Annotated in this window: 50 protein-coding genes (1 of these 50 running past the window's edge); 20 read left to right on the top strand and 30 right to left on the bottom strand. The window is 61.5% G+C overall.

The features are described 5' to 3' along the window. The 5 genes from DWX58_RS09865 to pta all read right to left on the bottom strand — a co-directional run. Positions 1-552, bottom strand: partial view of an ABC transporter ATP-binding protein gene (locus DWX58_RS09865; protein WP_347559170.1) — the 5' portion only. The gene continues 198 nt to the left of window position 1, outside the view; only the first 552 of its 750 coding nucleotides appear in the window; the start codon lies at positions 550-552; its stop codon lies off the left edge, out of view. A gap of 6 nt (positions 553-558) precedes the next feature. Next, positions 559-2199: an efflux RND transporter periplasmic adaptor subunit gene (locus DWX58_RS09860; RefSeq protein WP_158579250.1), complete on the bottom strand. Its 1641-nt coding sequence runs from the start codon at positions 2197-2199 to the stop codon at positions 559-561. A 274-nt stretch (positions 2200-2473) separates the two neighbouring features. Beyond that, positions 2474-3268 (bottom strand): Cof-type HAD-IIB family hydrolase, encoded by a 795-nt coding sequence (locus tag DWX58_RS09855; RefSeq protein WP_158579249.1) that lies wholly within the window; start codon positions 3266-3268, stop codon positions 2474-2476. Positions 3269-3295: 27 nt separating this feature from the next. Beyond that, positions 3296-5707 carry a ferrous iron transport protein B gene (gene feoB / locus DWX58_RS09850; RefSeq protein ID WP_118643434.1) on the bottom strand — a complete coding sequence of 804 codons (2412 nt, stop codon included), beginning with the start codon at positions 5705-5707 and terminating at the stop codon, positions 3296-3298. A gap of 198 nt (positions 5708-5905) precedes the next feature. Continuing rightward, positions 5906-6880: a phosphate acetyltransferase gene (gene pta, locus DWX58_RS09845; protein WP_118643432.1), complete on the bottom strand. Its 975-nt coding sequence runs from the start codon at positions 6878-6880 to the stop codon at positions 5906-5908. Positions 6881-7107: 227 nt separating this feature from the next. Between pta and DWX58_RS09840 the strand changes: the two genes are divergently transcribed. Then, positions 7108-7803 (top strand): helix-turn-helix domain-containing protein, encoded by a 696-nt coding sequence (locus DWX58_RS09840; RefSeq protein ID WP_118643430.1) that lies wholly within the window; start codon positions 7108-7110, stop codon positions 7801-7803. Between the two features lie 74 nt (positions 7804-7877). Beyond that, a complete protein-coding gene (gene lepA, locus DWX58_RS09835) occupies positions 7878-9686 on the top strand; it encodes a translation elongation factor 4 (RefSeq protein ID WP_118643428.1) in 1809 nt (602 codons plus the stop codon). A 41-nt stretch (positions 9687-9727) separates the two neighbouring features. On the opposite strand, the gene DWX58_RS09830 is transcribed toward lepA, so the two are convergent. Next, complete coding sequence (locus DWX58_RS09830) at positions 9728-9901, bottom strand: hypothetical protein (protein ID WP_118643426.1); 174 nt, start codon at positions 9899-9901, stop codon at positions 9728-9730. A 91-nt stretch (positions 9902-9992) separates the two neighbouring features. Here DWX58_RS09830 and DWX58_RS09825 point away from each other — a divergent pair, with 91 nt between their 5' ends. Next, positions 9993-10211 (top strand): helix-turn-helix transcriptional regulator, encoded by a 219-nt coding sequence (locus tag DWX58_RS09825; RefSeq protein ID WP_118643424.1) that lies wholly within the window; start codon positions 9993-9995, stop codon positions 10209-10211. A gap of 956 nt (positions 10212-11167) precedes the next feature. On the opposite strand, the gene rny is transcribed toward DWX58_RS09825, so the two are convergent. Continuing rightward, positions 11168-12715 carry a ribonuclease Y gene (gene rny / locus DWX58_RS09815; RefSeq protein WP_118643420.1) on the bottom strand — a complete coding sequence of 516 codons (1548 nt, stop codon included), beginning with the start codon at positions 12713-12715 and terminating at the stop codon, positions 11168-11170. Positions 12716-13132: 417 nt separating this feature from the next. Continuing rightward, complete coding sequence (locus DWX58_RS09810; RefSeq protein ID WP_118643418.1) at positions 13133-13615, bottom strand: deaminase; 483 nt, start codon at positions 13613-13615, stop codon at positions 13133-13135. A gap of 254 nt (positions 13616-13869) precedes the next feature. Between DWX58_RS09810 and DWX58_RS09805 the strand changes: the two genes are divergently transcribed. From DWX58_RS09805 to mnmE, 6 genes are all read left to right on the top strand, one after another. Then, complete coding sequence (locus DWX58_RS09805; RefSeq protein ID WP_118643416.1) at positions 13870-14265, top strand: hypothetical protein; 396 nt, start codon at positions 13870-13872, stop codon at positions 14263-14265. A 113-nt stretch (positions 14266-14378) separates the two neighbouring features. Further along, positions 14379-14777: a hypothetical protein gene (locus DWX58_RS09800; protein ID WP_118643414.1), complete on the top strand. Its 399-nt coding sequence runs from the start codon at positions 14379-14381 to the stop codon at positions 14775-14777. Positions 14778-14878: 101 nt separating this feature from the next. Further along, positions 14879-16111, top strand: a complete 1233-nt coding sequence (locus tag DWX58_RS09795; protein ID WP_118643412.1) for a cation:proton antiporter — start codon at positions 14879-14881, stop codon at positions 16109-16111. Then, positions 16108-16722, top strand: coding sequence for a TetR/AcrR family transcriptional regulator (locus DWX58_RS09790; protein WP_118643410.1), 615 nt, complete (start codon positions 16108-16110; stop codon positions 16720-16722). The genes DWX58_RS09795 and DWX58_RS09790 overlap by 4 nt, the downstream gene beginning before the upstream one ends. Positions 16723-16835: 113 nt before the next feature. Continuing rightward, the gene (locus tag DWX58_RS09785) at positions 16836-18224 is read left to right on the top strand and encodes an NAD(P)/FAD-dependent oxidoreductase (protein WP_118643408.1); all 1389 of its coding nucleotides are present in this window, start codon (positions 16836-16838) and stop codon (positions 18222-18224) included. A gap of 336 nt (positions 18225-18560) precedes the next feature. Then, positions 18561-19940: a tRNA uridine-5-carboxymethylaminomethyl(34) synthesis GTPase MnmE gene (gene mnmE, locus DWX58_RS09780; RefSeq protein ID WP_118643406.1), complete on the top strand. Its 1380-nt coding sequence runs from the start codon at positions 18561-18563 to the stop codon at positions 19938-19940. A gap of 63 nt (positions 19941-20003) precedes the next feature. Here the strand turns inward: mnmE and DWX58_RS09775 are convergent, their stop codons facing one another. The 4 genes from DWX58_RS09775 to DWX58_RS09760 all read right to left on the bottom strand — a co-directional run bounded on the left by DWX58_RS09775 (position 20004) and on the right by DWX58_RS09760 (position 23204). After that, entirely contained in the window at positions 20004-20615 is a 612-nt protein-coding gene (locus tag DWX58_RS09775; RefSeq protein ID WP_118643404.1) for a sugar O-acetyltransferase, read from the bottom strand. Between the two features lie 87 nt (positions 20616-20702). Further along, positions 20703-21695 carry a stage II sporulation protein D gene (spoIID, locus tag DWX58_RS09770; protein ID WP_243093412.1) on the bottom strand — a complete coding sequence of 331 codons (993 nt, stop codon included), beginning with the start codon at positions 21693-21695 and terminating at the stop codon, positions 20703-20705. Between the two features lie 114 nt (positions 21696-21809). Continuing rightward, positions 21810-22757, bottom strand: a complete 948-nt coding sequence (locus DWX58_RS09765; RefSeq protein ID WP_118643400.1) for an L-lactate dehydrogenase — start codon at positions 22755-22757, stop codon at positions 21810-21812. Between the two features lie 231 nt (positions 22758-22988). Then, a complete protein-coding gene (locus tag DWX58_RS09760) occupies positions 22989-23204 on the bottom strand; it encodes a helix-turn-helix transcriptional regulator (protein WP_347559169.1) in 216 nt (71 codons plus the stop codon). A 121-nt stretch (positions 23205-23325) separates the two neighbouring features. On the opposite strand from DWX58_RS09760, the gene DWX58_RS09755 reads away from it, so the two are divergent. Continuing rightward, positions 23326-27138: an S-layer homology domain-containing protein gene (locus DWX58_RS09755; protein ID WP_118643396.1), complete on the top strand. Its 3813-nt coding sequence runs from the start codon at positions 23326-23328 to the stop codon at positions 27136-27138. 106 nt (positions 27139-27244) lie between these two features. Here DWX58_RS09755 and DWX58_RS09750 read toward each other — a convergent pair whose 3' ends face one another. The 13 genes from DWX58_RS09750 to DWX58_RS15220 all read right to left on the bottom strand — a co-directional run bounded on the left by DWX58_RS09750 (position 27245) and on the right by DWX58_RS15220 (position 38033). Beyond that, on the bottom strand, positions 27245-27556 hold the full coding sequence (locus tag DWX58_RS09750; protein ID WP_118643394.1) for a YbjQ family protein: 312 nt from the start codon (positions 27554-27556) through the stop codon (positions 27245-27247). Further along, positions 27537-27803 (bottom strand): hypothetical protein, encoded by a 267-nt coding sequence (locus DWX58_RS09745; protein WP_118643392.1) that lies wholly within the window; start codon positions 27801-27803, stop codon positions 27537-27539. Before DWX58_RS09745 ends, DWX58_RS09750 begins: the two co-directional genes overlap by 20 nt. Further along, positions 27784-28038, bottom strand: coding sequence for a hypothetical protein (locus tag DWX58_RS09740; protein ID WP_118643390.1), 255 nt, complete (start codon positions 28036-28038; stop codon positions 27784-27786). Before DWX58_RS09740 ends, DWX58_RS09745 begins: the two co-directional genes overlap by 20 nt. Then, complete coding sequence (locus tag DWX58_RS09735) at positions 28022-28675, bottom strand: MerR family transcriptional regulator (RefSeq protein ID WP_118643388.1); 654 nt, start codon at positions 28673-28675, stop codon at positions 28022-28024. Before DWX58_RS09735 ends, DWX58_RS09740 begins: the two co-directional genes overlap by 17 nt. A 173-nt stretch (positions 28676-28848) precedes the next feature. Further along, positions 28849-29187 (bottom strand): cyclic-di-AMP receptor, encoded by a 339-nt coding sequence (locus DWX58_RS09730; RefSeq protein ID WP_118643386.1) that lies wholly within the window; start codon positions 29185-29187, stop codon positions 28849-28851. An 87-nt stretch (positions 29188-29274) separates the two neighbouring features. Next, positions 29275-29946, bottom strand: a complete 672-nt coding sequence (tsaA, locus tag DWX58_RS09725; RefSeq protein WP_118643384.1) for a tRNA (N6-threonylcarbamoyladenosine(37)-N6)-methyltransferase TrmO — start codon at positions 29944-29946, stop codon at positions 29275-29277. 176 nt (positions 29947-30122) lie between these two features. Beyond that, positions 30123-31991 carry an S-layer homology domain-containing protein gene (locus tag DWX58_RS09720; protein ID WP_118643382.1) on the bottom strand — a complete coding sequence of 623 codons (1869 nt, stop codon included), beginning with the start codon at positions 31989-31991 and terminating at the stop codon, positions 30123-30125. Between the two features lie 72 nt (positions 31992-32063). Then, positions 32064-33254: an ABC transporter permease gene (locus tag DWX58_RS09715; RefSeq protein WP_199648755.1), complete on the bottom strand. Its 1191-nt coding sequence runs from the start codon at positions 33252-33254 to the stop codon at positions 32064-32066. Next, positions 33251-33985 carry an ABC transporter ATP-binding protein gene (locus tag DWX58_RS09710; protein ID WP_118643380.1) on the bottom strand — a complete coding sequence of 245 codons (735 nt, stop codon included), beginning with the start codon at positions 33983-33985 and terminating at the stop codon, positions 33251-33253. The genes DWX58_RS09715 and DWX58_RS09710 overlap by 4 nt, the downstream gene beginning before the upstream one ends. Before the next feature lie 10 nt (positions 33986-33995). Continuing rightward, positions 33996-35732 (bottom strand): HlyD family efflux transporter periplasmic adaptor subunit, encoded by a 1737-nt coding sequence (locus DWX58_RS09705; RefSeq protein ID WP_118643378.1) that lies wholly within the window; start codon positions 35730-35732, stop codon positions 33996-33998. A 198-nt stretch (positions 35733-35930) separates the two neighbouring features. After that, positions 35931-36620, bottom strand: a complete 690-nt coding sequence (locus DWX58_RS09700; RefSeq protein WP_118643376.1) for a response regulator transcription factor — start codon at positions 36618-36620, stop codon at positions 35931-35933. Then, complete coding sequence (locus DWX58_RS09695) at positions 36613-37653, bottom strand: HAMP domain-containing sensor histidine kinase (protein ID WP_158579248.1); 1041 nt, start codon at positions 37651-37653, stop codon at positions 36613-36615. Before DWX58_RS09695 ends, DWX58_RS09700 begins: the two co-directional genes overlap by 8 nt. Next, entirely contained in the window at positions 37641-38033 is a 393-nt protein-coding gene (locus DWX58_RS15220) for a hypothetical protein (RefSeq protein WP_158579247.1), read from the bottom strand. Before DWX58_RS15220 ends, DWX58_RS09695 begins: the two co-directional genes overlap by 13 nt. A 188-nt stretch (positions 38034-38221) precedes the next feature. On the opposite strand from DWX58_RS15220, the gene DWX58_RS09690 reads away from it, so the two are divergent. The 3 genes from DWX58_RS09690 to DWX58_RS09680 all read left to right on the top strand — a co-directional run bounded on the left by DWX58_RS09690 (position 38222) and on the right by DWX58_RS09680 (position 42537). Next, positions 38222-39559, top strand: coding sequence for a hypothetical protein (locus tag DWX58_RS09690; protein ID WP_118643372.1), 1338 nt, complete (start codon positions 38222-38224; stop codon positions 39557-39559). A gap of 316 nt (positions 39560-39875) precedes the next feature. Continuing rightward, positions 39876-41063 (top strand): amidohydrolase, encoded by a 1188-nt coding sequence (locus DWX58_RS09685; protein WP_118643370.1) that lies wholly within the window; start codon positions 39876-39878, stop codon positions 41061-41063. 79 nt (positions 41064-41142) lie between these two features. Beyond that, positions 41143-42537, top strand: coding sequence for a YfcC family protein (locus DWX58_RS09680; RefSeq protein WP_118643368.1), 1395 nt, complete (start codon positions 41143-41145; stop codon positions 42535-42537). Between the two features lie 249 nt (positions 42538-42786). On the opposite strand, the gene DWX58_RS09675 is transcribed toward DWX58_RS09680, so the two are convergent. The 3 genes from DWX58_RS09675 to DWX58_RS09665 form a co-directional block, all read right to left on the bottom strand. Continuing rightward, the gene (locus tag DWX58_RS09675) at positions 42787-44421 is read right to left on the bottom strand and encodes an ABC transporter ATP-binding protein (protein ID WP_118643366.1); all 1635 of its coding nucleotides are present in this window, start codon (positions 44419-44421) and stop codon (positions 42787-42789) included. Positions 44422-44425: 4 nt separating this feature from the next. After that, positions 44426-46255: an iron ABC transporter permease gene (locus DWX58_RS09670; RefSeq protein WP_118643364.1), complete on the bottom strand. Its 1830-nt coding sequence runs from the start codon at positions 46253-46255 to the stop codon at positions 44426-44428. 138 nt (positions 46256-46393) lie between these two features. Then, positions 46394-47779 carry a hypothetical protein gene (locus DWX58_RS09665; protein WP_118643362.1) on the bottom strand — a complete coding sequence of 462 codons (1386 nt, stop codon included), beginning with the start codon at positions 47777-47779 and terminating at the stop codon, positions 46394-46396. Between the two features lie 229 nt (positions 47780-48008). On the opposite strand from DWX58_RS09665, the gene DWX58_RS09660 reads away from it, so the two are divergent. From DWX58_RS09660 to DWX58_RS09640, 5 genes are read left to right on the top strand one after another with little or no spacing between them, the layout of a single operon-like run. Beyond that, the gene (locus DWX58_RS09660) at positions 48009-49049 is read left to right on the top strand and encodes an ABC transporter substrate-binding protein (protein WP_243093410.1); all 1041 of its coding nucleotides are present in this window, start codon (positions 48009-48011) and stop codon (positions 49047-49049) included. Next, positions 49046-50755, top strand: a complete 1710-nt coding sequence (locus DWX58_RS09655; protein ID WP_243093408.1) for a sensor histidine kinase — start codon at positions 49046-49048, stop codon at positions 50753-50755. The genes DWX58_RS09660 and DWX58_RS09655 overlap by 4 nt, the downstream gene beginning before the upstream one ends. Then, complete coding sequence (locus DWX58_RS09650) at positions 50749-51495, top strand: response regulator (protein WP_118643358.1); 747 nt, start codon at positions 50749-50751, stop codon at positions 51493-51495. Before DWX58_RS09655 ends, DWX58_RS09650 begins: the two co-directional genes overlap by 7 nt. 14 nt (positions 51496-51509) lie before the next feature. Further along, on the top strand, positions 51510-52169 hold the full coding sequence (gene pgmB, locus DWX58_RS09645) for a beta-phosphoglucomutase (protein WP_118643356.1): 660 nt from the start codon (positions 51510-51512) through the stop codon (positions 52167-52169). Continuing rightward, on the top strand, positions 52166-52936 hold the full coding sequence (locus DWX58_RS09640) for an HAD family hydrolase (protein ID WP_118643354.1): 771 nt from the start codon (positions 52166-52168) through the stop codon (positions 52934-52936). Before pgmB ends, DWX58_RS09640 begins: the two co-directional genes overlap by 4 nt. 58 nt (positions 52937-52994) lie before the next feature. Here the strand turns inward: DWX58_RS09640 and DWX58_RS09635 are convergent, their stop codons facing one another. Together DWX58_RS09635 and DWX58_RS09630 are read right to left on the bottom strand one after the other, a co-directional pair. Further along, positions 52995-54356 carry an MATE family efflux transporter gene (locus tag DWX58_RS09635; protein WP_243093406.1) on the bottom strand — a complete coding sequence of 454 codons (1362 nt, stop codon included), beginning with the start codon at positions 54354-54356 and terminating at the stop codon, positions 52995-52997. Positions 54357-54626: 270 nt separating this feature from the next. Continuing rightward, complete coding sequence (locus tag DWX58_RS09630) at positions 54627-55070, bottom strand: Hsp20/alpha crystallin family protein (protein ID WP_118643352.1); 444 nt, start codon at positions 55068-55070, stop codon at positions 54627-54629. A gap of 581 nt (positions 55071-55651) precedes the next feature. On the opposite strand from DWX58_RS09630, the gene DWX58_RS09625 reads away from it, so the two are divergent. Both DWX58_RS09625 and DWX58_RS09620 read left to right on the top strand, forming a co-directional pair. After that, a complete protein-coding gene (locus tag DWX58_RS09625; RefSeq protein WP_118643350.1) occupies positions 55652-57121 on the top strand; it encodes a leucine-rich repeat protein in 1470 nt (489 codons plus the stop codon). Positions 57122-57177: 56 nt separating this feature from the next. Then, positions 57178-57375 (top strand): hypothetical protein, encoded by a 198-nt coding sequence (locus tag DWX58_RS09620; protein ID WP_118643348.1) that lies wholly within the window; start codon positions 57178-57180, stop codon positions 57373-57375. Positions 57376-57432: the final 57 nt, after the last annotated feature.

Below are 57432 nucleotides of genomic sequence, written 5' to 3'. Positions count from 1 at the left end.
CAGCACCTCCCGGCCGGTGCGGGAGTCCAGAGCGCCGGTGGGCTCGTCGGCCAGGATGACCGAGGGGTCACCCGCCAGGGCCCGGGCGATGGATACCCGCTGCTGCTGGCCGCCGGAGAGCTGGCTGGGCAGGTGCTTTCGCTTCTCCGCCAGCCCTACCCGCTCCAAGGCCTGGATGGCCCGGCGGCGGCGCTCCTCCGCAGCCACCCCGGCGTACAGCAGGGGCAGCTCCACATTTTCCAGAATGTCCAGCTTGGGAATGAGGTTATACTGCTGGAAGATAAAGCCCAGCATCTTGTTGCGGATCTCCGCCTGCTGGTCGTCGTCCATGGTGGACACGTCCACGCCCCCCAGGTGGTAGCTTCCGCTGGTGGGCACGTCCAGACAGCCGATGATGTTCATGGCGGTGGACTTACCGGAACCGGAGGAGCCTACAATGGCCACAAACTCCCCCCGGTCAATGGACAGGCTCACCCCGTCCAGGGCATGGACAATCTCATCCCCCATGGGGTAAATCTTGTAGATGTCCCGCAGCTCAATGAGGTGTTCCACCGCCGATCAGCCTCCCGTCACCACCACGGCGGAGGACGCTCCGCCGGCCAGGTCATCAACGACCTGGACGGGAACCAGCACCACGTCCCCCTCCTTCAGCCCGGAGGTAATCTCGATGTACGCCTGATCGCCCCGGCCCAGAGTCACCGCCCGGCGCTCCGCCTTGGAGAGGTCGGCCACGGTGCCGTCCGGGTTCAGCGCACCCTCGCCGGGTACCAGCACGGTGCCGTCGCTGTTCACTGCCTCCACGGGGACGCTGAGGGCACCCTCGGCCCGCTCCACAATGATTTTGGCCGACACGTTCATGCCGGGATTCAGGGAGCCGTACTCCTCCAGCAGGATGGTCACGGGATAAGTGGTAAAGCCGTTGGTGGTGGTGCCGTTGATGCTTACCTGATCCACCGTGCCCAGGAAGGTCTCACCGGGCAGGGCCTCGGCGGTGATCTCCACCTGCTGTCCCGCCTTTACCTGACCGATGTTCAACTCGCTGACGTTCATGGACAGCTTCAGCCGACTGAGGTCATACAGCACCGCCAGGGCGCCGGTGCTGCTGCTGTCCAGCTTATCCCCCTGCTTGAAGTTCTTCTCGATGACGGTGCCCGAGATGGGGGAGGTGACGGTGTAGTTGTCCAGAGCGTCCTGGGCCCGCTGGAGGGAGAGGCGGGCGTTTTCCACCGCGATGGAGGCGTTTTCCAGGGCATTTTGGGCTGTCTCCCCGCCCAGAGTCACCAGAGCAGTGCCGGCGGACACCCTGGTACCGGCAGTGACGTGGATCTGGGTCACCTCGCCGCCGGACCGGGCCGTCACGGTCTGCTTGGCGTTGGCAGCAAAGGTGCCGCTGCCCGCACAGGCCACATTCCCCACCACGGCGGTAGCGGAAGTTGTCTCCGTGAGGGCGCCGGGATTGTGGACCCGCAGGGTGACCTGGCGCACCAGGGCGCCTCCCGCCCCCACCAGGTCGGCAGAGGCCACCGACTCCACAGTGCCGTTGAGGATCTCCCCCGTCCCGGCGATGGTCACCTGGGCACTCTGGCCCCGGGACAGCCGCTGAGCGTCAGCGGACTGGAAGGGCAAGGTGAGGGTCATGGTGGAGGTGTCGGCAATCTCCGCGATGGGAGTGCCGGCAGAAATTACCTGCCCCTTCTGCACCTGCACGGACTGGACCACTCCGGCAGTCCCCGCAGAGGGAGTCATGCCGGAGGAGAGCTCGTCGTAGCTCAGCTGGGCCTGGCGCAGAGCCAGCTGGGCCTGCTGGAGGGCGGTCTCCGCCTCCCCGGCATCCAGCCGGTAGAGAAGGTCCCCCTTCTCAATCCGGTCCCCCACCTCGAAGGGGGCCTCCAGAATTTCTCCGGTGACCAGAGCCCGCACATTATAGGACTCAATGGGGGTCACAGTGCCCGAACCGTTTACGGAAACCGTCAGGTCCCGCACCTGGGCGCTCTCGGTCCGATACAACCCGGTGCCCACGTTCTCGCCTGACGACCCCATGGGCCGAAGCACGAACCACCACGCCGCCAGGGCCGCAACCGCCAGCAGGGCCACAATCCGTTTCCACTTCTTTCCCTTTTTGGGCAGCTTCAGGGACAGTTTTTTCTTCTCCTTGGTCTCTGGCTGCCTCTCCTGGGTTTCCACCTGTGTCGCTTCCATATATTGTTCTCCTTCTGAGACTTGTTCGGGCCTCACGCCCATCGCGGGCCGCCCCGACGGGGCGGCCCATACGCGTTTTGCGTGTTCCCATTGTACGAAGGAAAACTTAGATTCCACCTAAGAAAACTTAAAAGTTTTATTAAAAAAATCTTCCATTTTCCTCCGTCTGCGCCCCACCCTACACCCTCCACCAGGAGGAAGGTCAAGAAAAAAAAGAAAAAATTCCGGCCGGAACCAATGGTTCCGGCCGGAATATCAGCCGTTCTGCTCCAGTTCAGCGCTCCAGACAGCCCAGAATGGCTTGGACCACGCCCCCCTGGGCGTTGGTGTCTACCACACGCTGAGCGGCCGCCCGCACATGCTCCGGGGCGTTGCCCATGGCGATGGACAACCCTGCCGCTTCCAGCATGGGCAGGTCGTTCTCGCTGTCCCCCACGGCGGCACACTGCTCCAGAGGGATGCCGTACATCAGGGCGATGAGGGCCAGGGTGCTCCCCTTGTTGACCCCCCTGGGGATGATCTCAAAGTCGGTGGGCGTGGAGGTGGTGAGCTCCAGCTGCTCCAGCTGCTCCAGCTCCGCCCGGGGACAGGGGCCAAAGTCCCCGTGGATCTTGGTCACGGGCATGTTCCGCTCCTTCATATAGGTCAGGGGATCCTCCGCCACAATGGCCTCGGTGTGGAACTGAGGGTAGGGATAGGTGCGCAGCAAAGACTCCTTGGAGAAGGGGTCCAGCACCACCTGGTAGCCGGAGAAAATGGTGATCTCCAGCCCCCGGCCCAGGCAGATTTCCAGGGCGCGGGAGCCCCAGGGCTCGGGGATGTCCCAGCGGCGCAGCTCCGCTCCTGTTTGGGCGTCCCCCAGCAGGGCGCCGCCCAGGCAGGAGACCAGGTTGTCACAGCCCGCCTCCCGGGCAAAGTGCCCGGCCTCCGTCATGGGGCGGCCGGTGTTCAGCACCACCCGCAGCCCAGCCTCTCGGGCCCGGGCGATGGCCCCGGCCGCGCCGGGGGTCAGGTCTCCGTCCGGCCCCAGCAGGGTGCCGTCCAGGTCCAGAGAAATGAGTTTGATCACAATATCGTACCTCGCATAGAAATGAGTTTACAGCAGCAGGCTGCCCACCTGGTAGACCAAGAGGGACATCACATAGGCGCAGCCCAGCTGCCAGGCGATGGAGAAGAAGGCCCACTTGGGGCTGCCCATCTCCTTGAACAGAGTGGACACGGCGGCCACGCAGGGCACATACAGCAGGATGAACACCAGCATGGCAAAGGCGGACAGGGGGGTAAATCCGGTCATGGCGGCGGCCACCACACCGCCGGCGGCGGTGATGGAGAAGCCGTAGAACATGGACAGAGAGGAGACCACCATCTCCTTGGCGATGAGACCGGTGAGCAGGGCCACCGCCGCCTGCCAGTAGCCGAAGCCGCAGGGGGCAAAGATGGGGGCAATGGCCGAGCCCAGGGCGCCCAGCATGCTCTGGGAGGCGTCCTCCACCATATGGAGGGAGAAGTCGAAGGTCTGCAGAAGCCACAGCAGCACGGACATGAGCAGAATCAAGGTGCCGGCCTTGATGAGGAAGCCCTTCACCTTCTGCCACACGTGGGTCATGATGTTCCCCAGAGAGGGCAGGCGGTAGGGGGGCAGCTCCAGCACGAAGGGGGCGGGTTCCCCGGCAAAGAGGGTGTGTTTGAAGAAAAGACCGGACAGAATGCCCACCGCCATGCCGATGACGTACAATCCGAAGACCACCAACCCCGCCCAGGCTCCGAAGAAGGCGGAGGCCAGAAGGCCGTACACCGGCAGCTTGGCCGAGCAGGACATGAAGGGGACCAGCAGAATGGTCATGCGCCGGTCCTTCTCATTTTCCATGGTGCGGGCGCCCATGATGGCGGGCACCGTGCAGCCAAAGCCCATGAGCATGGGGATGAAGGCCTTGCCGGAGAGGCCGAACCGCCGCAGCAACCGGTCCATGATGAAGGCGGCCCGGGACATGTAGCCCGAGTCCTCCAGAAAGCTGAGGAAGAAGAACAGCAGGGCGATCTGGGGCAGGAAGGTGAGAACTCCTCCCACGCCGCCGATGATGCCGTCCCGCAGCAGGGACACCAGCACCGCCGAGGCTCCCGCTTCCGTGAGGGCGTCCCCCAGCCAGCCACCGAAGGTCTCAATGGCTGCGCCCACCAGGTCGGACAGCCAGGCGCCGAAGGGGCCGAAGGTGATGGCGAACATCACCAGCATGGTGCACAGAAACAGGGGGATGGCCAGCAGGCGGTGGGTCACCACCCGGTCAATTTTCTCCGTGAGGGTGGGCTCATCCGCCCCCTTGCCCCGGGTGACGGAGGCGGAGACCACCCGCTCAATATACTGGTAGCGGCTGTCGGCGATGAGGGTCTCCCGGTCGCCCAGGTCGCTGGAGCTCTCGTACTCGGTAATAATGCCCTCCAGCTTCTCCTCCACTTCCGGGGGCAGCTTCAGGGCCTTGGCCACAATGTCGTCCCCCTCCAGCAGCTTGATGGAGGCCCAGTGGGCGGGGAGGTGGGCGGCGTAGGCGTAGTCGTGGATGAGGGCGCCCATGCGGTGGTGGATGTCGTGGGTGTAGCTGTCATAGAGGTCGTCGGGCTCCACGGTGCAGCCCAGGTGCATCTGGCGGTGGGCGGTGTGGAGAAGCTCCTCCAGCCCCTCCCCCGTCTTGGCCGTGATGGGCACCACGGGAATCCCCAGCCCCTTGGCCAGCCGCTGCACGTCGATTTGGTCCCCCCGCTTGGCCACCTCGTCCATGAAGTTCAGGGCCACCACCATGGGCCGCTCCAGCTCCAGCAGCTGCACCGTCAGATAGAGGTTTCGCTCCAGGTTGGTGGCGTCCACAATGTCAATGACGCAGTCGGGCTCCTCCTCGATGACGAAGTCCCGGGTGACAATCTCCTCCATGGAGTAGGGGGACAGGGAGTAGATGCCCGGCAGGTCCACCACTGTGAAGCTCTTGTCCCCCAAGTGGGCTGTGCCCTCCTTCTTCTCCACGGTGACCCCCGGCCAGTTGCCCACATACTGGTTGGAGCCGGTTAGGGCGTTGAAGAGGGTGGTCTTGCCGCAGTTGGGGTTGCCCGCCAGGGCGATCCGCATGGGCCGGCGGTCGTGGGCCTCGGCGTCATAGCCTGTGCTGTGCACGTTCAGCTCATGCTCGTGGTCCTGAATCTGCCGGCGCAGCACCTCCGGGTCGGCGGGGTGGGTAACCGCCTTTCGGGCCTGGTTGCTCCGGGCCAGCTGGACAGGTCCCATCTCAATCTGCAGGGCGTCCGCACGGCGCAGAGACAGCTCATAGCCCCGCAGGCTCACCTCCAGGGGGTCGCCCAGGGGGGCAATCTTGGTCACCTTGACCTCTGTCCCCGGCGTCAGGCCCATATCCACCAGCCGGCGTTTCACCGCTCCCGACTGGTTGCCCACCGTCAGGATGGTGCCGCTCTGGCCCGGCTTCAGATCGTTCAGGGTCTTTTGGGTGTTTTCTGTCTGAGCCATACCCATTTTCCTTCCCTTTCTTCTCGTTTCCCACTTATTGTAATCGCCGCCCCCCACTTTTTCAAGGGGTTTGCCCCCTGGGGCTTTCTGGTTTGGGTGAGAAAACCAACTCCCAGGTGCAGTTCCCTTTGTGGGTTTTGCACACAGCGCAAAAAGGGAGCGCCCACAAAGGGCGCTCCCTTTTCCTGTTCGTGTAATTTAGGCCAGGGCAGCGGTGATAATGGCCATGGAGTAGACCTCCTGGGCGTTGCAGCCGCGGGAGAGGTCGTTGATGGGGGCGTTCAGGCCCAGCAGGATGGGGCCGTAGGCCTCGAAGGAACCCAGACGCTGGGCAATCTTGTAGCCGATGTTGCCGGCGTTGATGTCGGGGAAGATGAAGGTGTTGGCGTAACCGGCCACCTTGGAGCCCTTGCACTTGGTCTGGGCCACACGGGGAGACACGGCGGCGTCAAACTGCAGCTCGCCCTCGATGGGCACATTGGGCATAGCCAGCTTGGCCTTCTCGGCGGCGTTGCGCATCTTGTCCACGTCCTCGCCCTTGCCGGAACCGAAGGTGGAGTAGCTCAGGAAGGCCACCTTGGGATCGATGCCGAAGATCTTGGCGCAGGAGACGGTCTCGGAGGCGATCTCCACCAGTTCGTCCTCGTTGGGCTTGATGTTGATGGCGCAGTCGGCCATGGCCAGCACGTCGTTGTCGCCGGTGGCGGAAGGACGGACCAGAATGAAGCAGGAGGAGACGATGGAGTTGCCGGGCTTGGTCTTCACCAGCTGCAGGGCGGGACGGACGGTGTCGGCGGTGGAGTAGGTGGCGCCGCCCAGCAGGGCGTCGGCCTTGCCCATGGCCACCAGCATGGTACCGAAGTAGTTGCTCTTCTTCAGCGCGGCGCGGCAGTCCTCCTCGGTCATCTTGCCCTTGCGCAGCTCCACCATGCGGGCTACCATTTCGTCCATTTCCTCATAGGTCTCGGGATCAATGATGATAGCGCCGCGAATGTTGAAGCCGGCCTCCTCAGCAGCAGCCAGAATCTCCTGCTCGTTGCCCACCAGGACGGGGGTCAGGAAGGTTCCGGACAGCAGACGGGCGGAAGCCTCCAGGATGCGGGGGTCAGTGCCCTCGGTAAAGACAATCTTGCGGGGATGAGCTTTCAGAATTTCAATCAGCTTCTTAAACATACAGCGTTCCTCCAGATACAAAATCAGCGCGTTTCCGCGGGCTGTTCTCGGTGACTATGGTAGCATTTTCCCCTGGAAATTTCAAGAGTACACATCCTGATTTCCCCAGCTCTTCCCACAAATTTTTCTGGAAAAAGAGGCGAGGATTTTTTCCCTTTCCTCTTTACGATTGGTATTGGTTTCAGTTATACTTTACGTTGTGTATTGTTTTGTTTGAGGTGACGATTGTGAATTCAGAATTTTCCCGCACCCTGTCCCTGCTCCGCCGGGAGAAAAAGGTGAGCCAGCGCGCCGCCGCCGCGGAGCTGGGCATCTCCCAGGCTCTGCTCAGCCACTACGAAAACGGCATCCGGGAGCCCGGCCTCTCCTTCGTGGTAAAGGCCTGCGACTACTACGGTGTATCCGCCGACTTTCTCCTGGGCCGCACTCTCAGCCGGGACGGCACCACCATCGCCCCCGAGGAGCTGTACGATTTGAGCCAGGAGAAGGACAACTCCCTGAAGGGGAGCGTGCTGGCCATGCTGAGCAAAAAGCTGCTGGTCAATTCCATCGGTCTGCTCTTCGATCTGCTGGCCAAGACGGGCAGCCGGGAGGCCATCAAGGCCGCCTCGGACTACCTGTCCACCGCCGTCTATAAGATGTACCGCCGCCTGTACCAAGCCAATCCCGACAACAACCCCGCCTTCTTCTCCGTCTCCCGCACCCACTTTGAGGCCGGCCTGCCCGAGGCGGACATGCGCTGCTCAGAGGCGGAGCTGATGGACGCCCTGGCCGCTCACACAAAGGCCAAGGGCAATCTGCCCGGGATGACCAATGATGATCTGGCCCAGAACTACCCCGGTCTCTACCAGTCCCTGCTCCAGATCGTCCACAACACCGGCGAGCGGGTCAACGGCATCACCGCCACCCGAAAGAGCAAGTAAAGACTGGTTTTTCTCCCCGAAGCGCCTCTTCCCGGGCGTTTGCCGGGGTTATTCCCTATGGAGGTTTTTTGCCTATGACTGACCAATCTAAAATCCGTAACTTTTCCATTATCGCCCACATTGATCATGGCAAATCTACGCTGTCCGACCGGCTTATTGAGCTGTGCGGGGCGGTGGAGCAGAGACAGATGGAGTCTCAGCTGCTGGACAACATGGACCTGGAGAAGGAGCGTGGCATTACCATCAAGGCCCGTGCCGTCCGTCTGGACTACAAGGCCCAGGACGGCAGCACCTACGCCCTGAACCTCATCGATACCCCGGGCCACGTGGACTTCAACTACGAGGTCTCCCGCTCTCTGGCCGCCTGCGAAGGTGCGGTGCTCATTGTGGACGCCTCCCAGGGCATTGAGGCTCAGACCCTGGCCAACACCTATCTGGCCATGGAGCACGACCTGGAGATCCTGCCTGTGGTCAACAAAATCGACCTGCCCGCCGCCGATCCCCAGCGGGTAAAGGATGAGATTGAAAACATTCTGGCTCTGCCCGCCCAGGACGCCCCGGAGATTTCCGCCAAGCAGGGCATCAACATCCCCGCCGTGCTGGAGGACATCGTCCAGAACATCCCCGCCCCCACCGGCGACCCCAACGCCCCCCTGAAGGCCCTGATCTTCGACAGCCAGTATGACCCCTATGTGGGCGTCATCGTCTACTTCCGGGTGATGGAGGGCACCCTGAAAAAGGGCATGCAGGTGAAGATGATGGCCTCGGGCGCCACCTATCAGGTGCTGGACTGCGGCTATCTGCGCCCCCTGGGCATGGACTCCTGCGACGCTTTGGAGGCCGGCGAGGTGGGCTGGTTCACCGCCTCCATCAAAAATGTGAAGGACACCCGGGTGGGCGACACCATTACGGGCGTGGAGACGCCCGCCGCCGAGGCCCTCCCCGGCTACCGCCCCGCCCAGGCCATGGTCTACTGCGGCATCTACACCGAGGACGGCTCCAAGTACCCCGACCTGCGGGACGCTCTGGAGAAGCTGCAGCTCAATGACGCTTCCCTCTCCTTCGAGCCCGAGTCCTCCGTGGCCCTGGGCTTCGGCTTCCGCTGCGGCTTCCTGGGCATGCTCCACATGGAGATCATCCAGGAGCGGCTGGAGCGTGAGTTCGATCTGGACCTGGTAACCACATTACCCTCGGTAATTTATGAGGTAACCAAAACAGATGGGACTGTAGTTCGGGTGGATAACCCCCACAATTATCCCGATCCCGGCGCCATCTCTGAGGCCCGGGAGCCCTTCGCCAAGGTGTCCATCATCTCGCCCCCCGACTACGTGGGCAACATCATGCCCATGTGCCAGGAGCGCCGGGGCATCTTTAAAGACATGCAGTACCTGGACACCAACCTGGTGGAGCTCCACTACTCCATGCCCATCGGCGAGATCATCTACGACTTCTTCGATGCTCTGAAGGCCCGCACCAAGGGCTACGCCTCTCTGGACTACGAGCTGGAGGGCTACCAGCCCAGCAATCTGGTAAAGGTGGACCTGCTGCTCAACGGCGACCAGGTAGACGCTCTTAGCTTCATTGTCCACAAGGACAAGGCCTACGCCCGGGCCCGGAAAATCTGCGAGAAGCTGAAGGAGAATATCCCCCGCCAGCTCTTCGAGGTGCCCGTTCAGGCGGCCATCGGCGGCAAGATTATTGCCCGCGAGACGGTGAAGGCCATGCGCAAGGACGTGCTGGCCAAGTGCTACGGCGGCGATATTACCCGGAAGAAGAAGTTGCTGGAAAAGCAGAAGGAAGGCAAGAAGAAAATGCGTACTCTGGGCACCGTACAGTTGCCCACCGAGGCATTTATGGCTGTTCTCAAGCTGGACGAGGAATAACGAAAATAGGAAGTCCCGGACTGATGGCAGTCCGGGACTTTTTATTTGCGGAGTCTGGTTCCATGCTGTTCTTGGGAGAGCAAATTTACTTTCAGGATCTGACGGATCTGGGCAGGAATGGAGCGCAGCTCTTCCTGTGCCTGTTGTTGCAGGGCCTGGTACAGTTCCAGTGGAAGGGTAACCTGCACCCGTTTTGTTTCGGTGTCTTTTTTCATAAGCGAGTCACCTCACTTTATTTTAAGGGATATTCCCTTAAAAATCAATAAGGGAATATCCCTTATTCCATAATAGCCCTGAGGTGATTCCATGTTGGACCATTTACGGGCTCTCCGAGAGGACCAAGACCTCTCTCAACAGGACATGGCGCAGCTGCTTAATGTCCATCAGACCACCTACTCCGACTATGAACTGGGCCGGCTGAACATTCCTATTTCTTCGCTCCGTACCCTGGCATCCTTTTTCCATACCAGCGTGGATTATATACTAGGGCTCACCGACGTGCGGGAGCCTTATCCCAGGAAGTAAATGAGTATTTCGCCCTCCGGGGCGAGTGACTTTCTGTCCGGACAGAAAGTCACCAAAGAACCGTCAAAGGGGAGAGGGATTTCGAGTACCCTACCCCCTTTGTCCATTTGGGACATTTCCCCCTGATAGGGGGAATCGGCCTCTCCCCTTTGAAATCCCCTCTCCTTAAAACGACCAATCTCGTCCTCGCGGACTGCATATCCTTCGCCTCGCCCTAAAGGACAAGGCTCATTCATTCCGTCGCTCGTCCTCTCCCAATGGAACCCGCTACGCTGGGCTTCCATTGGGTTCCCGCTGCGGGTCCCTTCCCCCTCTGTCTCGCTTCGCTCGACATCTCCCCCTGACAGGGGGAGTCGGCCCCCTATCGGATGTACCCCCCGGGGGCTGGCGATGCCCTGAAAGGTCCAGCGAAAAACCTGCGAAGCAGGCGACGAAACCCGCAGTCGGGTACGGCACCGGAACGAAGTGCGTCTTGCAGCACGTTTCGCCAATCCCGCGCACGTCCCGGTGACGGGGCGGCCCGCCTGAGCCCTCCCGCGAGAGCAAAACGTTAGGCGCGTTGTATCTTGTAGGAGCAGGAGGTAATCCAACCGCCTCTTAGCGGCAGCGGTTGGCACTTAGACACCAATCCTGGGCTTTTCCCGCGCCGGTAAGATATTTTCTGCGTTCTTGATGGCTCCCCCGTAAACATATCAGGGGGTCCGGGGGAGGCGGGATAGGGCATTGTAAATGCCCGTGAGCCGCCCCCGGCGGTCTTTTGGTTCCTTTTGCACCGCTGCAAAAGGAACTCGCCAAAAGGCGAAACCACTCCATCCCCGCCCGCAGGCGAAATCCCCTGTAAATCATTTATTCTCCCATCCAACAGGCCGATGGGACATCGCCCTTACGAAAAAACACAAAAAAATCGGGACGCTGGGGGGCGTCCCGATTTCGTTTCATCATATTTGCCCAGAAAATTACTTGGCGTATTCGATAGCCTTGGTCTCCCGCAGCAGATGCACCTTGATCTGGCCGGGGTACTCCAGCTCATCCTCAATCTTCTTGGCAATGTCCCGGGCCAGCAGAACCATCTGATCCTCACTGATGACCTCAGGCTTGACCATGATACGCACCTCGCGGCCGGCCTGGATGGCGAAGGACTTCTCCACGCCCTCGAAGGAGGAGGTGATCTCCTCCAGCATCTCCAGCCGCTTGATGTAATTCTCCAGGTTCTCCCGCCGGGCACCGGGCCGGGCGGCGGAAATGGCGTCGGCCGCCTGCACCAGGCAGGCCACAATGGTCTTGGGCTCCACGTCGTTGTGGTGGGCCTGGATGGCGTGAATAACGCCCTCGCTCTCCCGGTACTTCCGGGCCAGCTCCACGCCGATCTGGACGTGGGAGCCCTCCACCTCGTGGTCAATGGCCTTGCCCAGGTCGTGCAGCAGACCGGCACGCTTGGCCTCAGCCACATTGGCGCCAATCTCGGCGGCCAGCAGGCCAGCCACATGGGACACCTCGATGGAGTGGTTGAGCACGTTCTGTCCGTAGCTGGTGCGGTAACGCATGCGGCCCAGCAGCTTCACCAGCTCGGGGTGCAGGCCGTGGACGTTGGTCTCGAAGATGGCGCGCTCGCCCTCGGACTTGATGACGGCGTCCACTTCCCGCTTGGCCTTCTCCACCATCTCCTCGATGCGGGCGGGGTGGATGCGGCCGTCCAGGATGAGCTTCTCCAGGGCCAGCCGGGCGATCTCCCGGCGGACGGGGTCAAAGCAGGAGACGGTGATGGCCTCGGGCGTGTCGTCGATGATGAGATCCACGCCGGTCATGGTCTCCAGGGTCCGGATGTTCCGGCCCTCGCGGCCGATGATGCGGCCCTTCATTTCGTCGTTGGGCAGGGGCACTACGCTGACAGTGGCTTCCGCCACGTGGTCGGCGGCGCAGCGCTGGATGGCCAGAGAGATGATCTCCCGGGCCTTGGTGTCGGCCTCGTCCTTGAAGCGGGCCTCGATCTCCTTGATCTTCATGGCCGACTCGTGGGTAACGTCCTCCTCCAGCTGCTGCAGGAGGTAGCTCTTGGCCTCCTCGGCGGTGAAGCCGGAGATGCGCTCCAGCATTTCCAGCTGGCTTTTCTTCACCTGCTCGGCCTCGGCCTGGGTGGCCTCCAGCTTGTTCAGGCGGTTGGCCAGCTGCTCTTCCTTCTTCTCAATATTCTCAGTCTTGCGGTCCAGGTTCTCTTCCTTCTGCTGGAGACGGCGCTCCTGCTTCTGAAGATCGCTCCGGCGCTCTTTTTCTTCCTTTTCGTACTCGTTGCGGGCCTTCAGGATCTCCTCCTTGGCCTCCACCAGCGCCTCACGCTTCTTGCTCTCGGCGCTCTTGTAGGCCTCATTGACGATGCGCTTGGCCTCCTCCTCGGCGGAGCCGATCTGCTGCTCGGCAGACTGCTTGCGCCGCTGGATGCCCAGCGGGATACCCACCGCCACACCGACCACGATGCCAATGATCGCTGCGATGACATAGGGTAGCATTTGGTTTTTTACACCTCCAAAATTCATTGAAAGGCTGCGGCGGACCGCCGCAGCGCCCATGCCTGGGGCGTGGGCCGCCCCTCATGGGACTTGTACATAAAATGAGCCGCAAGGCACCTCCGGATTTTCTCCTCCGGCGACCTTGCGACAACTGAAAAACATCCCCCAGGTTTTTCACATTTGTCCTGTACATTATTGTAAAGGCCCCATGCTTTTCTGTCAAGATTTATTCACATTTCCCAAAAAACATTTTCCAGCATTTGCCTTGCTTTTTCCGCCCTTCTGCCCCTCTCCCGGGGCTTTTTTCTCCGTTTTTCGGGCCCGAATGCCGGTTTCTTCGGTGAAATGATACATTTTTCCGGAACCGGGCCGTCAAAAAGACCGGGACGGCGCTCCCCCGTCCCGGTCCCTTGCCATTTATTTCGTTTTGGGCAGGGAGTCATCCTCCCGGATCCAGTCCTCCACATGGACCACGGAGTAATCCGTCTCGGTGTTGCGGACCACCACCCGGTCAATGCCCGCGTTGATGATGAGCCGCCGGCACATGGAGCAGGATGTGGCGTCGTGGAGCAGCTCCCCGTTTTTCGCCAGCCGGCCCGCCAGATACAGGGTGGCCCCCAGGGTGTCCCGCCGGGCAGCGGAGATGATGGCGTTCATCTCGGCGTGGACCGACCGGCACAGCTCATACCGCTCACCGGCCGGGATGTTCATGGCCTCCCGGGTGCAGTAACCCAGATCCAGACAGTTTTTCCGCCCTCTGGGCGCGCCGTTATAGCCGGTGGAGACAATCTCATCGTTCTTCACGATGATGGCCCCGTAGCACCGGCGCAGGCAGGTGGACCGCTCCAGAACCGTCTCGGCAATATCCAGATAGTAGTTTTCCTTGTCAATGCGCTTCATGGCGCCTGCCTCCTCTCAAGTGCAAAAGCTACTGCTCAGTATAGCCTCTTTTCTCCTCCGACACAAGCCGTTTCCCGAAAAAGTTACACTCTTTTCCCCTCATTTCCCCATTTGAGCCCTGCACAGGCCGTCGAATTTACACTTTGTTTACGAATGGCTCCTTGACGTTCCACCTGGGACGCGCTATCATTGTACTATCGTATTTGGCAGGCGAACACGCCTGCCATCCTTTCTCTTTCTAAGGGGGCGCTCCTATGATCCGCAACGCCATCCAGCGCTTTATGTATGGCCGGTACGGCACCGATCCTCTCAACCTGTTTTTCCTGGTGCTCTATGTCCTCACCTATTTTGCATTTGCTTTGACCCGGTTTGAGCCCTTGTACTGGGTCAGCCTGGTCTTGATTTTTATCTGCCTGTTTCGTCTGCTCTCCCGGAACATCCCCCGCCGCCGGGCGGAAAACGCCAAGTTTCTGCAGCTGACCACCCCTGCCGTGCGCTGGTTCCGTCTGCAGCGCACCATTCGCCGGGACAAAGAACACCGCTACTTTAAATGCCCCAACTGCGGCCAGCAGCTGCGGGTGCCCCGGGGCAAAGGCCGCATTACCGTCACCTGCCGGGGCTGCGGCGCCACGTTCCAGGAAAAAAGCTGAAGGTTTTCTCTCCTCCCTCCCACCGAGGGAGGATTTTTTCTGCCTGTGGGAACCTTTTCCTCCGGGATACGTCTGTCTCTTTGCAATGGATCCTGCACCTGGAGGCGATTGATGTGAAAAAACGGAGCATCTGTCTGGCGGCGGCCGCCTGTGTCCTTGCGGCTGTTCTGGCGGTGGGCGCTGCTGCGCGGGTGGGCCGTCCCCTCACCGGACGGTTTCTCATGGGGGACCAGAATACCCCCATCCTCATTGATGACTCCGGTACTCCCATCGTACTCACGGACCGCACCAGCTCCGACCTCTTTTCCGGGTTGTCCGACGGAGACCGGATCATGGTGTTCGCCTCCCCCGTGGCCGAGACCTACCCCGCCCGGGCCGGGGTCTACTTCTGTCTCCGCCTGAGCCGCGGTGTCCCGGAGGACCTGCCTCTCCAGACGCTTCAGACCCTGTCGGAGCTGGGGTGGCTCACTCTCCCCGCTCCCACCGCTGCGTTTGCACAAGCCGCCGCCTGAGGCGGCTGTTTTTTTGCCCTTTTCCCCTTGTCTTGGCCCCAGTTTCGTGCTATGATTCAAAAGTAGACGATATCGTCTACTTTTGAAAGGATCGCATTGCTATGGTACTTCAACCCATCCAGCTTCTGCTGTCCATGGCGGTGGCCTGGTGCTTCGGCAAGTTGGCCGGTGCCGTCCGGCTGCCCCCCATTCTGGGGTGGCTGGTGGCCGGCATGGTGCTGGGCCCCCATCTGCTCAATGTATTCAGCCAGCCGCTGATGGACTCCCTGTGGTACACCACGCTGGAACACATTCTGGAGTGTACGCTGGGCCTGATGATCGGCACAGAGCTGCTGTGGAACAAGCTCAAGCGGGCAGGCCGGCAGATCTTTGTCACCACGATCACTGAGTCCCTGGGGACCTTCCTGGTGGTCAGCGCCGTCTTTGCCCTGGTCTTTTGGATGCAGGGAGAACCCATTTACCTGGCCTTCCTGCTGGGAGGCATCTCCCTGGCCACTGCCCCCGCCCCCTCCCTGTCCATCGTCAGTCAGATGAAGACTGCGGGGCCGGTCACCAGCACCCTCATCCCCATGGCCGCGCTGGACGACCTGGTGGGCGCCCTGATTTTCTTCTGCGTGGTGGCCGCAGTTTCCGCCCATGTCTCCGCCCTGGCGGTGCCGGTGTGGCTCATTCTGGTGCTGGTGTTCCTGCCCATCCCCCTGGGCGGCGCCCTGGGCTATGTGACCGGCGGTATTCTCCGGTGTCTGCGCCGTCCGGGCGCCTCCGTAGCGGTAGTCTGGATCTCCATTCTGGTGACCTCCTGCGTGGGAATGGCCGCCAACCACCTGCTGGGTACCTCGGTGCTCAACTTTATGCTGCTGGGCATGGGCCTGTCCGCCGTGTTCGCCAACCGGATTTCCCAGCCCGCCCTGGAGGCCATTATGAAGCGGATGACCCCCGCCATCGGCCTTGCCATGATTGTGGTCATCCTCAATCTGGGCGCCCCGCTGGACTACCATCTGATTCTGGGTGCGGGCCTATACACCGCCCTCTACATTGTGGCCCGGGCACTGGGAAAGTACAGCGGCGCCTATGTGGGGGCCGCGGCCACCGGCTCTCCTCGGACGGTACGCCGGTACCTGGGGCTCACCCTGCTGCCCCACTCCGGGGTGTCCCTGCTCTTTACCGGTATTGCCGTCTCCGTCCTCAGCGGGCCGGATCCCCAGGGCGCTGAGGTGATTCAGGGCACCATCGCCGCAGCGGCGGTCATCAACGAAATCCTGGCTGTCCTCCTGGCCAAAAAGGGCTTTGAGTGGGCCGGAGAGCTGGGAAAACAGAAGGAGGCGTTCTCATGAAGCAGCAGGACCGCGCCGCCCGCAGCCGGAGCGAAATTCTCCAGGCGGCTTTTCAGGAATTTGGTTCCCGGGAGTATGCCGCCGTTACGGTGGATCAAATCTGCAGCCAATACCACATCTCCAAGGGGATGCTTTACCACTATTATACCGGCAAGGACCCCCTGTTTCTGGCCTGTGTGGAGCAGGTCTTTCAGTCCCTGGCCCAGCTCTCCCTGCAGCTCATCGACCATTGCTCCTGCCCCGGCGCTCGTCTGTCCATCCAGTACTACTTTTCCGCCCGGGAGGCCTACTTCTCCAAAAATCCCCTGGAAAAGGGCATTTTTGAGTCTGCCCTGCTCCACACCCCCGCCCACCTGGCTCAGGACATTCAGCGGCTGCGCGCCCCCCTGCTCCAGGCCAACCGCCGTTTCTTTGAAGCAAACCTGAAGGAAGCCCCCCTGCGCCCCGGTCTGGACCGGGAACAGGTGCTGGTCTACCTGGAAGCAGTGGAGGAGAGCTTCTGGCCCATGCTGCGCCGCTGTTGCACGGAGGCCCCTCCCGGGGAGAGCCAGCCCGATCTTTGGCGGAACCGTCTGCTGGATCTGATTTTATTTGGTGTATTTTCCCTTTAATTTCCCCTGTTTACCCTTCCTTTTTCCAAAACTTATGTTATACTATATTCTGTATTGGTATGGGCACTGTGCCCTTTTCCCGAATGATTACTGATGATGAGAGGAGCTCTCCCATGAATCCCACTTATGACGTTGCCATTCTGGGCTGCGGCGAGGCCGGCATCTTCGCCGCCTACGAGCTGACCCACCTGCGCCCCGACCTGAAGGTCCTGGCCCTGGACCAGGGGGCCGACATCTATCACCGCAGCTGCCCCATTGTGGCGGGCAAGGTGCGGGAGTGCATCCACTGCCCCGTCTGCCACACCATGTGCGGCTTCGGCGGCGCCGGTGCCTTCTCCGACGGCAAGTTCAACTTTACCACCGAGTTCGGCGGCTGGCTCACCGATTTCATGGAGCCCGGCCATGTCATGGAGCTCATTGACTATGTGGACTCCATCAACGTGGCCCACGGAGCCACCACCCAGTGCTTCTCCACCACCACCCCCGAGGCCAAGGCTCTGGAGCGCCGGGCTTTGGCCTACGACCTGCACCTGCTGCAGGCCCGGTGCAAGCACCTGGGCACCGAGAACAACCTGCGCATCCTCACCAACATCTACGAGGGGCTGCAGGACAAGCTGGAGTTCCGCTTCAATACCGAGGTCACCCACATCGCCCAGGCCGACGGCGGCTACCGTCTGACTCTGGCCAAGGGGGGCGAGGTGTCCTGCAAGTGGCTCATCGCCGCCCCCGGCCGCTCCGGCGCCGAGTGGTTCTCCAACCAGTGCAAGGAGCTGGGTCTGGAGCTTCTCAACAACCAGGTGGACATCGGCGTGCGGGTGGAGCTGCCCGCCACCGTCTTTGAGCACATCACCGACGTGGTGTATGAGTCCAAGCTGGTCTACCGCACCAAGCAGTACGGCGACCAGGTGCGCACCTTCTGCATGAACCCCTATGGCCACGTGGTGGCGGAGAACGTGGAGGGCATCAACACGGTAAACGGCCACTCCTACGCCGATCCCGCCCTGCGCAGCGAGAACACCAACTTCGCCCTGCTGGTCTCCAACCGCTTCACCAAGCCCTTCAACGAGCCCTACCGCTACGGCAAGCACGTGGCCTCCCTCAGCAACATGCTGGCCGGCGGCGTGCTGGTCCAGCGCTTCGGCGACCTGGTGGGCGGCCGCCGCTCCAACGAGCACCGGATGAGCAAGTCCTTCGTCCGGCCCACCCTCACCGCCGCCATCCCCGGCGACCTGTCTCTGGCCCTGCCCAAGCGCCAGCTGGACAACATCATCGAGATGATCTACCAGCTGGACAAGATCGCCCCGGGCACCGCCAACTACGACACTCTGCTCTACGGCGCGGAGGTGAAGTTCTACTCTGCCCGCCTCCAGCTCACCCCGGAGCTGGAGACCGCCCTGCCCGGCTTCTTCGCCGCCGGCGACGGCGCCGGCGTCACCCGCGGCCTGGCCCAGGCCGGTGCTTCGGGTGTTCAGACCGCCCGCGCCATCTGCGCCCGGCTGTAACGAACACACCGGCACCCGGTTTTGCAGGATACCCTGCACTCCTCTTCCCGGTTCCCTCCGGGACCCCATTCATTTTTGGTAACCCCCTATGCAGAGCGGTGGATATGACCAAGTCCGTTATGCTCCACCCCTCTTTCCACTGTTTCCAAGGGTTGTCCACATTATCCACACCCTTTTCCACATTGTGTTATGTTAACTATTTCCCTGCATATTCTGTTTTTAAGGTTTCCATAATCTTTGTCAAGGGTGAATATCGTACAAAAATGCGGCGGGGCGGATTTTGCAGGAGATTCGCTCCGCCCGCCCATTTCACTCCACCAAGGAGGTTCTGCCACCATGTCCACCCAGCCCGACACCATTGCCGCCATCTCCACGCCCCCCGGTCCCGGGGCCATCGGCATTCTCCGCCTGTCCGGCCCACGGTCACTGGAGATTGCCGCAAAAACCTTCTGTCCCTTGGGGCCCAAGGCTTTGACGGACCACGCGCCCCGCACGCTGGTCTACGGCGACCTGCTGGATGCAGGGGGCGAGCCCATTGACCGGTGCCTGTGCACCTTCAGCCGGGGGCCCCAGAGCTACACCGGAGAGGACACGGCGGAATTTCAGTGCCACGGCTCCCCCATGGTGCTGTCCCTGGGGCTGGAGGCCCTCTTTGCCCTGGGGGCCCGCCAGGCCGGACCGGGTGAGTTTACCCGCCGGGCCTTCCTGAACGGCCAGCTGGACCTGGCCCAGGCGGAGGCGGTGGGCGACCTGCTGGAAGCCCGGGGCCGGGAGGGCGCCCGCCATGCGGCGGGCCAGCTGTCCGGCACCCTGTCCCGGCGGATTGGGGATATCTATTCCGCCCTGGTGGACGTGATGGCCCATTTCCACGCAGTGCTGGACTACCCTGACGAGGACATTGACCCCTTCCGCCTGGAGGAGCTCTCCCACACCCTGGAGGAGCAGGAGGGGGCGCTGGACCACCTGCTGTCCACCTGCCGCCGGGGCCGCCAGGTCACCCGTGGCATCTCCTGCGCCCTGGTGGGACGGCCCAACGCGGGCAAGTCCTCCCTCCTCAACGCCCTGGCGGGCTACGACCGGGCCATTGTCACCGACATCCCCGGCACCACCCGGGACACCCTGGAGGTAAATGTGGAGCTGGGGGGCGTGCCGGTGCGCCTCATCGACACCGCCGGTCTGCGGGAGAGCGACGACCCCATCGAGCGGCTGGGCGTGGAGCGCAGCCGCAGCGCCATGGAGGAGGCGGAGCTCATCCTGGTGCTGTGGGACGGCTCGGCCCAGGTCACGGAGGAGGACGGAGACCTGCTCCAGGCGGCCCTGAAGCTGGCTCCCACCATCCTGGTGAACACCAAGAGCGACCTGCCCTCCGCCCCGATCCCCTTCCTAAGCCTCAATCCCATGCCCCCGGTGGTGACCCTCAGCTCCAAGACCGGACAGGGGCTCTCTGAGCTGGAGGCGGCGGTGGCCGCCCAGTTCCCCAAGCCGGAGGACGTGCCCTACGGCCAGCTGCTCACCAACCAGCGCCAGGAGGAGGCCGCCCGCCGGGCCCGTCAGGCGGTGGCCCGGGCCCGGAAGGCCCTGGAGGCGGGAGTCACCCCCGACGCCCTGCTCACCGACGTGGAGGAGGCCCTGGCCGCTCTGGGCGAGCTCACCGGCCAGAACGTGCGGGAGGACATCATCGCCCGCATCTTCTCCAAATTCTGCGTGGGAAAATAAAAGGAAAAAAACAGGCGGTCAGTCCAGGGCTGACCGCCTGTTTCTCATTTTTTCTATCCCCGGTTACTCCACCAGCAGATCCAGCTTGGAGTCCTCCGGCCCAATCTTCCGAATGGGCTTGGCGGGAACCCCCGCCGCCAGCCAGCCCGCCGGGATGTCCCGGGTCACCACGCTGCCCGCGCCGATCACCGCACCCTTCCCGATGGTCACCCCGTCCAGCACCGACACATTGGCCGCCAGCCAGACGTCGTCCTCGATGTGGATCTCCCCGGCAAACTCCGACATGGACACGTGCCCGTCCGGATAGCGCAGGCGAATCCGCTCGTCCGGCAGCAGGGGGTGATTGGTGCACAGCAGACTGACGTTGGGCCCCACCATCACGTTGTCCCCAATCCAGATCCTTCCGTCATCCATGACCAGCAGGTTGAAGTTGGCAAAAAAGTTCTCCCCGATAAAGGTGTGGCAGCCATAATTAAACTGGATGGGCCCCTGGAAATAATACTTCTGGCCAATGGCGCCGATGAACTCCCGCACCAGGGGCAGCCGCTGGGGATCGTACTCATCCATGGTGTTGAACTGTCTGCACAGCTCATGGGCCTTGTGCTTTTTGTCCCGCAGCTCCTGGGTTCTGGCATCAAACAGCTTCCCCGCAAAAATCTTTTCTTCTTCCCGCATGCTGTCTCACTCCCGAATCTCTTTGGTGGCCCCATTGTACCACATTGACCCAGCGCCGGGAAAACTTTTTCTCCGTCGGCGGAGCCGTTACTCCCAAAGGAGGGCCACCTCGGTACCGGTATAGTACCAGGTGAGAATTTCCTCAAAGGTCTTGCCCTCCTTGGCCATGGCGTTGGCCCCGTACTGGCTCATCCCCACCCCGTGGCCGTAGCCGGTCACGTCAAAGGTGAAGTTGCTCCCATCCCAGCTTACGGTAAAGGCCGCGGAACGCAGGGCAAACAGGCTGCGCACCTGGCTGCCGGTGAGGGTAACCCCCCCCAGCACCAGGGAGGACACGGTGCCGCTCTCTCCATATACCACGTTTCCAAACCACCCCGATGGATCGCCGGACAGGTCTGCCCCCGGATAGGCCGTCAGAGTGCTCTCCTTCACCTGGTCGGCGGTGAGGAGCACCTGGCTGTGGTAGTTGGGCACCTCGTCCCCCTCGGGGCTCTCCACGCTCTTTAAGTAGTCCACGCTGTTGCCCCAAACCTCCACCGCGTCCACCGTTTTCCCCGGCGCGGAGGAGAAAAACAGGGCCTGGATGGGCTGCCCGCCGTAGAGGATGCCCAGGCCGTCGGTCTCGGCTACTGCCTGGTCAATCTTCTCCCCGTAGCTCTGGGCGTTGAGCCCCCACCGGGCCTCCGCCTGGCTGCGCTCCACATAGGCCTGGCAGCAGGTGCTGTCGGCGCAGATATCCGCATCCGGGTGCTTTCCCGCGGAGTTGCTCTGGAGCACGGCGGTGTAGGTCCGGGCGGCGCAGGCCTGGGCCTTCAGCGCCTCCTCCTCAAAGGAGGCGGGCATCTCCGCCGCCACCACCCCCCACAGGTAGTCGGCCATGGTCATCTCCTGCACCGTGCCATCCTCCAGCTGAAGGCGCACCACCTTGCCCTTGTCCCTGGCCCCGGTGGTCACCGCCACCCGATCGATAGGCAGAGTGGCCTCCGGCTCCTCTTCCCCGCTCTGGTACAGCCCGTTTCCTCCCACCGTCACCACCGGCAGGAAAAACAGCACCGCCGCCAGGGTCAGTGCCCAGACCACCGTCCCCACACTTCCCCCCGGACCGCCCGCCAAACGCCTTGTCCCTCTGCCCGCCATAAAAAGCCGCCCCCCTTCCCTCCAAGGTATGAGGAAAGGGGGGCGGTTATTCCGTTTTTAAAGGCCCACCGAGGCAATGGCCTCCTGCATCTGCCTGGCAGAGCTGGCCAGGGCCTCCCGCTCCTGGGCAGACAGGGGAATTTCCAGCACTTCCTCCAGACCGCCCTTGCCCACGATGGAGGGCACGCTCAGGCACAGCCCCTCCAGGCCGTACTGGCCCTCCAGCACCGCCGAAATGGGCAGCACTGCCTTCTCATCCCGGAGGATGCACTGGGCAATGCGGCCCACCGCCATGGCGATGCCGTAATAGGTGGCACCCTTCCGGCGGATGATCTCATAGGCGCTGTCCCGCACGCCCTGGTAGATCCGCTCCATCTCCTCATGGTCCAGGGGGTCGCCCCGCAGGTGGCAGAACTGGTCCAGGTCCACGCCGGACACGTTGGCTCCGCTCCACACGGCCAGCTCACTGTCGCCGTGTTCACCCACAATGAAGGCGTGGACGTTGCGGCTGTCCACCCCCAGCTTCTCGCCTAAAATCTGCTTGAGGCGGGCGGTGTCCAGCACCGTGCCCGAGCCAATGACCCGGTTTTTGGGATAGCCCGACAGCTTCCAGGCGGCATAGGTAAGCACGTCCACGGGGTTGGACACCACCAGCAGAATGCCCCCGAAGTCCCGGGCGGTGATCTCCCCGATAACCCCCTTGAGGATGGCAATGTTCTTGCCGATGAGGTCCAGGCGGGTCTCACCCGGCTTCTGGTTGGCTCCGGCGGTGATGACGATAAGGGCGCAGTCGGCAATGTCATCGTAGCCGCCGGCGGTGATCTCCATAGCCTCGGCGTAGGGCAGGCCGTCGCTCAGATCCATGGCCTCCCCCTCCGCCTTCTCCCGGTTCACGTCCACCAGCACTAGCTGGGAAAACAGCCCCTGCTGCAAAAACCGGAAGGCGATGGACGCCCCTACAAACCCGCAGCCGATGATGGCCGCCTTTCTGGGATTTACTTTCATCTGCTTGCTCCTTTCCCGGCCGGACCCACATTCCGGCACCATGGGTTTAGTGTATCGCTTCCCCGCTGTTTTATCCGCCCCGCAGGCACTGAAACCACCTGCAGATGCCCACAAAATTTTTAGTTGTTTTAAGTTTGTTTTAAGTGAAAGAATTCTTGCAAAATTTCAGTTTCTGCGGTATAGTTTGGTTGGCCCAGCTGCAGAGCAAAAGAGGAGGGCAGTTTTCTTTGCCTACTCCTCATCGGGGACATATTCCAGGATGTCCTCCACCCGGCAGTCCAGAATCTCGCACAGCGTGTTCAGCGTAGTGGTGGTGATGGCTTTCCCGTGCTTCATGCGGTGGATGGTATGAGCATCCACCCCCTGCTTGAAGATGAGATTGTACTCGGTTATTTTCTTTTCCAGAAGTGTCCGATAAAAAGGACCGTAGCTAATCAAATTTTTCACCTTTGTTTAGGCTATCATAGTGGATTTATTGACTATACTGAATAAATTCACTATAATGGTATTATCGCGTTCCCTCTATTTTGTGTGTGACCCCAACATTACATAAGGAGTGATTTGGAAAATGCGAAAACGCAAACTTTTGTCCTTGGTCATGGCCATGGCCATGGTGCTCAGCCTGCTGCCCATGACGGTGTGGGCAGTCTCTGAGTATAAATTTGTCAACGTCAACGGAACCCGCCTGACGGATCCTGGCACCACAGATCAAACCATAGATGTAGGAAGCGGCACTGTCTCCTGGGATGCGGATCAAGCCACCATGACTCTAGATAACATTACCGCGACTGGTTCTGTGGAAATCAAGTTTGACTCTCCTTCAGCCAGTACTGCGGTAAAAATTGTTTTGAAGGGATCCAACACCATTAACAGCACTAGTACCGGCATTTATACAAACGGAAATCTGACCATTCAGGCAGAAGAGGGCGCTTCTTTGCTCATTCACGCAGATGACACCAACTGGGGAAACGCGGTAAATGGTATCTGGACAGAGGGCGACCTTACCATTAGTGGCGGCAGTTATGAGATTGATTCTACTAATGCGGCAATCCACAGCTATGGAACAGCTACTATTTCTGACACAGTCATGGAACTGACTTGTCCAGAAAGTTATTTTACTGTCACGGGCAATGAAGGCACGACCATCCAGCGCTCTTGGCTTTATGCCAATGGTTTTGGTGCCCCCAGCACTGCATCATGGACCGACAGCGTATCCATTGTTAACACACAGGGAACGGTGATCGGCAATGCTACCCTTCCCGCCTCGGTTACTACAGTGCCGGAGCAGGTCGCGTTGACAATTCCCACCGGAAGTTCTCTAACTATCCCGACTGGTCAGACTCTTTCCCTTTCAGCAGGAAGTTCTCTGACCGTAGAAGGTGAAGTTATCCACAACAATGCCTTGCAAACTGAAGCTCAGATTGGCCAGACCCAATATGCCACTCTGGCTGAAGCTATTTCCCAGGCTTCCGATAACGCTGTCATTGACCTTCTTCGTGATGTGACACTATCCAATACTTTGAGCATCAGCAAACCTGTCACCATTGACGGCCACAACCAGTATGCCATCAAGGAGAGCGACAGCAGCTCCCGCAGCAGTCACCTCATTGACGTTTCTGCCGATAATGTCGTTCTTCAAAACGTTAAGATTGAAGCATATCGTGCGGCAGAAGCTTCTAGTAATAGTAACCATGCAGTGAACGTGTCCGGTGACAATGTCATCATCAAAAACGTGACCATCAGCGGCAGCACCGGCCACGGCCTGCAGTTCTATAAAGCTAAGAATTGCCAAATCGAAAATGTCACCTCCAAGGACAACCTGAAAACCGGCCTGACTGTCAACGCGTCCAGTGTAACTGCGACCGGAACTCTGACATTCGAGGACAATGGTTGGGAATCCCTTCCCAATTCCTTAAATGTCGGCTTTGGGGAAAATATTGAGGATGCCACCGCCGCTTCCAGTTTTGATTTCAGCGACGCAACTCTAAACGGGGTCAGTGTAGTATATACCGGAGCGGAGGACTTTACAAATGCAGATACCCGTCCCATTACCATTATCCCCAATTCCGACTATGTGTTAAGCACCAAGGACGGAGCTGTACTGTGCCTCCCCGTAGATACTACGCCCGCTGTTGCTCAGATTGGCAATGTCAAATATGCCTCTCTGGCCGACGCCATTGAGCAAGCCGCTCCCGGCGCTACTGTTACTCTGCTCAAGAATATCACTCTGACCGACACAGTTACCATTGCTAAGAATATTGTTCTGGATCTCAACGAAACAACGCTTACTGGCAGCAACAGCAAAACTGCTGTGGCCTTCACTTCTGCTGCCACTGTGAAGAATGGTACTATTACGAGTTCCGTGCTCCCTGTTCTTATTAACGGAACAAGCGCCGTAGTTACAATTGACGGCGTCACACTGGACGGAAACGGAAATTATGGCCTTCAGATTGGCACCATGGCTGATGGCAATCAAGGCGGTGCAATCATTAAAGGCAATTCCAATATCAGTGGCGAGCAGTTTGCTGGCGTTGTAATTTGGGGCTCCAAAAACGTGAGTGCACCGACAACCCTTGTTATGGAAAGTGGCACTATTTCCGGAAAATATTACGGCATTTCCGGAAACGGTAGCTATGACGGAACATCCATTACTTTGAACAGCGGTTCCGTACAGGCCATTGACTCGACGGACAGCACAGGTATCTATCATCCCCAGCAGGGCACTCTGACTGTTAATGCTGGTGTTTCTGTCTCTGGCCTGGTGGGAATTCAGGCTGCTGGTGGTACCGTCATCATCAATGGCGGCACCGTTACTTCCACCGATGAAACTGTTCGCAATGCGCCCTACAAGAACCCGAACGAAAGCGACGGCAATGTTCTGGATGGTTCCGCTCTGTCCTTGGTCAGCAGAACTGCCTATGGCGATATCAACGTGACCATAAATGGTGGTACCTTCACCGCACACGATGGCAATGATTCTATCAAGCTGTACGGGTACCAGAAAACCTCCGAGGGATATCAGGTCATTGACCCTCCGACTAATGCCTCTCTTACTATCACCGGCGGCACCTTCTCCAGTGATCCCAGCGCTTATACTTCTACCGGTTCCATTGTCAAGCGAGACGGTACCAGCACCTATACTTATACCGTCCTGCCGAAGAGCGGTCTGACCAGTGGTATCTATCTGTCTGATCCTACCGGTTTCACTGCCTCCAACTACTATGTGACCAACAATAACGATGGCACATGGACGGTCTATTACAGCGCCCCCTCCGGCGGCGGCTCCAGCAGCTCCGGTGACAAGACCGAGACTGTCACCAATCCTGACGGCTCCACCACTACTACCGTGACCAAGCCGGACGGCACTGTCACCGAGACCACCAAGAACCCTGACGGATCCAAGGAGGTCGTAGAGACCAAGAAGGACGGCACCGTCACCACCACTACCACTGACAAGGCCGGCAACAAGACCGAGACCGTGGAGAAGACCGACGGCTCCACCGAGACTGCTATCACCAACAAGGACGGCTCCTCCTCCACCACCACCGTCTCCAAGGACGGCCAGGTCGAGGCCGAGGTCAAGCTGCCCACCACCGTCGTGGACAACGCCCAGGAAGAGGGCGAGCCCGTGGCCCTGCCCATGCCCGAGGTTCCCGTGACCACCGACGAGGACGATGCTCCCACCGTCACCGTGGACCTGCCCGCCGGCCGCTCCGCCCGCGTGCTGATCCCCGTGGATGACGTCACCCCCGGCACCGTGGCCATTCTGGTCCATGAGAACGGCACCAAGGAGATCGCCAAGACCTCCATCACCACCGAGGAGGGCGTAGTCGTCACCCTTAGCGACGGCGACACCGTGAAGGTCATGGACAACGCCAAGGACTTCGCCGACGTGCCCGATGCCTACTGGGGCTCCGCCTTTGTGGACTTCGCCACCAGCCGCGGCCTCTTCTCCGGCACCAGCGCCACCACCTTCTCCCCCGATCTGCCCATGACCCGGGCCATGATCGTCACCGTGCTGGCCGCCTATGACGGCGCGGACACCACCGCCGCCGCTGGCGACCACTGGTACTCCGCCGGCCAGCAGTGGGCCATGGAGAATGGCGTGTCTGACGGCACCAACATGGAGGGTGTTCTCACCCGTGAGCAGCTGGCCGTTATGCTGTGGAGCTACGCCGGCCGGCCCGAGACCTCCATCAGCCTCAGCCGTTACTCCGACGCTGGCTCCGTCAGCGCCTGGGCCGCAGACGCCATGACCTGGGCCGTGGAGAACGGTCTGATTTCCGGCAGCGACAAGGGCGAGCTGCTGCCCCAGGGTCAGGCCACCCGCGTTCAGGTTGCCACCATTCTCATGCGCTTTGTGGAAACCACCAACGGCTGACAGCCCATCTCAAAAACACAAAAAAGGCCTCCGCGCTTTCCGCGCGGGGGCCTTTTTATGCAGCAAGGGGGACGGCGCTGCCGTCCCCCTTCTCCATTTTTATGGTTCAGCGGTACTTCACCGCGGTGCCGTAGGCGATGACCTCTGCCGCCCCCTGCATCACCGAGGACGAGCCATAGCGCACGTTGATGACCGCGTCGGCCCCCATGGCCTCCGCCTCATCCACCATGCGCTTGACGGCAATCTGGCGGGCCTCGTTGAGCATCTCGGTGTAGCTCGTAATCTCGCCGCCCACCAGGGTCTTCATCCCAGCCATGAAGTCCTTTCCAAAGTTCTTGGACTGGACCACAGTCCCCTTGACCATACCCAGGGCCTCAATCTCCTTGCCGGGAATGTACTCAATATTTACCAGCAGCATCTAATTCTCCTCCTTCAATCTCCTGAAATCTTGCTCGCAGCACCAGTACAGCGGGAATCAGCAATGCCAGAGAGCCCGCCGCCAGCACCCAAAACAATCCTTTACACCAGCCGGGCAGCCCGGGAATGGTACCCAGGGCCCAGAATCCCACCGCACAGCACCCCTGCAGCAGAGCGAACAGGATGATGCCCCGCACCGCGTCCCGCTTCCGGGCCGCCTTCTTTTGCTCAATACTTCCGGGCTTCATCTTCCTCCCCCTTCTGCACCTCGTGCCATCGCTGGATGAGGGCGGCAATGACGCCCACCGCCACCGCCAGGCACAGCAGGGCACACAGGATCACCACGCCGGCCTCAAATCCGCCGCCCCCGCTGCCGAAGTAGTCCCCCAGCATGGCACCGGCGGAGAGCACCATCAGCAGCACCATGACGATCACCGTGATGACAGCGCCCATCAGGCCGTGATTTTTAGTAGTTTTTCGCATCGTCCGCCTCTCCTTTCTGAATTTCCTTCACCCGCTGCCAGAGGGCGGCCAGCACCCCCAGGATGACCACCCCGGGCAGGGCTACCAGCACCACAATGAGTGGCAGGGGCGGCGCTTCCTCCGCGTCAATGGCAAAGGCCCACAGCATGAGGGCGATGAGTCCGCCCATGAGCAGCACGGTGAGCACCGTCACCACCGCCGGGGCCACATACCGGATTCGCCGGGTGTCCCCCATCTGGTGGTTGAGGAAGGTTGCCCCGGTCTGTTCCATGGCCTCCATCTCCTCCAGCAGTCCCCGGGCATCCAGGCTCTCCAGAGTGCCCTCCCGGTCCTTCAGCCGGCGGCACAGCTCCATGGACTGCTCCAGGCTGCGCTGCTCCCGCTCCAGGGTCACCAGGTGGCGGCGCATGCAGTCCCCCAAGGTGATGGTCCCGGCCTGCATCTTCCGGATTTCCTCCAGAGGGACGCCCAGCTTGCGCAGCAGCTTAATCTGCCTCAGGGCCACCAGCTCCCCCTCCCCGTAATCCCGGTAGCCGTTCTCCGTGCTCCGGCGGGGATGGAGCAGCCCCTGCTCCTCGTAAAAGCGGATGTTCTTTTTGGTGATGCCCACCTGGGCCTCCACCTCGTTGATGCGCATGGGCACCACCTCCTCTCTATGGAGCCCTCCGGCCCCTTGTTGTGCCCCTATCATATACCTTCCACTTGGGGGAAGGTCAAGGCCTTCTGCCCTTTTTTTCGCCTTCCACCAGGCGGAAGGTCCGTTTTTTTTACAAAAAACGCCCCGGCCGCTGGTTTCGGCCGGGGCGTCGCTTACAGCTTTCGGAACTGGTCCACATCCAGCACAAACACCGTGGCACCGCCCACCTCTACCTTAATGGGGGCGCAGCCGATGCTCCAGCCGGGCACGCCGCCGGTGGTGTAGCCCGGGCCCAACACCTCCATCTGGGTGCGCTTGGCACAGTTCTCATGCAGGATGTCCATGACAGCCTCCACCTGGTCGTCCTCGGTGCCGATCATCAGCGTGGTGTTGCCGTCCCGAAGGAAACCGCCGGTACTGGACAGCTTGGTGACGCCGATGTGGGCCTTGTTCAGGGCACTGATGGCCTCGTTGGCGTCCTTGTCCCGAATGACCGCGAAAATAAGCTTCATGCAAATCCCTCCTGTCCCGGCCAGCACGCTGCCGGGTCTGATTGTTCTTAATTATAGCACACTTTTCCGCTCTGCCAAGTTAAATTTCTATGAAGGTTCCACCGACACTACGGTCAGCCGGCTGCCCTCCACCCGGAATTTGATGTCCACTCCGCCAAAGCCCATGCCGTAGATGCGCTCCCCATCCTCCTGGTAGGCCGGACGGGGATCCTGAGCCAGTACGCCGGTGAGGGCCGCCCGCTTCTTCGGCGGGATGCGCTCCAGCAGTTCCGGGGGAATGTCCACCGTCAGGGTGGCCTCCTTGGGGGTGCTGGCAAAGCCGCCCAGGGCCTGGGGCTTGCTGTCGGCGTAGGGCACGTAGGGCTTGATGTCAAAGATGGGGGTGCCGTCCAGCAGGTCCGCCCCCCGCACCTTCAGGATGGGGCCCAGCTCGCTGTGGAGCTCCACCCCCGCCAGGCGCACACAGCTCAGGCCGATGGGGTTGGGCCGGAAGGGGGACCGGGTGGCAAACACCCCCATGCGCACGTTGCCCCCTAGCCGTGGCGGGCGCACCGTGGGGGACCACTCCGGCCGCCGGGCCTGGGAAAACTCCCAGATGAGCCACAGGTGGGAAAAGCCCTCAATGCCCCGGAGGGCGTCGGGGTTGCGGAACTCCGGCTCAAAGACCACCGTGGCCTCCAGCTCGTCCACCAGCCCGCTCTGCCGGGGAATGCCGAATTTCTGGGTAAAATCGCTGTGCAGGCGGGCAATCACCTGCATGGGTACTGTCTCGCTCACAGTCCCCCTCCTTTCCAAGAAAAAACGCCCTGAAACCGATGGTTTCAGGGCGTTTCTGCCGCAATTTTCTTGTCCCTCGCTCCAGACGGACGGGAGCGCCGGGCAAATCCGGTTTCTGAGGCAAGCATACCATTCCCACCGGGAAAGGTCAAGCCATCTCAGCTCTTGGGGGTGGCCACAATGATGCGGATGCGTCCGCCGGCGGAGCAGCCCAGGTTGTCGTACCAGCCCTGGAGGGTATAGTGTTCCGCGTCAATCTCCGACAGAGTGGTGGCGTAGTAGCCGTCGCTGCCCGTGCCCCGGAGGATCACCTGGACGTCCTCGGCCAGGCGGTAGGTCTGGTTGTCCGCCATGGCGTAGAGGTCGCTCAGACCGGTCAGCCGCACGGAGGTGAGCTGGCGCATGCTGGTCACCTCTCCGTCCTCCTCCCAGAGGGCGGCTCCGCCCACGGAGACGCTGTAAATCTTGTTACCGGTGAAGGTGCGGCTTTCCCCATTTTGATAATAGGTGTAGGTGCCGGAAATGGAGAAGTCCTGGGAAATGGTCTCCTCGTCGGTGATATAGACGTAGTTCAGGGTGTCCCCTGTGGCCTCGTCCAGAATAAGCCGGTCAATGTCCCCGTTTTCATCCAGGGTGTAGTAGGCCACGTCATCCTCCGACAGCCGCTCCCCCGCCAGGCGGCTGGGGTAGATGCGGACATAGCCCCCCGTGTCGTCGGTATCCAGAATTTCCACATTGTCAGCAAAGTCATAGCCGGCAAAGGAGGTTCCGTCCCGGCTGACGGTGCCGGACAGGCTCTTGGAGGAGAGGGACTTGATGGAGGTCCCCGTGTTGTCCAGGGTGACGCTCACCAGACGGCCGGTGGAGTAGGCGGAGGTGCCGCTGGTGTAGAAGGTGCGGGCGGTGCCGTCGGTGCAGGCCACCTGGGTCACCACCTGGAGGGAGGCGGAGCTGCTGGTGGCGGAGGTGGACCCCGTCTTCTGGCTGGAGAGGACCAGGCCGTAGTAGGTGGTCTCCGTCTCATTGGCATCCAGCACATCCACCACCTCGCCGTTCATGCCCAGCAGCAGGGTGACCAGGTCGCCGGGGGCAAAGCTGCCCTGGCTGGAGCACTTGTAGACGGCGGTGGCGGTGCCCAGCTCATAGGTGCCTCCCGCTACGGTGACCGAGGTGGGGGCGGCGGAGCTGGGCGAGAGGGCGGTGAGGGTGCCGCTGACCCGATCGCTGTACACCCAGACGGTGTTCAGGCTGGCGTTATAGTAGTAGACGTCATAGGGCTGGACGTCGGACAGGCTCGCCGCCCGGCCGTCCCGGTAGATCGCAGCCCCATCCGTAGAGAAAGGCAGGGTAAGGGTGCCTGTTTCCGCCACATAGGGGCCCTTGGTGTCGGCGGAGACCAGGGTGCTGTAGTCGAGCTCCCCGTTTGTAACGGTGTAGCCCAGGGTGGTGGCGTAGACCGCTCCGGTACTGGTCTCAGAGAGCATCAGGTTATAAAAGAGCATGACGCAGTCCTGCCGGGTGAGGGTCTGGCCCTGGGCCACATCCAGGTCGTCCAGCAGCCCCACCGACGCCCCCTTGGTCAGCTGGGCGGAGGGGTAGGAGCCCACCAGGTCGGAGGACTGGTAGCCCAGCAGTTTCAGGAGGGCGGTGCACGCCTCCTCCAGGGAGATGGGATTGTCCGGGCGGAAGGTGCCGTCCACAAAACCCACCATCCACCCCTGCTCCACTGCCAGTCGGATGTACTGGCTGGCCCAGTGGCTGCTCTTCACGTCCTTGAAGAGGGACACGCCGGCGCCCGAGCCCACCGTGTCCTTGTAGGCGGAGGCCGCCGTCATCATGGTGACAAACTCCGCCCGGGTGACGGAGGAGGTCAGGTTCAGGTTTCCGTTTTCATCCCCGGAGAGAATGCCCAGGGCCCGGACGGTCTCCAGGGCTGTGCTCTCGCTCACCGCCCCCGCGGGGATTGTCCCCAGAGACAGCAGCAGGCACACCAGAATTGCCAGAGCCGCGATGGATCGCTTTTTCATTGCCGAAACTCCCTTTCCATTGGTTTTCGTCCGGCGGTCCCGGCAGCCGAATGCCGCCGGGGCGCCGGTGGGTTAATCGTAGTGCAGGGCATCGATGGGATTGAGGCGGGCGGCCTTCTTGGCGGGCAGATACCCGAAGAGGATTCCGATGCCCACGGAGATGCCGAAGGCCAGGGCCACCGCCCCCAGGGTGGGGGCCACGGTGATGCTCTCCTCAGAAATCCGGGCGATGACTGTGGTGGCCACCGCCGACAGTCCGTCCCCAAACAGAATGCCGATAATCCCGCCCAGGGCGCTGGTGGCGGCAGCCTCAATGACGAACTGCTGCATGATATACCGCTCCTTGGCCCCCAGGGACTTGCGGATGCCGATCTCCCGGGTGCGCTCGGTGACGGACACCAGCATGATGTTCATAATGCCGATGCCGCCCACCACCAGGGAGATGGCGGCGATGCCCGCCAGAACCCCCACCAGGATGTTGATCATGCTGGTCATGGTCTCCAGCATCTCCGCCATGCTGGTGACGGTGTAGTAGCTGTCGCTTTGAAAGACCTCATAGAGGGCGGCCTCCAGGGCGGCCACGCTCTGGTCGATGTAGTCCTCACTTTGCATGGTGATGGTGTAGGAGCTGGCCTCGCCGGAGATGCGCTCGGCGGTGGTGTAGGGGAGGTACAGGCAGTCGTCGCTGCCCCCCTCCTCCGGGGTGTCCCCCTGCTGGGCCAGCACCCCCACCACGGTGAGGCTCTGTCCCCCCACCCGAAGGGTCTCACCCACGGCGTTTCCGCCGAAGTAGGCCTGGTTCAGATAGGCGCCGATGACGCACACCTTGGACCGGGTGGCCATGTCGCTGTACTGAAGGCCCCGGCCCGAGGCCACCTCCAGTCCGGCGATGGCAAAGTAGTCCTCGCTCACCCCCTGGGAGGTGGTGCTGTCCACCGTCTCGGAGCCAATCTTCACATAGCCCATCATGGGCACCGTGGGGGAGCACAGGTCCAGATACTGGCTGTTCTCCTCCACCAGCTCATACATGTCCTCGGCGTCCAGGGACCGGGTGGAGCCCCGGGACATCACCGTCACCGTCAGGGTGTTGGTGCCCAGGTCGGAGAAGCTGTCGGTGACGTACTGCTCCAGGCCGTTGCCCAGGCCCACAATGACAATGGCCGCCGCCACGCCGATGATGATGCCCAGCATGGTGAGCAGGGTACGCACCTTGCTGGAGACAATGTTTTTCAGGGCCAGCGCTAGGGATTCCGTCAGCTTCATAGGCTCCCTCCTCCCGCGGCCCTGGGTGTGACCACCGCCTCCGGCGCGTTGGAGGGGCCGTCATAGACCACCTGGCCGTCCTCCAGGCGGATGATCCGCTGGGCCTGGACGGCGATGGAGTTGTCGTGGGTGATGAGCACCACGGTGTGGCCCTGGCGGTGGAGGTCCTGGAGCATCCCCAGCACCTCCCGGCCGGTGCGGGAGTCCAGGGCGCCGGTGGGCTCGTCGGCCAGAATGACCGCTGGGTGGCCCACCAAGGCCCGGGCGATGGACACCCGCTGCTGCTGGCCGCCGGAGAGCTCCATGGGCTTGTGGCGCCACTTTTCCCCCAGCCCCACCTCCTCCAGGGCGGCCCGGGCCCGCTCCCGGCGCTCCCGCTTGGACACCCCGGCGTACATTAGGGGAATCTCCACGTTTTCCACCAGATTCAGCTTGGGCAAGAGGTTATACTGCTGAAAAATAAAGCCCAGCAGCTGGTTTCGCACCTCCGCCAGCTGATTTTTGTTCATCTGGCCCACGTCCTGCCCTTTCAGAAGATAAGTACCCTGGGTGGGGACGTCCAGACAGCCGATGATGTTCATGCAGGTGGATTTGCCCGACCCGGAGGAGCCCACAATGGCCACAAGCTCCCCCTTATAGATCTGGAAGGAGATGTGGTCGGCGGCCACCACCGTGGTTTCCCCCATCTGGTAGTACTTGCACACCTGCTGAAATTCAATGAGTGGGTTCATGGCCGCCTCCTCACCGCCCTCCCGGGCCGCCGCCCGAGGGCATTCCGCCGGAGGGCATGCCTCCCGAGGGCATCTGGCCGCCCATCATGCCGCCGGGCATCTCGCCCATCATCCCCATGGCCATGCCGTTTTCCGAGGAGCTGGCGGCGATGTAGGCCACCGTGTCCCCCTCCTGCAGGCCGGAGGTAATTTCGATGTAATTATCCCCGCTGACGCCGATGGTGACCTCCACGGAGTAGTAGTCGGTCCCCTCTTCGCTGTCCGACTCCACCAGGGTACCGTCCACCGCGCTGGGGGAGTCGGCGGTGACCAGCACGGTGTTGCCCCGCTGGAGGGCCGCCGAGGGAATGGCCAGCACGTCGGTGGCGCTGTCCAGCTGGATGACCGCATCCACGCTCATGCCGGGGAGGAGGCCCTCGGTCTCGTCAATGCGGATGGTCACGGGGTAGGTGGTGGCGCTTCCGGAGGAGGTGCCCGCCACGCTCACCTTGGTGACCACTCCCTCATAGGTCCGGTCCTCCACCGCGTCGGCGGTGACGGTGACCGTCTGGCCCACGGCGATGCTGGAGATGTCCAGCTCATCCACGATGAGGGTCATGGTGAGGTAGGACAGGTCGTAGATGCTGCACATCACCTGGTTGGCCTCGGAGGTCTCTCCAGCTTTATAGTACTTATCCACCACCGTGCCGGAGATGGGGGAGGTGATGGTGTAGTCCTCCAGGCGGTCATACTGGTTTTCCAGGGAGAGCTCCGCGTTGCGCAGGGACTCGGAGGCGTTCTGGACGGAATCCTCCAGATCGTCGCTCTCCAGCACCACCAGCACCTGGTTTTTGGACACCCGATCCCCCTCGGACACCCGCAGGGCGGTCACGGTGCCGGAGGTCTTCGCCGTCACCGCCTCCTCCGCCTTGTAGGCGAAGGTGCCGCTGCCCGTGCTGGTTACCGAGCCCACGGAAGCACTGGCGCTCTGGGCGGTGGACAGAGCTCCGGGATTGGAGACGTCAATGGTCACCGAGCGGACCATGATGTTGCCGGTGAGCACCGTGTCCACGCCGCTGATTTTGGAAATGGTGCCGCTGAGAGTCTCGAAGGTGGAGTCCAGGGTCACCGTGGCGCTCTGGCCTACGTAGAAGGAGGCCGCGTCGTCCGAGGGGAAGTTCACCGTCAGGCTCATGGTGCCGGAATCCCGGATGGAGGCCACCTGCTGTCCGGCGGATACCTCATCCCCCACCTCCACATCCAGGGAATAGACCGTCCCGGCGGCGGGGGCGGTGAGGTTCAGCTTCTCCAGGTTCTCCAGCTGATTGTTGTAATTGCGCTGGGCCTGCTGGAGGGAGATCTCCGCCTGCTCCAGGGAAGCGTCACTGTCCGAGGAGTCGATGGTGTAGAGCACGGTACCCTCCTCCACCTGGTCCCCCTCCTCAAAGCTGTCGGTGAGGATGGTGCCCTCCACCAGGGTGGTCACCGAGTAGGAGTTGGCCGCCTCCAGGGTGCCGCTGCCGGTGATGGAGGAGGTGATGTCCATGCGGGTGACCTGGGCCGTGGTGTAGGAGGCATCCAGGGCCGCCGCCGTCTGGCCGCCGCCCAGCAGGTACATGCCTCCGCCGGCCAGCACGGCCACCACTACCACAGCCGCAATGAGCCTCCGCCATTTCCGCCCCCTGTTCCCCGGTTTTTTCGTAAAAAGTCCCGGCAGAGGGCGTTTTTCCTCCCCGGGGGCTGTCTTCTTCCGGATGTCCAGCTTCATATCCACACGCTTCCTTTCCCACGGACCTTATGCTGCTTGGTTTCCCGGTCATTGTAGCAGTCAATTCTGAACGATCCGGGGCCCATTTCGAAACGGTTTCGAAACAGACTCGAAACATTTTCCAGCGCCTGTCCCAATTTTGCCCATAATAAAAAAAGACGCGGGGCACTTCCCCGCGTCTTTGGTCTTTTTGCCGATTCATCCGTTGAGCCGGTAGCCCCGGCCCCACACCGTCTCAATAATCTTGGGGTTGGCCGGGTCGTCCTCGATCTTGTCCCGGATGCGCCCCACGTGGACGGTGACGGTGGCGCTGTCCCCCAGATAGTCATAGCCCCAGATGGCCTCAAAGAGCTGTTCCTTGGAAAAGACCATGTTGGGGTTCTCCGCCAGGTACTTCAAAAGGGCAAACTCCCGGTTGGGCATCTTTACCTCCCGGTCCCCCTTGAACACCTGCCAGCTCTGGGGCAGGATGCGCACGTCCCCCACGGTAATGGCCCCGTCGTCCTCCCCCCGGCCGCCGGTGAGCCGCTTGTAGCGGCTGAGGTGGGCCTTTACCCGGGCCACCAGCTCCGCCGGGTCGAAGGGCTTGGCCACATAGTCGTCCGCCCCCAGGCCCAGTCCCCGGATCTTGTCCACCGACTCCGACCGGGCGGTGACCATCAAAATGGGCACGTCCACCCGGTCCCGGATACGGCGGCACACGTCCAGGCCGTCGCACCCCGGCAGCATGAGGTCCAGCAGAATGAGGTCATATTCCCCGGTGAGGGCCAGCTGGGCCGCCTGGTTTCCATCGTCCACCACCTTGGTTTCAAAGCCGGAGAGCTCCAGGTAGTCCCGCTCCAGCATGGCGATCTCCTTGTCGTCCTCCACGATCAGCAGCTTACTCATGTTCTTCTTCCTCCTCACAGGGCAGGGCAAGCTCGATGACCAGGCCCCCGTCGTTTTTCGCCTGAACAGTGCCCCCGTGGGCCTGCACAATGTACTGCACAATATAGAGCCCCAGGCCGCTGCCCTCGCCGCCCTTGCTGCTCCGGGCGCTATCCCCCCGCCAGAACTGCTCAAAGAGGTGGGGCAGCTGCTCCGGGGACACGCCCCGGCCGTTGTCCGCGAAGCGCAGGCACTCCCGGTCCCCCTGCCGCCACACCGTCAGGGTGAGCACCAGCTCTTCTGCCCCGGCGTAGCGCAGGGCGTTTTCCTTCAGATTGGTGAGCACCCGGTACATCTGCTCCCGGTCCATGCGCACCGGGTGGGCGGCGGGGGCTCCCCGCAGCACCACCTTGCCCCCGGTCTCCGCCAGCTCCTCCTGGGTCTCCCGGGCAAACCGGGCCACAAACTCCCCCAGGTCGGTGGAGACCAGGTTCAGGGGCAGATTGCCCGTCTCCATACGGGAAAAGTAGAAGAGCCGCTGGAGCAGCCGCTCCATGTCGCAGGCCTTGCGGTAGGCCACATCCAGATACTGCTCCCGCTTCTCCGGGGTATTGGCCACCCCGTCCCGCATTCCCTTGATGTAGCCCTTCACCGAGGTAAGGGGGGTACGCAGGTCGTGGGAGATGCCGGCCACCAGGTCGGTGCGGGCCTTCTCATAGCTGGCGCTCTTCTCCCGCTCCTGGCGCAGGTGCTCCTGCATATGGTCAAAGGCGGCACAGACGGCAGAAAACTCGTCCTGTCCCCCGTAGCCCACCGGGGTGGACAGGTCCCCCGCCTCCACCCGCCGGGCCGCCTGGGTCAGGGCATTCACCGGGCGCATGATCCGCCGGATCTGGGTGCGGGCCAGCAGCAGGCTCAGCAATACGATCATGCCGATGACCACAAGTCCGCTGAGGAACAGGGAGAGCACCACCGCCTCTGTCTGGGGTCGGGGCCGCCCCAGTACCTCGGGCATCACGGGCTGAGGCATGGCAATGAGAGTCACGCCCCGCACCGCCGGCCCACCATCACCATTCCCTGGTCCTGGAGGACCAGGGTACCCTCCTCCGGCCAGGCTGCCCGACCGGAGAGGCGGCGGTAAACCTCCTCCTGGAACTGATCCAGGGAGGAGTAGAGGGGGCGCCCATTGAACTCCACCAGCAGCTGATAGCCCTGCCGGTCCAGCTCCCGGTCCAGCGTCCGCCAGTCCCGGTCTGACTCCGACCATTGCCCCAGAATCTCCTGGGCCTGGGCCGAGCGCTCGTCCGCCGCAGGCACCGCCCGCTCCTGATAAAACCGGGATACCCCCTGGACCACCAGACTGCTCACTCCAAGCAGCACCACCAGCGACAGCACCAGGGAGAGGGTATAAAAGAGAAAAATGCGCCGTCTCATGCCCATCACCTTCCTGTTCAGTGTAAATGATACTTGTAAACAACCCGGTATGCAAATATAAATTTTTTCGAAATTTTCTCCCTGCTTTCGCCGCCCATTCCTCCAAAAGAGGGTTGAAACCCCCTCAGCCTTCGCTTAAAATAAAGAGGATCACGGACGAAGGAGTGGGCCTGCGGGCCCGTAGTTTTATGGACAAGGAAATTGCCTTTTTGCTCCAGGAGCACTTTCTCAACTACTGCAAAAATATGCTGGGTGACACGTGGCAGGGCCACCGGATCACCTATTTCTGCTATGAGACCCTGCCGGAGCTGCAGCAGGTCTTTCTGGCCCAGAAGGGCCACTACGACGCCTTTCTGGTCAGCGGCGTCATCCCTCTGGCCGCCCTTTGGGAGGTGGACACACCCCCTTACGCCGTGAAGGACCGCATCGGGCACTACCTCATCAACACCTACCGCATTCTTTTGGGGCTGCTGTTCCAGCGGGGAAGCTACGACCCCGCCCGCATCGGCATCGACTTTGTGGGAGATGACGTGCCCCTGGTCCAGGTGCTGGAGGAGGACCGGCTGCCCGAGCTGGTGGAGGAGCACAACCGCCACTTTCTGGGCATGACGGTGGCGGAGCTGGATGAGCAGGAGCGGATGCTGGTGGCCGACTACCAGCGCCGGTGCCGTGCGGGCAAGCTGGATGTGGTCATCACCTACTACAACAGCGTGGTCCAGGGCCTGGCCGGCGAGGATGTGGAGTGCTACTACTCCTACCCCAGCCGCAACTCCATGATTCAGGCTCTGGAGCAGTGTGTCAAGCAGATCCGGACGGAGACCCTGCGCCGAAACCAGTCCGCCGTCATCCGCATCAGCCCCCGCTATGACCTGCGGGCCCGGCAGCTGGCCGCCAACCAGGGGCTGGAGCTGCTGTCCCTCAAGCAGGCCCTGCTGGAGTACTGCCGCCAGCGCCAGATTGACCCGGTGCTGAAGGACGATTTAAGCGACGTGGAGCTCTACCTCACCCTGGAACAGCTGGAGACCATTACGCAGCAGTTTACCCTCTGCGATCTGGGCCCCTGGCTGGACCAGCAGGTGGGCTTTCAGGGTCTGGTCAGCCTGGGCAGCGGCCCCGACCTGGCCAGCGCCCGGAGCCACGCCATGCAGGCCCAGGACTACCGCGCCCATCTGGAGCAGGACACCTGCGTCTACATCGATGAGAGCGAGGCCATCCGTTCCCTGCCTCTGACTCCCCGCTCCAGCCTGCCGGAGTCCGGGGTGTCTGCCTCCCAGGTGGAGGAGGCCGCCAACCGCTGCCACCTGTCGGCGGAAACCATTTACCGGGTCATTTCCGCCATGCAGGCGGAGCGGACCGACCAGCTCACCTCGGAGGAGCTGATCCGGCACCAGGGCTTCTCCCTGCGTGTGGCCAACCGGGTGCTCAAGGCCCTGGTCACCGGAGGCTATGCCCAGATTGCCGGTCAGCGCCGGGTGGGCAACAAGGGCCGTCCCCAGAACCTGTACCGAATTTCCCTGGAATTTTGACCTTCTTTGTTCCGCGGTTCCACCGCCTGCTCTTCTTTTCTCTCTGAATATTTTTTCGGGATTGCCCCATTCAAGTGGCGATCCCGAAATTTTTTCGCTCTTTTTCTTTGGTAAAAAAGGGCGCATCGCCCCATTCTTTCTCCCATTTGTTACTTCTTTATTTAATTAGCACAAAATTCGCTCTCGATTTTTGTTGGTATTATGGCCAACTTCTCCTTGACTTTCTTCGTTCTTTCCCGGTAATATATCCAATAGTAAAAGTACAGTACTTTTTCTATTCCTTAAATAATTTTCAGCTTGGAGAGAGGGAAGCGACATGGCAATTTTACCCCCCTACATTCAGCAGGCAGTCCGGGCCCACCACCCCTTGGCCGTGGAACTCAGCGACGACCTGTATGCCCACCCGGAGCTGCCCGACCAGGAATTCCGCTCCAGCCAGAAGATGGTGGAGCTTCTGCGCCAGGCGGGCTATGAGGTGGAGTACCCCTACCTGGGTTACCCCACCGGGTTCCGGGCGGTGCTGGACAACGGCGAGGGCCCCAGCGTAGGCATTTTAACGGAGTACGACGCTCTGCCCGGCCTGGGCCACGCCTGCGGGCACAACGTCCACGGCTCTATGTCCCTGCTGGCCGCTCTGGCTCTGGCGGATTTGAAGGACCACTTCTCCGGCAAGGTGGTCGTCTTCGGCACTCCCGCCGAGGAGGAGGACGGCGCCAAGGTGGGCATGGCCGCCCAGGGGGCCTTTGACGGCCTGGCCGCCGCCATCATGTTCCACAGCTGGAGCGGAGGCGTGAGCAACGCGGACATGGACGTGCTCAGCCTGCGCTGCTACATTGCCAAGTTCACCGGCGCTGCCGCCCACGCGGTGGCCGGCCCCTGGAAGGGCCACAGCGCCCTGGCCGCCGCCCGGAAGTTCCTGGACCTCATCGACGCCCGCCGGGAGTGCTTCACCCCCGACATCCACATCAACGGCGTCATCACCGACGGAGGCCAGTACCCCAACATTCTCCCCGGAGAGGCCACCGTCCGTCTGGAGATCCGCACCGACTCCCAGGCCAAGCTGGAGCAGATGGACGAGGTGGTCCGCAAGTGCGCCCAGGGCTCCTGCATCGCCCTGGACTGTGAGGTGGAGTTCACCAAGGGCTTTGAGGACTTCCACGACATGGTCCGGGTGCCCGTGCTGGAGCAGGCGGTTCTGGAGCTCTATGACGCGCTGAACCTGCCCCGCGGGCCGGTGCTGCCCCCCAACGGCTCCTCGGACGTGGGCAATGTGAGCTACCGCTGCCCCACCATCCAGCCCGAGCTGTCCATCTGCGACACCTTCCACGCCCTGCACACCCCCCAATTCCGGGAGGAAACCATTCAGCCCCGGGCCCATCAGGCCATTGAGGACGGCGGCACCATTCTGGCCGCCCTGGCACTGCGCACGCTGACAGACGAGGCCTTCCGTACCTCGGTCCGTGACTCGCACCAGGCCGCCCGTGAGGCAAAGCTCCGCGAATAATCCCACAGACGCCGCCGGATGGCGGTCCGCGCGGCTGCCGGGTTGTAATTTGGAGAAATGAAATTAAGGAGGAGTTCCCGTGAAACCGGACAATACCCTAACGAAAAAAAGCAAGCGCACCGTCCCACACATTTATGCCCTGCTCTTTGCCATCATTGTCGTATGTACCATTTTGACCTGGATTCTCCCCGCCGGCCAGTTTGACCGTGTGGATGACGTGGTGGTGGCCGGCACCTTCCATGCCGTGGAATCCACCCCCGTTGGCCTGTTCCAGATGTTCCAGCTCATCCACACCGGCTTCTGTGATGCCGGGGGCGTCATCTTCTTCGTCTTCATCGCCTACGCCTCCATTGGCATGATCATCTCCAGCGGCGCCTTCAACGGCCTGGTGGCCGCCCTGCTGCGGCTCTTTAAGGGCAAGGCCCGTGTGGTCATTATCCCCGTGTTCCTGACCATCGTGGGCATCGCCTCCTCCACCATCGGCCTTTTCGAGGAGTGGTTCCCCTTCATCCCTGTCTTCACCGGAATCGCTGTGGCCATGGGCTTTGACGCCATTGTGGGTCTGGCCATCGTGGCTGTGGGCGCCGGCATGGGCTATTCCGGCGCCATGATGAACCCCTTCACCGTGGGCGTGGCCCAGGGCATCGCCGGTGTGGCCCCCGCCTCCGGCGTCCTCTTCCGTCTGTTCTGCCACCTGTGCATGATCGCGGTGGCCTCCGTCCTCATCATCCGCTACGCCCTGAAGGTCCAGGCCGATCCCACCAAGAGCCTGGTCTACGGCGACAACCTGGCCGCTCAGATGAGCGAGGAGGACGTGCAGAACGCCCGCTTCGGCATCCGGGAGATTCTGGTGCTGCTCATTTTGCTGTGCGGCATCATCGTGGTGGTCATTGGCTGTCAGCAGTACGGCTGGTACTTCACCGAGCTGGCCGCTGTCTTTATGATCATGGGTATTCTCAGCGCCATTGTCATGGGCTGGAGCGTAAATGAAATCGCCCGCAAGTATGAGGCCGGCTTTACCAACGTGGCCATGGCCTGTATGATGATCGGTCTGGCCCGCGGCATCCTCATGGTGCTCCAGGCCGGCAACATCATCGACACCATCGTGTACTACATGTCCCTGCCCCTGTCCCTGCTCCCCGCCTGGCTCTCCGCCGTGGCCATGCTGGTGCTCCAGACCTTCCTGAACTTCCTCATCCCCTCCGGCTCCGGACAGGCAGCCACCTCCATGCCCATCATGGCTCCCCTGGCCGACCTGCTGGGCCTGCACCGGGACGTGGCCGTTCTGGCCTTCCAGTTCGGCGACGGCCTGTCCAACATCGTCTGGCCCACCGGCTTCGCCGCCATTATGGCCGGTCTGGCCGGCGTCAAGGTCACCAAGTGGTGGAAGTTTGTGGTGCCTGTGTTCCTGTGCCTGTTCGTGACCCAGGCCCTGCTCATCATTCTGGCTGTGGCCACCGGCTTCGGCGGCTGATTGTTCCGCTTTTTCCAACTCTTCCGGCCGTCTGTCCATCCTTCTCCCGGGCAGACCGCCGTCCTTCCCGGCCGCCCCTTCTCCCGACCTGCGGCCAATCTCCCTTCTTTTCTGTGTCCGGTCCTCTGTGCATACAGGGGGCCGGACACGCCCTTTTATCCCCCTTTTCCGTACGTCTCCCGTCCCAGCACAAAATCCGGGGCGGGCCTTATGGCCCGCCCCGGATTTCTTCTCGTCATGATTTCCTTTTTATACTTCCAGAGATCCCACCGCGATGCGCTGGCCGCTCTTCCGGTCAAAGAGCATGACGTTCTCTCCGGAGATGTCCACATGGATTTTGGAGCCGATGGTGAAGAGGGTGCTGCCGAAGACCACGCCGGTGAGGAGGAAGTCGTCCACACGCGCCTTGATGGTGGACTCCATACCGGTGGGCATGGCGCCGTAGATTTCGCCCTCCAGGTTGCCGCTGTCCACAATGTCCACGGCCTCGGGGCGGATGCCCAGCACAAAGTCCTCGTTGGTGATGACGGGCTCCTCCTGGAGGGAGAAGTCATCCTCCACCACCTTGGCGATGTGGTAGCGGAAGACCTCGTCCTTGTTGCCCTTCTCCACATAGCCCTTCTCCGCGGCCTTGGCCTTCACCTTGGCCGCCTTCTCCTCTGCCGCCTTGTCCCGGCTCTGGAACCAGGCGTTCAGGTCCAGGGGGGCGGCGGGACGGAAGATGGCCTTCCGGCCCTGGAAGATCGTGAGCTCCAGAGCGCCGTCCGCCTTCTGAGCGCCCTTGGCCTCCACAAAGTTGATGGAGGGGTTGCCCACGAAGTCGGCCACAAAGAGGTTGTTGGGCCGGTTGTAGACGGTGAGGGGGGCGTCGTACTGCTGCAGGACGCCGTTTTCAATGAGGCAGATCTGGGTGGCCAGGGTCATGGCCTCCATCTGGTCGTGGGTGACGTAGACAAAGGTGGAACCGGTCTCCACGTGGAGGCGCTGCAGCTCGTAGCGCATCTCCAGGCGCAGCTTGGCGTCCAGGTTGGACAGGGGCTCATCCATGAACAGCACGGAGGGCTCGGGGGCCAGGGTGCGGGCAATGGCCACGCGCTGCTGCTGGCCGCCGGAGAGCTCGGCGGGGTAGCGGTCCATGAACATGCCGATCTTTACGATGCGGGACACCCGGCGGACGGTGAGGTCGATTTCCTCGCGGGTGAGCTTCCGGGTCTCGGTGACCACCTGGCCGCCCTTTACCAGCCGGAACTCCTCGTCCAGCTCCCCTCCGGCGGAGGCGGCCGCCTTCCGGGCAGCGGCCGCCTTGGCCTGGAGGGAGGAAATGGTGCCCGACAGGTCGGGCTTCTTCTCCAGATGGTAGGAGAAGAGCTGTTTGGCGGTGTAGATGGAGATGGTAAAGGCGTCAATGAGCTTCAGCTGGGCCTTTTTCTCGTCCAGCTTGCCGTTTTTGTCCCGGCACTCCTCCAGCACCTTTACCACTTCGCCCGGCTGCTTGAGGATCTCCGCCAGGCGGGCGGCGTTCTTGGCCTCAAAGTCAATCTTGGGCAGGGGCTCCTTGATGTTCTTCAGACCGAAGGAGATGTTCTCATAGACGGTCATGTTGGGCCACAGGGCGTAGTTCTGGAAGAGGAAGCCCACCTTGCGCTTGTTGGCGGGGACGTTGATGCCCAGCTCACTGTCGAAGACCACCTGGTCCCCGATGGTAATCCGTCCGGAGGTGGGGGTCTCCAGGCCGGCGATCATGCGCAGAGTGGTGGTCTTGCCGCAGCCGGAGGGGCCCAGCAGGGTGACAAAGGCGTTGTCTTCAATGACCAGGTCCAGGTCGTCCACGGCGTAGAATTTGCCCCAGCGCTTGGTCACATGTTCTAATCTGATTTCAGGCATGGTTTTAACCTCCTATTCCCTTATCCAGGCTGGCCCCGGTGACCTTGTTGACCACGGTGTTGCACACCAGAATGGTGATGATCAGAATCAGGTTGATGCCGCTGGAGAAGGCGTACAGACCCATCTCGTCAAAGTAGTCCAGGGTGGTGGACAGGATGAAGCCCTGGGTACACAGCAGCATGAACAGCGACAGCTCACGCAGGCAGGTCATGAAGGGCAGCATGTAGCCGCTGATGATGGACGATTTCTGGATGGGGATGATAATGCGGGTCATCCGCTTGATCCAGGGGATGTCCTGGATGATGGCCGCCTCCTCGATCTCACCGGAGAGCTGGAGCATGGAGTTGAGGGAGCTGCGGCTGGCAAAGGGGATGTACTTGATGGTGCCCGCAATAATCAGCAGCGTGTAGGTGTTGAACAGATTGACGTGTTCGTTGGAGAACAGCACGAAGAAGGCGGCGCCCACGGCAATGGAGGGCATGAGGTACGGGAGGAAGGCCATGGAGTTTACGTAGTTTGCCCCGCGACTTCGCCGGTTTTTGGAGACCGCGTAGCCGATGAGGGTGCCGATGGTGCCCGCCAGCAGGGCGCAGGCCACGCTGACCAGGATGGTGCCCCTGAAGGCGTTCCAGATGGTCTCGTTGTGGAGGATGCCCTTCTGGCCGTACATGCCGTTTTCGGTGATGTTTTCGTCGGTGGTCCACCACTTGGTGGTGAGGTTATCCGTGTCCCCGGTGTACAGGAAGGAGTAGTCGCCGGGGTTGGGCAGGAAGGTCTCAAAGGCAAAGGAGACGATGGGGAAAATGCTGGTAAAGAAGGTGACGATGACCAGCACCAGGGCGATGACGTATTTCCCCACCCGGCCCAGGTTGATTTTGGAGATCTGGCCGGACTTGCCGGTGACGGTGGTGTAGTTCTTCCGGCTGTGGAGGGACATCTGGTTGAGGAACATGATGGCCACGCCGAATACCATCATAATGATGGCCAGGATGCTGGCCTCGCCGGTGTACTTGGAGTTCATGGACACGTACTTGGTGGACAGGGTGGTGAGACCCAGGTAGTGGGGCACCGGGTAAGAGCCCATGGAGCTGCCGAAGACCAGCAGGATGGTGGACAGGATGGCGGGCTTGACCATGGGAAGGGTGATCTTGAACATGGTCTTCCACTTGGGAGTATCCAGAATGGTGGCCGCCTCCTCCAGGTTGGCATCCATGTTGCGGAAGATGCCGCCGATGAGGATGTAGGCGAAGGGGGCGTAGTGGAGGCCCAGCACCACCAGGCTGGGGAACAGGCCCTTGCACCACCAGATGGGCATGTTAATGCCCAGGGTGGCGGAGAGCAGGCCGTTGGAGGTGCCGGTGACGGCGTTGGAGTTAAAGAGGTTCTGCCACACCACGGCCAGAGTCCACTGGGGCATGATGTAGGGGAAAATGAAGATGGAGCTGAGGTACTTCCGCCAGGCCAGGTTGGTGCGGGTGACCAGGAAGGCGAATATGCCGCCGAAGAGGATGGAGACCACGCAGGTGCCCACGGCCAGGTAGACGGTATTCAGCAGAGGGGTCCACAGGTTTGTTTTGGCCAGGTTGCTGGTAAAGAGGTCAATGTAGTTGACCAAGGTATAGCCGCTGACCTGGCCGGTGAGATGGGCGTCAATTGTGCCGGGGTGGATTTTAAAGGTGTCCTCCACAATGGCTACCACCGGGGCGATGGTGGTGATGGTGACCACGATGCCCATGAGCAGCAGAATCACATTGTGGGGCTTGGAGAGAAAGGTCTTCACCTTGTTCCACGCGATCCCGGACCGGCTGGGGCGCAGGGCGGTTGATTGGTTCATAGCGGTACTCCTCTCGTCAGGAATAGAGGGGCGCCCTTGGAGACGGGAATGGTGCTCCAAGGGCGCCCTGTTCAGCATTCAGGGTTCATGAACGTTCAGCAGCGTCCCAAGGTCAAAGCGGCTTTGGGTTGGAGCGAATCAGCCGGCGCTGTACTTATCCAGCATCTCGATCCAGCTGCCCACGGTGAAGGAGACGGAGGCGCAGTACTCGGGATCCTCCAGCACCAGCTTGCCATCCTTCACCCACCAGTCGTAGCCGTGGTCGTTGAGCGCGGCAAACTCCACGGTGGTGCCGTCCTCGGCCATGCCGCCGGTCTGGTGGTGATAGATCTCCTCGTTCTCAGCCGCCACGTTGGGGTTGGAGGAGTAACCGCCGATGTCCTTGCCCCAGGCGGAGAAGCCGTCGGCGGTGCAGGTCATGTAGGCGATGAAGGCGCAGGCGGTCCAGGGCAGGGGGCTGTTGTCGGTGACGAACAGGTAGTGGCAGTAGCCGAAGCCGCCCATGCCGGTGTAGCCGTCGTTGTAAGCGGCCACGGTGATGTTATTCTTGGAGACGGAGGCGGACTCCTCTACGGAGCGCAGCTTGGAGTAAACGATGAGGCCGAACTGATCGGTGGCAGACTTGTCAACCAGGGTGTTGCAGATGGGGCCGTCGTCGGTCTGGGCATTGTAGCTGCCCACCCACAGCTTGATCCAAGCCAGGGCGTACTTGCCGTTTTCACCCAGGCCCAGGCTCTCGGCCTCGGAGGCCATGGCGTCGATGGTGGGCTGGAAGTAGGCCTGCTCCTCGGCGGAGAGGGCCTCAAAGGCCTCCTTCAGCATGGCGGAGTAGTCGTCCCGGGTGAGCATGTACAGGAAGTTCTTGCCCACGATCTCGGAGTCGATGTCCATAAACAGGCCGTGCTCGCCCTCGGCCACGAAGTCCCAGCAGTTGTCATAGGTCTTGGAGCCGGTGTTGTTGTACATGAAGATCTTGTTCAGGGTCTGGAGCGGCAGGTAGCCCTCATACTCCTCGGCGGTGGTGCCGTTGGCGTCGGCCCAGTCCTTGGGGATGAAGGTGTCCAGGATGCCGGTCTGGACCATCTTGGACTCGATCTGGTTGCCGTCCTGGATGAGGGTCATGGCGAAGGTGCCGGTCTCCTTCAGGGAGTCGGCGGTGAGCTGATCAAAGATCTTGTTGTTCTTGGGCTGCTGCCACTCGAACTCCAGGGTGTAGTTGGGATCGATGGTCTGCAGGTACTCAATGAACAGGGGCAGGGCGCTCTTGCCGCGGCTGGAGTTGCCCACGCCGTAGAACATCTTGCCGTTGGACTCCTCGATGGCCTTCTTGGCCAGCTCCTCCAGGGTCATGCCCTGGGCCTCCTGGATGATCTTCTGGGTCTCGGTCAGGTTGGCGGGCTCACCGCCGCCGGAACCGGAGCCGGAGGGAGTGCTGCCGCTGCCGGAGGGAGCGGCGTTGTTGCCGCAGGCAACCAGCGCCAGAGACAGGGATGCGGCCAGAAGCAGAGAGAGCAATCGTTTCATCGTTTCATATCCTCCTTTATCACAATTCACTAAAACGAGCATTGGCAAATCCAATCGCTCTGGTCATTTTTATTGTATTCGCCCGGCCCTCTCCTGAACAGGGGACAAATCTGCGGTTTTTTGAGTCAGACTGCAATGTTGGTGAAATATGGATGAACGGCGGGGAAATCTTGTGCTATAATGGGAAAAAATCCACAACCCCACAGAGGAAGTTTAAGGAGGGATGACCATGAACCGACACCGGGCACGGGCCCTTGTGTGCCTGATGCTGGCCGCCCTTCTGGCCCTGACGGGCTGCAGCTCCCGCCCGGAGGACCGGTCTGCCGCCTCCTTTGCCCCCGACGAGGAACACCGGCTGGTGGTCTACACCTCCCACAAGGAGGAGGTGTACCGCCCCATCATCAAGGAATTTGAGGCCCGCACGGGCATCTGGGTGGAGCTGGTGGTGGGCGGCACCAACGAGCTGCTGGACCGCCTGGTCCAGGAACAGGAGCACCCCCAGGCCGACGTGATGTTCGGCGGCGGCGTGGACAGTCTGGAGGCCTACGCCTCCTGCTTCACCCCCTACTTCTGCCGGGACTGGGAGCTGCTGGACCCGGAGCTGCGCTCCCCCATCGGCCTGTGGACCCCCTTTTCCGCCCTGCCGGTGGTGCTCATTTATAACACCAAGCTGGTCTCTCCCGGGCAGCTCACTGCCTGGAGCGACCTCTTCTCCCCCGCCTTTCAGGGGCGCATCGCCTTCTGTGACCCCAGTGTCTCCGGCTCCTCCTACACCGGCCTTGTGACCCTGCTGAAAGCCGTGGGCGGGGACAGGGATGAGACGCTGCGCCGCTTTGCCGTCAGCCTGGACGGGCGGCAGCTGGACAGCTCCGGGGCCGTGCTGGACTCGGTGGCCGACGGCACGGACCTGGTGGGCATCACCCTGGAGGAGACCGCCCTGAAGCGGGGGGCCGAGGGCGCGGAGCTGGGCATCGTCTACCCCAGCGACGGCACCAGCTGCGTCCCCGACGGCTGTGCTCTGGTGAAGGGAGCGGCCCACGAGGAAAATGCCCAGCTGTTTCTGGACTTCATCTCCGGCCTGGACGTACAGCGGCAGATGGAGACCTCCTTCTCCCGCCGCCCCATCCGCAAGATCCAGGATCTTGCCTCCACCCTCCCGTTGATGGAGAATATCCCTCTGGTGGACTACGACATCCCCTGGGCCAGTGAAAACCACAATAAGATCCTCATGTCCTGGGCCTTTTACTTCGGAGGGGGTGAGGAGCCGTGAAGAAGGTGACCCACTCCTTCCGCACCCGGCTGTTTGTGGGCTTTCTGGTGGCCTCCCTGGTGCCGGTGCTGCTGTGTTCGGCCATGCTGCTGCAGGTCTTCCGCCTCCGTCTGGACAGCCAGACGGACCAGGAGAGCCGTGGGCAGCTGAGCCGGGTGGTGGAGACCCTGGACAGTCTGTACGCCGGCTTCCGCCAGACTGCCCTGGCCCTCCAGGCCAGCCCCTATGTGGCCCCAGCCCTGGCCGGAGGCCAGGGAGAGAGCGGCATGGTTTACAGTGAGCTGTACAGCGCCACCGAGGGCAGCCGCTCCGCCGCCCGTTTTGACCTCTTCAACGGGGACGGCACCTGTCTCTACTCCACCGGCAGCGCCCCCTTCGGCGCCCAGCTCCCCACCCATTGGGGCGTACTCCACGCCGCCCGGCAGGCCAAAAGCCTGGTCTTTGCCCAGGTGGACGGCGGCGAGGGCAACAGCGCCGTGCTCTTTCAGGGGGCCGCCCGAATCCCCGACGGTGAAGACGGGACGGCGGGCTATCTGGTCATCACCATGACCCGTGGCGACTTCAGCCGCCTTCTGGAGGGGAGCTACGGGGCCCAAAATGACCTGCTTTTACTCAACTCCTACTGGCGCACCGTCTATGCCACCCAGACCTCCCTGACCGACGATCTGGCTCCCCTGCTGCGGGAGCAGCTTCTGAAGGGCGAGCCGCTGGGGCAGTCGGGGACCCCCTACGCCTACCGGGTGGCCCTTCAGGAGGAGATGGGCCTCTATGTGGTGCTTCAGTACCCCCAGTCCCTGAACCCCGGTACCCGGCGGCTGCTGACCACCGTCACCGGCGGCAGCGCCCTGGTGTGCGTGGCCCTCTCCATTCTCATGAGCCTGCGCCTGAGTCGGCAGATGTTCCGCCCCATTCAGCGGCTGCACGGCGCTATCGGCCAGGTGGTTCAGAACAACCTGAACGTATACGTGCCCCCCGGCCAGAACGATGAGCTGGGCCAGCTGGCCCAGCGCTTCAACGGCATGGTGGCCGCCCTCAAGCGAAACCAGGAGCAGCTAGTGGAAAACCAGCGGGAGCTCAATGAGGCCCAGATCCGCATGCTCCAGGCTCAGCTCAACCCCCACTTCCTGTGCAACACCCTGGACACCATGAAGTGGATCAGCAAAATCAATCAGGTGCCCCAGGTGGCCCTCATGTCCACCGACCTTGCGGACATTCTCCGCTTCTGCATCTCCCCCGATGAGTTCGTCCCCCTGAGCCGGGAAGTGGAAATTCTCCGCCGCTACATGGAGATTCAGTCCATCCGCTTATCCGCCCGGTGCCGGTTTGAGGTGGACCTGCCCCCGGATCTGGAGGACTGCCTGGTGCCCAAAATGATTCTCCAGCCCATTGTGGAAAACGCCGTCCTCCACGGTCTGGACGGCGTGGAGGACGGCGTGGTTCGGGTTCAGGTGCGGGCGGTGGAGGGCAATACCCTGCGTATCTCCGTCACAGACAACGGCCGGGGCCTGCCCCCGGAGCTGGTGGGGCCCTATGTGCGCAGCAGCGAGCCTGCCGGACGAAGCCATCTGGGCCTTTACAACGTGGACACCATTTTGAAAAAGCACTACGGCCCGGACTACGGGCTCTATCTGGACCGGCGGGAGGATGGACCGGGCACGGAGGTGACCGCCACCCTACCCCTGCGAAAGGAGGAGGAACCATGCTGAAGGTACTGGTGGTAGAAGACGAGGAGATGATCCGCAAGGGCATAGTCTTGGCGGTGGACTGGGCCGCCCTGGACTGCGTGGTGGTGGGCGAGTCCGCCGACGGCGAGGAGGCCCTGGAGGCTGTGGAGCGCTACCACCCCTCCCTCATCATCACCGATCTGAAAATGCCCCGGATGGACGGCATCCAGATGCTGGAAAAGCTGCGGGAGCGGGGCAATCAGGCCTACGTCATCATCCTCACCGCCTACGACAGCTTCTCCTACGCCCAGAGCGCCCTGCGTCTGGGGGCGGTGGACTTTCTCCTCAAGCCCTTCCACGATGGGGAGCTGGAGCAGGCGGTGACCAATCTGCGCCGCCGGATGGAGGCCGGCCAGCGGCCCCAGGAGCCCGCCCTGCCCGGCCTTAAGAAGGGGGACAAGAGCAAGTACGTCCTCCAGGCCATGGACTACATCGGCGAGCACTACGGGGAGCAGAACATCTCCGTGGGGACCATCGCCCAGCACCTGGGGCTCAGCGAGAGCCATCTGAGCCACCTGTTCCGCAAGGAGACAGACTACACCATTTTGAATTACCTCACCCGCTACCGCATCCACAAGGCCATGGAGCTGCTGCGGGACTGCCGGCTGAAGGTCTATGAGATCGCCGAGCAGGTGGGCTACCGGGACATCACCTACTTCTCCGCCACCTTTAAAAAGGTGGTGGGGATGAGCCCGTCGGAATTCCAGGACACCTGTCGTTGAAGGAGGCTTCGTCTGTGATCAAGGGCATTTTGTTTGACCTGGACGGGGTGCTCCTGTCCACGGAGCAATTCCACTTTCAGGCCTGGAAGGCTCTGGCCGACCGGTTGGGCATCCCCTTTGACCAGGCCCAGGGGGACCGGTGCCGGGGAGTGTCCCGCATGGACAGTCTGGACATCGTGCTGGAGGGCAGCCCCCGCTCCTACACCCCGGAGGAAAAGCTCTGCCTGGCGGAGGAAAAAAACAACACCTACCGCTCCATGCTGGCGCGTCTCACTCCGGCGGACCTGTCGGAGGAGACGGTCCGGGTGCTCACCACCCTGCGGCAGCGGGGCTATCGTCTTGGACTGGCCTCCGCCAGCAAGAACGCCCCCCTCATTCTGGAAAAAACCGGACTGGGGAAGCTGCTGGACGGGGGAGCGGACGGAAACACCGTCACCCACTCCAAGCCCCACCCGGAGGTATTTTTCAAGGCGGCAGAGTCCCTGGGGTTGGACCCGGGGGACTGCATGGGGGTGGACGACGCCGTGGCCGGCGTGCAGGCCATTCATGCAGCGGGGATGCCCGCCGCCGCCATGGGCCCGGCGGCTCAGGCCGGCCTGGGCGACTGGAATCTGGAGACGCTGTCCCAGCTGCTGGAACAGTGTCCCCCACTGGAGGAAGCAAATCAATTATGATTCGACTCATTGCATGTGACATTGACGGCACCCTGCTCCACGGGGATGAGACTCAGATCTCTCCCCGGGTGTTTGAGGAGATTGACCGCCTGGCGGCCAAGGGCATTCCCTTTTGTCCCGCCAGCGGGCGGCAGTACAGCAGCCTGCGGCGGCTGTTTCGGCCGGTGGCAGACCGGCTCTACTACGTATGCGAAAACGGCGCCGTGGTCTTCGGCCCCGGCAATCCCGGCCCCCTGCTGGCCAAGACGGCCATGGACCGCACTCTGGCCGAGGCGCTGTGCAGGGACATCCTGGCCCTGGACCAGTGCGAGGTACTGGTCTCCGGCGTAAACACCAGCTATCTCTGTCCCAAAAAGCCCGACGTAGTGGATCACGTCCGGTACTTCGTGGGCAACCGGGTGGCCCTGGCCGACCGGCCGGAGGACATCCCCGAGGACATGGTGAAGGTGTCCGCCTACTGCCGCCGGACGGCCGCCGAGGTGGAGCCCCTGCTGGCCCCCAAGTGGCGCGCCCACTTTCAGGCGGCGGTGGCGGGCGAAACGTGGCTGGACTTCACCCTGGCGGACAAGGGGACGGGCATCCGGGCCCTGTGCGCCGCCATGGGCATTGCCCCGGAGGAGGTCATGGCCATCGGGGACAACTACAACGACCTGCCTATGCTGGAGGTGGTGGGCACGCCCTACATCATGGAAAACGCGGTGGAGGACCTGCGCCGCCGCTTTCCCCGCCGCTGCACCCGGGTGGAGGACCTGCTGGCCACACTGTGACCCCCGTTTTCAAAAACCCCCCCGGCCGCCTGTGAAAAGGCGGCCGGGGCAAATTGCGTTAAAGCCTCGGCTTACATTTAAAGTACATAAAGAAGGACAGCGCCACCGTCAGTATATCCGCGGTGGCCTGGGACCACACAATACCGTACATCCCAAAAATGGAGTTGAGCAGGAAGAGCATGGGGATGTTGAATACCACCCACCGGGTCACCCCCAGGAACAGGGAGATGTGTCCCTTTCCGAAGGCCTGGAACAGGTAGACGGTAAAGAAGCTCAGAAACATCAGGGGCGTGGCCAGCACCCGAATCCGCAGAAACTGGGAGGCCATCTCCACCGTTTGGGTGTCGGAGATAAAGAGGTGGGAAAACTGCACCGCAAACAGCTCGTAAAGGACCACGCTGACCGCCGCAATGACAAGGCCCAGCCCCCGGGAGAGGCGGATGGTGTCCTCCATCCGCTGCTTGTTCCCCGCCGCGTAGTTGTAGGCCACCAGGGGCATCATGCCCTGGCAGATACCGATGCCCACATTCAGGGGGAAGCGCTCCACCTTCAGCACAATTCCGATGGCGGCCAGAGCCAGGTCCCCGTAGGACACCATCAGCTTGTCGATGATGACATAGTCCAGGTCAAAGAGGAAGGTGGTAATGGCTGAGGGCAGACCCACCGCAAACACGGCGGCAATGCTGCTCCGCCGGGCCAGCCCCACCCGGGGGCTAAAGGTGATGATGGAGTCCTTTCCCATGCGGATTACTACCACCAGGAAAAACAGGCAGGCGACACAGTTTGACAGGCAGGTGGCCACGCCGGCGCCCAGCACCTCCTGGCCGTCAGGCATCAGCACAAACATAAAGAGAGGGTCCAGGGCGATGTTCAGAAGTCCGCCCAGAATGATGCCCGCCCCGGCCTCCTTGGACCGGCCGATGCTGCGCAGCAGGTTGGACAGCACGTTGGAGAGCACCGTGGGGATACCTCCGGTGACAATGACGCACAGGGCGTACTGCCGGGCGTAGGCGTAGGTGTTGTCTCCCGCCCCCAAAAGGGCCAGGATGGGCTCCATAAAGAGGGCCATACCCAGAGAAAACAGCGCCGCAATGGCCGCCCCCAGATACAGGGAGAAGGTGGCGGCCCGTCGGGCCTCCTCCACCTGCTTCTGGCCCAGCAGCCGGGCAATGAGCGCGCCGCCGCCGATGCCCGCAAGGCCGGCCAGGCAGAGGGTGATATTGAACACCGGCAGAATGAGGGAGGTGCTGGCCACCATGTAGGGGTTGCCCGTCTGCCCCACAAAAAAGGTGTCCGCCATGTTGTAAATCAGCACAATGAGCTGACTGGTCACTGCCGGGACAATCATCACCCGCAGCGCCTTGGGGACGGAATAGGTTTGGAAGATGTCCTCTCGGGAGGCTGTTACTTGCTGCTTCATCGCTTTTAAACCCGCATTTTCCTCTGATTCTTTGCCTGCGGTCCGGCTGGGCCCTTTGGTCCGTCGAACGGAAGCCTTTTGGTTGTCGTTACGCTGCTATTATAGAGAGCACCGGGGCAGGATGCAAGGGGCAGGCTCCACTTTTTCCTGCCATTTCCGGGCAAAAGGAAACACTTCGTCTGATCAGGTCAGTTTTTCATAAAAACAGGGGCTTTGGAACAAAAGGGGCGTCTCCGCCGCAGCGGAGACGCCCCTTTTGTTGTATTTTGGTTATCCGATGGCAATGGTGGAACTCTTGGGCAGTTCCTTCTTGGCCTGCTTGGGCATGGACAGCTTCAGGATACCGTCCCCGTACTTGGCGGTCACATCCTCGGCCTCCACATCGCCCACGTAGAAGCTCCGGCTGCAGGCGCCGGCGTAACGCTCCTGGCGGATGTACTTGCCTTTCTTGTCCTTCTCGTCCTTATCTAGGCCCTTGGCGGCACGGATGGTCAGGTAGCCGTCCTCCAGGTCCACGCTAATCTCGTCCTTCTTGAAGCCGGGCAGGTCAATGTCCACCTCGTAGGTGTCCTCGGTCTCCCGCACATCGGTCTTCATCAGGTTCTTGGCGTGCTTGCCATACAAGGGATTGCGGCCATTCCACATGGGGAGCATCCCAAAATTATCATCGAAAAATTCATCGAACAAATTCTCACCAAACATGCTGGGCAACATAAGTCATTCCTCCATTCATAGCACTTATCTTTTGCCCTGCGGGAGGAGCTCTTTTTGCTCCTCTCTCTTGGAACACCTCTGTTATAGCACCAGAAATTAGCACTGTCAATCGACGAGTGCTAATATTTACAAAAACACCAAAGTTTGTTCACAAAATATGCGATTTTCAAAGATTTATCCCATAAAAGTTTTGACTTTTTAGGTTTGGAGGTATTTCCCAACCCTCCGCTTTTTGGGGGTTTTGAAGCAGGGCAAAAATTTTTGTCTTCCGGGTGCTTTTTCCCCTGTTTCGATCTACAATTGGTAAAAATGCAGCACCTTTTTCCGCCCCCTGGGCGTCCTGCATTTCATTGTTAAAAAATGTTATGGTTTTTAAAACCGTTTGGTTCCCTCCCGGCACTCTACGATGTAAGCCGGAGGGCGGGGAGGCTGCCGGCGGGCGGCTGAAAAATAATTTAAAAATTTTTCAAGTTTTATAAAACCGGCGGCGGGCGAACCGGCACTCTATACCAGAAGGAACGGAAAAGGGCTTCCGCCCCATCCATCCGAAAGCAAGTTTGTGTTGAAAAGGAGCGGTATCTATGAAAAAAACACGTCGGCTTTTGTCCCTGGTCCTGACCCTGGCCCTGTGTCTGGGCATGGCAGTGACCGCCCAGGCCGCCAGCATCAGCTATGAAGTGGAGGGCGGCAAGATCTACTTCAACGCCAACACCGGCACCATCACCGGCTGCGACCTGTCCGCCTCCCGGGTGGACATCCCCTCGGAAATTTACGGCGTCCCCGTCACTGCCATCGGCAAGGGGGCCTTCCGCAGCGGCTTGACCCGGGCCAAGCTGGAGCAGGTCACCATCCCCAACACCGTCACCTCCATCGGCGATCAGGCTTTTTACGACTGTGAATTTCTCACCAGCGTGGTCATCCCCGACAGCGTCACCTCGGTGGGCAAGCAGGCTTTTACCAGCTGCGACGCTCTGACCAGCGTGGTCATCGGCCGGGGCGTGACCACCATCCCCAGGGAGATGTTCTCCTACTGTGAATCCCTCACCGACCTCACCATTCCCGGCACGGTGAAATTCATTGACGACATGGCCTTCTGCAACTCCGGTCTGACCTCTGTCACCCTGCCCGACGGCGTTACCCAGCTGGGGGACATGGTGTTCCACGGCTGCGAAGATCTGGTCAGCGCCTACCTGCCCGACAGCATCACTGAGATCGGTGCCGGCACCTTCAATTACTGCTATAAGCTCACCGACGTACACCTGCCCGGCTTCCTCACTGCCATCCCCACCCGCACCCTGAGCAACTGCGGCAGCCTGGAGGAGGTCTCCATTCCCAGAGGAGTCACCACCATTCACGGCGGCGCTTTTGAAAGCAGCCGCAACCTGAAAACCGTCACCATCCCCGCCAGCGTCACCGAAATCGGCCTGGGCGCCTTCCAGTTCTGCTACGCCCTGGAGGACGTGTGGTACGGCGGCACCCTCCAGCAGTGGATGAAGCTGAAGGTGGGCTCCTACAACCAGTATCTCACCGGCGCCAACGTCCACTTCAGCGAGCCCGTGGCCAATCTCACCGACGTGATGTCCAACGACTACTACGCCGACGCGGTGGTCTGGGCCATGAACCATGGCATCACCGCCGGCACCTCCGCCACCACCTTCTCCCCCTCCGCCACCGTCACCCGAGCCCAGGCCGTCACCTTCCTGTGGCGGGCCGCCGGCTCCCCCCAGCCCACCTCCACCGTCTCCCCCTTCAAGGACGTGTCCGATCCCGGCCAGTACTACTACCTCCCCGTGCTGTGGGCTGCCCAGCAGGGCATTACCAGCGGCGTGAGCGCCGACTCCTTCGGCCCTGACCTTCCCCTGGCCTACAACCAGATTTTCACCTTCCTGTGCCGGGCCGCCGGGGACTCCCTGGTGGGCAGCGACTGGTCCTCCGCCGCCGTGAACTGGGCCCGGAACGCCGGCCTCACCGACGGACTGGCCTTCCAGGCCGGCCGCAGCTGCCCCCGCAGCGACGTGATTTACTGTCTGTGGAAGCAGATGGCAAATTAAATATTCCAATTAAATATTCCCAAAAACAAAAAAGAGAGAATAAGGAGATGTCTTTCATGAAAAAACTGATGGTTCTGATCGTTTCCCTGGCTGCTGTGGCCAGCCTCACCGCCTGCGGCTCCTCCCACTGCAAGGAGTGTGACAAGGAAGTCTATAAGGACGGCTACTGCGAGTATCACTACGCCATCAATGTGGCCCAGGACGTGGTGGGCGACGCCGCTGACGACCTGCTGAACTCCCTCATGGGCGGCTGAGTTTTCCGGGCTTTTTCGCTCGTTTCCCTTAATTTTCGGTCAAAACAACACGCCCCG

The organism is Pseudoflavonifractor sp. AF19-9AC (assembly GCF_003478995.1).
Taxonomy (GTDB): domain Bacteria; phylum Bacillota; class Clostridia; order Oscillospirales; family Oscillospiraceae; genus Lawsonibacter.
The sequence above is the reverse complement of the archived record's forward strand: the minus strand, read 5'-3'. Positions and strand labels throughout refer to the sequence as shown.

Excerpts from the sequence above, each read along its gene's own strand:
- DWX58_RS09860 (WP_158579250.1), bottom strand. The coding sequence starts at position 2,199 with ATGGAAGCGACACAGGTGGAAACCCAGGAGAGGCAGCCAGAGACCAAG.
- feoB (WP_118643434.1), bottom strand. The coding sequence starts at position 5,707 with ATGGCTCAGACAGAAAACACCCAAAAGACCCTGAACGATCTGAAGCCG.
- pta (WP_118643432.1), bottom strand. The coding sequence starts at position 6,880 with ATGTTTAAGAAGCTGATTGAAATTCTGAAAGCTCATCCCCGCAAGATT.
- lepA (WP_118643428.1), top strand. The coding sequence starts at position 7,878 with ATGACTGACCAATCTAAAATCCGTAACTTTTCCATTATCGCCCACATT.
- DWX58_RS09830 (WP_118643426.1), bottom strand. The coding sequence starts at position 9,901 with ATGAAAAAAGACACCGAAACAAAACGGGTGCAGGTTACCCTTCCACTG.
- DWX58_RS09825 (WP_118643424.1), top strand. The coding sequence starts at position 9,993 with ATGTTGGACCATTTACGGGCTCTCCGAGAGGACCAAGACCTCTCTCAA.
- rny (WP_118643420.1), bottom strand. The coding sequence starts at position 12,715 with ATGCTACCCTATGTCATCGCAGCGATCATTGGCATCGTGGTCGGTGTG.
- DWX58_RS09810 (WP_118643418.1), bottom strand. The coding sequence starts at position 13,615 with ATGAAGCGCATTGACAAGGAAAACTACTATCTGGATATTGCCGAGACG.
- DWX58_RS09805 (WP_118643416.1), top strand. The coding sequence starts at position 13,870 with ATGATCCGCAACGCCATCCAGCGCTTTATGTATGGCCGGTACGGCACC.
- DWX58_RS09795 (WP_118643412.1), top strand. The coding sequence starts at position 14,879 with ATGGTACTTCAACCCATCCAGCTTCTGCTGTCCATGGCGGTGGCCTGG.
- DWX58_RS09790 (WP_118643410.1), top strand. The coding sequence starts at position 16,108 with ATGAAGCAGCAGGACCGCGCCGCCCGCAGCCGGAGCGAAATTCTCCAG.
- DWX58_RS09785 (WP_118643408.1), top strand. The coding sequence starts at position 16,836 with ATGAATCCCACTTATGACGTTGCCATTCTGGGCTGCGGCGAGGCCGGC.
- mnmE (WP_118643406.1), top strand. The coding sequence starts at position 18,561 with ATGTCCACCCAGCCCGACACCATTGCCGCCATCTCCACGCCCCCCGGT.
- DWX58_RS09775 (WP_118643404.1), bottom strand. The coding sequence starts at position 20,615 with ATGCGGGAAGAAGAAAAGATTTTTGCGGGGAAGCTGTTTGATGCCAGA.
- DWX58_RS09765 (WP_118643400.1), bottom strand. The coding sequence starts at position 22,757 with ATGAAAGTAAATCCCAGAAAGGCGGCCATCATCGGCTGCGGGTTTGTA.
- DWX58_RS09755 (WP_118643396.1), top strand. The coding sequence starts at position 23,326 with ATGCGAAAACGCAAACTTTTGTCCTTGGTCATGGCCATGGCCATGGTG.
- DWX58_RS09750 (WP_118643394.1), bottom strand. The coding sequence starts at position 27,556 with ATGCTGCTGGTAAATATTGAGTACATTCCCGGCAAGGAGATTGAGGCC.
- DWX58_RS09745 (WP_118643392.1), bottom strand. The coding sequence starts at position 27,803 with ATGAAGCCCGGAAGTATTGAGCAAAAGAAGGCGGCCCGGAAGCGGGAC.
- DWX58_RS09740 (WP_118643390.1), bottom strand. The coding sequence starts at position 28,038 with ATGCGAAAAACTACTAAAAATCACGGCCTGATGGGCGCTGTCATCACG.
- DWX58_RS09735 (WP_118643388.1), bottom strand. The coding sequence starts at position 28,675 with ATGCGCATCAACGAGGTGGAGGCCCAGGTGGGCATCACCAAAAAGAAC.
- DWX58_RS09730 (WP_118643386.1), bottom strand. The coding sequence starts at position 29,187 with ATGAAGCTTATTTTCGCGGTCATTCGGGACAAGGACGCCAACGAGGCC.
- tsaA (WP_118643384.1), bottom strand. The coding sequence starts at position 29,946 with ATGCAGGTGATTGCCCGCCTGCACAGCGATTTTACCCAGAAATTCGGC.
- DWX58_RS09720 (WP_118643382.1), bottom strand. The coding sequence starts at position 31,991 with ATGAAAAAGCGATCCATCGCGGCTCTGGCAATTCTGGTGTGCCTGCTG.
- DWX58_RS09715 (WP_199648755.1), bottom strand. The coding sequence starts at position 33,254 with ATGAAGCTGACGGAATCCCTAGCGCTGGCCCTGAAAAACATTGTCTCC.
- DWX58_RS09710 (WP_118643380.1), bottom strand. The coding sequence starts at position 33,985 with ATGAACCCACTCATTGAATTTCAGCAGGTGTGCAAGTACTACCAGATG.
- DWX58_RS09705 (WP_118643378.1), bottom strand. The coding sequence starts at position 35,732 with ATGAAGCTGGACATCCGGAAGAAGACAGCCCCCGGGGAGGAAAAACGC.
- DWX58_RS09700 (WP_118643376.1), bottom strand. The coding sequence starts at position 36,620 with ATGAGTAAGCTGCTGATCGTGGAGGACGACAAGGAGATCGCCATGCTG.
- DWX58_RS15220 (WP_158579247.1), bottom strand. The coding sequence starts at position 38,033 with ATGAGACGGCGCATTTTTCTCTTTTATACCCTCTCCCTGGTGCTGTCG.
- DWX58_RS09690 (WP_118643372.1), top strand. The coding sequence starts at position 38,222 with ATGGACAAGGAAATTGCCTTTTTGCTCCAGGAGCACTTTCTCAACTAC.
- DWX58_RS09685 (WP_118643370.1), top strand. The coding sequence starts at position 39,876 with ATGGCAATTTTACCCCCCTACATTCAGCAGGCAGTCCGGGCCCACCAC.
- DWX58_RS09675 (WP_118643366.1), bottom strand. The coding sequence starts at position 44,421 with ATGCCTGAAATCAGATTAGAACATGTGACCAAGCGCTGGGGCAAATTC.
- DWX58_RS09670 (WP_118643364.1), bottom strand. The coding sequence starts at position 46,255 with ATGAACCAATCAACCGCCCTGCGCCCCAGCCGGTCCGGGATCGCGTGG.
- DWX58_RS09665 (WP_118643362.1), bottom strand. The coding sequence starts at position 47,779 with ATGAAACGATTGCTCTCTCTGCTTCTGGCCGCATCCCTGTCTCTGGCG.
- DWX58_RS09660 (WP_243093410.1), top strand. The coding sequence starts at position 48,009 with ATGAACCGACACCGGGCACGGGCCCTTGTGTGCCTGATGCTGGCCGCC.
- DWX58_RS09650 (WP_118643358.1), top strand. The coding sequence starts at position 50,749 with ATGCTGAAGGTACTGGTGGTAGAAGACGAGGAGATGATCCGCAAGGGC.
- DWX58_RS09640 (WP_118643354.1), top strand. The coding sequence starts at position 52,166 with ATGATTCGACTCATTGCATGTGACATTGACGGCACCCTGCTCCACGGG.
- DWX58_RS09635 (WP_243093406.1), bottom strand. The coding sequence starts at position 54,356 with ATGAAGCAGCAAGTAACAGCCTCCCGAGAGGACATCTTCCAAACCTAT.
- DWX58_RS09630 (WP_118643352.1), bottom strand. The coding sequence starts at position 55,070 with ATGTTGCCCAGCATGTTTGGTGAGAATTTGTTCGATGAATTTTTCGAT.
- DWX58_RS09625 (WP_118643350.1), top strand. The coding sequence starts at position 55,652 with ATGAAAAAAACACGTCGGCTTTTGTCCCTGGTCCTGACCCTGGCCCTG.
- DWX58_RS09620 (WP_118643348.1), top strand. The coding sequence starts at position 57,178 with ATGAAAAAACTGATGGTTCTGATCGTTTCCCTGGCTGCTGTGGCCAGC.